Here is a 55,726-nt window from a genome sequence, read left to right on the forward strand (position 1 = left end):
CCACCTCTTCGAGCCGGCACCGTTCCGAAATTTCGGTGTAGCGGCCAATGGTCGAATTGGTAACGCGGGCTGTTTCATGGATAGCGGGTTCGAGGCCAACCTTGACACTCATGCTGCAGCCTTTCGAGGGGAGAATTGTGAGACGTCGATAATGCGGTCGGCGACGGCCTCACGCACTTCCTCATCGTGAAAAATGCCGAGCAGGGCGGTGCCCTTGCTTTTCTTGTCGAGGATCATGTTCACGACGACCTGGCGGTTGGCGCCATCAAGAGAAGCCGTCGGTTCGTCCAACAACAAAATTGCGTGATCGGTGATGAAACCACGGGCGATATTGACGCGCTGTTGTTCACCGCCGGAGAAGGTTGCCGGTGGCAGCGTCCACAATTCGCGCGGTAGATTGAGCTTGGCCAGGAGTTCACCGGCCCGCTCGCGTGCTTCCGTAGCGTCGACCTTGCGGGCAAGAAGCGGTTCGGCCACGACATCGACGGCCGAAACACGCGGCACGGTACGAAGGAACTGGCTGACGTAACCGATGGTCCGATGACGGATGTCGAGGATCGTTCGTGGTGCGGCACTGCCAAGGTCGACCACCTGACCTTCGTGGCGGATCAGGATCTGACCGCCGTCGATGGCGTAGTTGCCGTATAGCATCTTGAGGATCGAGCTTTTGCCGATGCCGGACGGACCACCCAGAACGACGCACTCTCCACTGCACACGGAGAAATTGACGTCACGCACCACCGGCAGTTCAAGGCCGTCGCGCAGATGCATGGTGAAGCTCTTGAAGACTTCGGAAACGACGAGAGGCGTTGGCATGTTGATATCTTTCGCTTTTGCGCGGCGCTTAGACCTGAAGGATCGAGGAAACGAGAAGCTGGGTATAGGGCTCGCGCGGATCGTCCAGAACCCGGTCGGTCAGGCCATGCTCGATGACGTTGCCGCCCTTCATCACCATCATCCGGTGAGAAAGAAGCCTTGCTACGGCGAGGTCGTGTGTCACGACAACGACTGCGAGGCCGAGATCGGTGACGAGATTACGGACGAGGTCAAGCAGGCGGGCCTGAACGGACACATCGAGACCACCCGTTGGTTCGTCCATGAAAACAAGGCGAGGGGACGTGACGAGATTGCGGGCGATCTGCAGACGTTGCCGCATGCCACCGGAAAAGGCTCGCGGCTGGTCGTCGATACGGTCGGTACCGATCTCGACCCGCTCCAGCCAGTCGCTGGCGGAATTGCGAATGTTGCCGTAGTGCCGGTTGCCGACAGCCATCAGCCGTTCGCCGACATTGGCGCCGGCCGAGACCGTCATGCGTAACCCGTCAGCCGGGTTCTGGTGCACAAAGCCCCAGTCGGTGCGCATCAGCAGTCGACGCTCAGCCTCACTCATCCGGTAGAGATCACGTACCGAGCCATCGCGCAGACGGTATTCGACACTGCCGGCTGTCGGCATCAACCGTGTGGAGATACAGTTGAGCAGGGTGGTCTTTCCGGACCCGGATTCGCCGACGATAGCGAGAACCTCGCCGGCGTACAGTTCAAAGGAGACGTTGCGGCAACCGGCACGGTCGCCGTAATATTTCGAAACGTCCTGAACTTTGAGAAGGGGTGCGTCACTCATTCGGCTGCCTCTTTCACGTCTGCCAGCATCAGGCCCTTGTGGCCGTGGCAGCGCCGGTCTTCGCAATGGTCGGTGTCTGAGCAGACGAACATTCGCCCGCCCTTGTCGTCGAGAACCACCTCGTCCAGATAAACATTTTCGGCGCCGCAAAGCGCGCAGGGCTTTTCAAAGCTCTGGATCTCGAAGGGGTGATCCTCGAAGTCGAGGCTGACGACCTCTGTGTAGGGCGGAACGGCGTAAATGCGCTTTTCACGTCCGGCTCCAAACAACTGCAGCGCTTCCGACATGTGCATTTTCGGGTTGTCGAACTTCGGGGTCGGCGAAGGGTCCATGACGTAGCGACCCGCCACTTTTACCGGATAGGCGTAAGTCTTGGAGATACGCCCGTTATGGGCAATATCCTCGTAGAGCCTGACATGCATCAGGCCATATTCCTCCAATGCGTGCATGACCCGCGTTTCGGTCTCGCGCGGCTCGAGAAAACGCAGGGGCTCGGGGATCGGCACCTGATACACCAGAACCTGCCCCTCGCGCAGTGTCTCCTCAGGGATACGGTGGCGTGTCTGGATAATGCTTGCATCACCGGTGCGGGTGGTGACCGCGACATTTGCGACCTTCTGGAAGAAGGCTCGGATCGATACCGCATTCGTGGTGTCGTCCGCGCCCTGGTCGATGACCTTCAGAACATCGTCAGGGCCGATGATCGAGGCGGTGACCTGAACACCTCCTGTTCCCCAGCCGTAGGGCATGGGCATTTCCCGTGATGCGAAAGGTACTTGATAGCCGGGAATGGCGATGGCTTTGAGGATCGCCCGGCGGATCATGCGCTTCGTCTGTTCGTCCAGATAAGCGAAGTTGTAGGTCGCCAAGTCGTCGTCGAATGAAACTTCTTTAAGCATTGCGCGTTAACCTTGCGAAAAAAGGAGTACAAAGCTCATGGAGATGGGAATTCTTGCCGCAGTCTTCTTTGCTGTATTCGCAGCATCGAGTATCTTTTGCGCCTATTGGTTCGGCGAAGAACGCAGCCGCTGATTTATTCGGCTGCATCGTTCATCCATTCTGCCTCTGAGGCGTTCATCGCGTCGAAATCGGCGCGCATTTTCCTGACGAGAACAAGTTCAGCCTGGAAATCCACGTAGTGTGGCAGTTTCAGGTGTTCCACGAAGCCCGTCGCTTGGACGTTGTCGGCATGGGAAATCACGAACTCTTCGTCTTGCGCGGGCGCGACAACGTCCTCCCCGAATTCGCTTGCTCTCAGGGCGCGGTCCACAAGTGACATCGCCATTGCCTTGCGTTCGCTTTGCCCGAAAACCAGGCCGTAACCGCGTGTGAACTGGGGGGGTGCCTTGGCCGAGCCTTTGAACTGGTTGACCATCTGGCATTCAGTCACCTGAATGTCGCCGATTGAAACGGCAAATCCGAGCTCTGGAACTTCAAGCTCAATTTCGACGGAGCCGATGCGGATTTCTCCGACAAAGGGATGGTTGCGCCCGTAACCGCGCTGGGTCGAATAGGCGAGAGCGAGCAGAAAGCCTTCATCGCCCCGTGCCAGGGATTGTAGTCTCAGGTCACGCGGCATTGGAAATTCCATCGGCTCGCGTGTCAGGTCGCCCGGGATATGGTCTTCGGGCATATCGCCATCGGTTTCGATCAATCCCTCGCCTGCAAGAATATCGGAAACGCGCATCACATGCTCCGCGTTGCCTTCTCGCACATTGGCGGGTTCCACCGTCTCGTCTTCCAGCAGGGATGGATCGAGCAGGCGATGGGTATAGTCGAATGTCGGTCCCAGCAATTGGCCGCCGGGCAGATCCTTGTAAGTTGCCGAAACCCGCCGTTGAACCGCCATATCGGCAGTGTCGATCGGAACGGAATAGCCGAAACGCGGTAACGTCGTGCGATAGGCGCGTAACAGGAAAATCGCTTCGATCATGTCGCCACGTGCCTGCTTGACGGCAAGGCCGGCGAGTTCGGGATCGTAAAGCGATGCCTCAGCCATGACGCGGTCGACGGCCAGCGCAAGCTGCGAGACAATCTGATCGACTGTCATGGCAGGCAGGTTGCGGTCACCGCGCCGTTTGTCGGCGAGCAGTCGGTGGGCATTTGCAATGGCGGCTTCCCCGCCTTTGACGGCAACATACATCTTACATCTCCACGGGTTCGATGCGCGTTGTGCGAGGCAGGCAGATGAAGTGATCGGCCGAAGTCAGGATGATATCGACACCACGCGGGAAAATGCCGTTGTTCTCGGCCCAAAGCGTGATGAACATCTCTGGCAGGCCGGAGGGACGGATCAGGTTTTTGTCACGGATGCCCGGGCCGGACAGCGCCAGTTCTAGGCCGTTATCGATATCCGGCAATTCGATGATGATGGTCGTTGAGCGGTCAGGATATTCCTGACTTCCCTGAGCAAAAGCTCCTAGAGCAGGCAGGCTGCTGCCAGCTTCCACGATTGCAAAACGCGCATCCTGTTTTTCTTCCGTCGTCGGCGCGCCGGTATGGAAACCAATCCAGCTTGGCACGACGGTCTTTCGGATCGCGTTGCTGAGCCAGATGGGAGTGTCGTGATCGCAAAGGGCCAGCAGCACGGCACCCGTTGAAGGCGCAAGCGGTGCCGGTGGATTGGCCAGAGGATCGATTGTCTGAACCGTGCCCGGTCGCGACATGCCGTCCATCAGTTTTTTGAAGATTTGTTGCGAATCGAGAACGACATTGGTGAAGCCGCCCGTGAGTGCCTCGGCCTTTATAGCCATCAGTCTTCTCCTCGAACCATGGTAAAGAAGTCGACCCGTGTGGCAGTCGTTTCCTTGATCTGCTTGTCTTTTTCGTCCGTCAGTCTTTTTTCAACGGGCGTCAGTATCTCATCCTCCACGAAGCGGCGGTTTGGGGCTTCCTGCCAAAGAGCGTCGAAGATTGCCGCATACCAGGCTCTCTTGCGGCTCGTTCCCAAAAGATGGGCGTGACCGATGGAGCCGGATGCAAGTTTCACCGTGGCGCGTGTCACGGTGGTCTCACCAAGGTTGAATGGCGCCCCGCCACCACCGATGCGGCCCTTGACCATAACGAGCCCCGTTTCGGGACCGCGTACGCTCTGCGCTTGCGGGTCTGTCTCCTGTCGGGTCCATGCGCTCTGGAGTTCTTGCAGTGTGGCGCGGGAAAGCAGTGCTGCCACGCGCTTGCGCTCTGCATGAGGAGGGTTTGTATCCTGCTGGTTCATCATTGACCTCAAATGTCTATTGATATAGACAACTATACAATGTAAGGTACAGTTACCGTCGAAGAATGACAAGCGTGTGACAGGGGGTCTGTGGGGGCGATGAAAAGAAAGAATGGCGTGGCGCTATGGCGTCAGATCGCTGACAGGATACGGCAGGAGATTTCGGCTGGTACTCATGACGCGACAGGCATGTTGCCGCCGGAAATGTCGCTCTCAGAGAAATTCGGTGTCAATCGCCACACCGTCCGCAGCGCTATTGCGGCTCTTGCCAGTGAAGGCATCGTCGAACCGCTGCAAGGACGTGGAACGATGATTATCCGCAAAGGCCGGCTGAGCTTTCCGATTTCAAAACGCACGCGCTTTACCGCCGGAATCAGCGATCAGGTCAAGGACATGGAGGCGCTGCTTTTGTCACACTCGACAGAGCAGGCAAACGAGGACCTCGCATCCCGCCTGAAGCTGAATGTCGGAGACTTTCTCATCCGCATGGAAATTTTGAGAAAGGCTGATCATCGGCCGGTTTCGAGATCAACAACATGGTTTCCGGCCAGCCGGTTTTCAGGAATTGAAGAGGCTTATCGCGCCAGTGGTTCGATCACCAGTGCCTTTGCGAAACTTGGATTGTCTGACTACATCCGCGCAACAACGGTTATATCCGCAACCCACGCCGACACCGGTGACTTGTCTGATCTGGAGTTGTCGCCGGGCGCGATCGTTCTTGTAACGCAAGCGTTGAACACGGATATGGATGGTACGCCAGTGCAATACGCTATCAGCCGTTTTTCGGCTGACAGCGTTGAGTTCACCATCGACAACTGAAACAGGCTTTGCCTATTCCGGCAAGGCCAGACCAAGGACGTCCAGCATGGAGTAAAGCCCCGGCTTCTTGTCGCGACCCCAGACAGCAGCGGCAATCGCACCGCGCGCAAAAATGCCTCTGTCGCCTGCGTAGTGGGAGAGCTCGACGCGTTCACCTTCGCCGGCGAAGATCACCGAATGTTCACCGATCACCGAGCCACCGCGCAACGTCGCAAAACCGATGGTTCCAGCCTCCCGTGCGCCCGTATGTCCGTCACGTACGCGTACGGATGATGTTGCCAGATCGATCCTGCGCCCTGACGCTGCCGCTTCGCCTAGCAGCAAAGCGGTGCCGGAAGGAGCATCGACCTTGTGCTTGTGATGCATTTCCAGAATTTCGATATCCCAGTTCCGCGCGTCCAGTGCGCGTGCCGCCTGTGCCGTCAGAACGCTGAGCAGATTGACGCCAAGGCTCATGTTGCCGGATTTGACGATCCGCGCATGGCGCGATGCGGCCTTGAACTTTTCCTCGTCTTCCAGGGAGCAGCCGGTGGTGCCGATAACGTGGACGATGCGTGCTTGCGCGGCAAGGCCTGCATAGGTCACGCTGGTTGCAGGGGAGGTGAAGTCAATTACGCCTTCCGCATGCAGAAATGCTTCGAGTGGATCGCTGGTGATTGCGACACCGATCGGCCCAAGGCCAGCGACTTCGCCGGCATCGCGACCGACAAAGGCAGATCCCTCACGGCTGACGGCGGCATGTAGCTGTACACCTGGCGTCTCATGGATGAGGCGGATAAGGGCCTGTCCCATGCGGCCGGCTGCGCCAACCACCACCAGTTTCATATCGTTGCCACTCATGCTCTCACTCATCCTGCTTTCGACAGACCGCAGCCTGCCCATATCTGCCTTGTTTGGCGGCGGAAGGTAAAGATCATCCGCCCGCTTCGCAAGCTATCAGGCTTTCCAGCGGCGCCCATCAAGCGAGAGGCCGAAATCCGATGGTGTTCTGGCGTAGTTTGCAAGGCCGGAAAGGGCTGCCTGCGGATGCGTCACGACATAGGTCGGAATGCTGCGCATCAGGGCCTTGTGCGGCGCCTTGTCTTCAAATGCGGCTCTGAATTCCGGGCTCTTGAGCGCTGGAATGATCTTTTGCGAGATGCCGCCGGCCAGATAAACTCCGCCCTTCGCCATGAATATCAGCGCGATGTCACCTGCGACACGTCCGAGATAGGTGCTGAACAATGACAGTGTTTCCTGCGCCTGGGCATTGCTGTTCGCAAGACCCTCGGAGGTGATATCGGCAGGATCGGAAAATATCGGCTCGATGCCGTCAGCAGCGCAAACGGCGCGGTACAGGTTGACCAGTCCTCGTCCACACAGGATCTGCTCTCCCGCGACGCGTCCTTCGATGGTTTCGATATGCGGAAAAACGGCGTAATCGCGCTCCGTTCTCGGGCCGATGTCGATATGACCGCCTTCGCCCGGAACAGGAAACCACATGTGCCGCGCGTAAACGAGGCCTGCGACGCCAAGACCGGTACCAGGTCCCAGCACGACGCGGGACGCCAGCGCGTCCTTGCCCTGAGGGCCGATCAGCTCGCGGTTGTCGTCATCGAGAGCGGCAATGGCCAGCGCCTGCGCTTCGAAATCGTTGATGACGATCACATCCTTCAGGCCGAGATTGGCAAGCATATCCTTGGGTTTGACGACCCAGTGGCAATTGGTCAGCGGAATTTCATCGCCTTCGATCGGGCCCGCGATAGCGAGAATGGTCGAAACCGGCTGGATGGACGTCTTGTCGAGAACAGCCTGCTGTATGGCGTCGTCGATGGTCGGAAACTCGGCTGTTTTGACCGTCGTGAAATGCACGGGTTCGGCAAAGGAATCGATCAGGATCGAAAAGCGGGCATTGGTGCCGCCGATGTCGCCAATAAGGATAGGAAAAGAAAGATATTCGGTATCGGACGTCTTGGGCATTACCTGTTCCACTTTTGGTGCGAGCATCAGTCGGCGAGGTTGAAGTCGATCAGCTTTTCCGCTGTGGCACGATTAAGCGCCATGGGAATGTCGTAGACCGTAGCGAGGCGGGTCAGTGCTTTCACATCCACATCGTGTGGCATGGGGGTCAATGGATCGGTGAAAAAGATCAGCATGTCCACCTCTCCCGTCGCGATCATTGCACCGATCTGCTGATCACCGCCGAGCGGTCCGCTTTTCAGACGGATGACGTTCAGATCCGGACACGCCTCCTGAACCCGGCCGCCTGTCGTGCCCGTTGCTACGATCCTGAACTTGGAGAGCGCTTTCTGATGCCGGCGGGCGAAATCCGCCATATCATCCTTCTTCTCGTCGTGGGCGATGAGCGCGATACAGCGTTCTTCAGCCATGGGCAGCATCTCTCCAATGAATAATTAAATCGATTTGAAGCCTTCTATAGCAGCTTGCCGCCATTTGAAAAGCGGCGCTTTTCAATGCCGCATTTCTGTTTCAGTTCAATGTCGGACGCTGGAGCGGAAGAGGAATATCCGCAGGAGGTGAAACGGGCGGCGCCGCCTGAATGACAGATTCCACACTTGGCTGACTGGAGGCCTGCGCTGGTGCGTAGGCCTGGGCAGACATGGCGTCTGCGTTGCGGGCGGGCGCTGAAGCAACGGCTGCACATGCGGCCGGCAGATCTGACACCATAACCTGGCGCGGTTTTACCGGCTTGGCATTGGGGTCCTTTTTCGGCGGTGCCCAGGGCTCCTTGGTGAACCACCATGCGAGCGACTTGTCGCAGCCATCTCCCTTGCCGACGGGCGCCTGCGGTTTGCAGTTTGCGGCGCCGGGCGGGCATTCAAGCCGGACATGGAAATGTTCGTCGTGGCCGTAGATCGGGCGGATTTTGCCGAGGAACGTGCGATCGCCGGTCCATGTCTGACAAAGTTTCTGCTTGATGGCAGGGTTGACGAACACCCGCTCCACTTGCGGATAGCTGGCCGCCATCATCACCAGACGAGCATTAAGCGGCGACCATTTACGGTCATCGACCGTCAGGAATCTGCTTTTGTCGAGCATGGAAATGAACGGCACGGTTTCGCGCTCCTGCGCGCTCATGCGATGGTCGGGCATTGGCCTCCACCACACATCGACATCGAGGCCAATCTGATGGGATGCGTGTCCGGAAAGCATAGGCCCGCCACGTGGCTGGGAGATGTCGCCAAGCAGGAGGCCCGGCCAGCCAATCTTTTGTGCGTCCTGCGAAAACTGCTCAAGGAAGGAGATCAGTTGCGGCTGTCCCCAGCGGCGATTGCGGGAAAGCCGCATGGCCTGCCAGCCAGGGCCGTCCGTTGGCATGGCGATCGCGCCGGACTGGCAGCCTTTTGCATAAGACCCGATGGGTTGCGAAACGGTGGCAGACGGAAGGGCGAGGTGGCCAAAAACTTCTTTGGCAGGACGGTCCTCTGCGGATGCCGTTGCCACCTGTAGGCCGGAAAGCACCGAAATGGCCAACAAAGCCCCTCTAAAAACCCGCAATGATCCCGCCGTCATATGGTCGCCGCCTGCTCCGCCCGAATGATTCTCTTGTCCCAAGATTAAACTGGATCGGGATTTTGTTGAAACCATGTTTGCCGGCAACCTGAGATATTGCTTCGATAAAGAGCTTGTGAGCCACGGCACCTGTTTTTTGACATTGTTTGTTTTATGCTCTGCACAATAGACACGAAAAACAGGGGCTTTCCCGTATGGTATTGGCACAACTGAAATCCCGCTTTGTTATCGCGCTGACCGCATCTGCGTTGTTAATGCCGGCTTTCGCCTCCGCGCAGGACGAGCAGGGCTGGCGAAAGGGGATTTCGACGGTTGGTGACCTGAAACATACTGGTGATTTTTCGCACTTCGATTACGTCAATCCAAATGCTCCAAAGGGTGGAACGCTGCAGCTTTCGGCAGAAGGCAGCTTCGATACGCTCAATCCGCTTCTGGCGCGCGGTGAGGTGGGCGAGGGGTTGGGCCTTGTCTACGAGACGTTGATGACGTCGGCATTGGACGAAATTTCCTCCATGTACGGCCTGCTCGCCGAGTCTTTGAAATATCCTGACGATTTCAGTTCGGTGACATTTCGCCTGCGCGCCGAAGCGACGTGGTCTGACGGCAAGCCCGTGACCCCTGAGGATGTCGTTTTCAGTTTCGAACAGGCCAAAAAATCCAATCCGCAAATGGAGTTTTATTATCGCCACGTCGTCAGCGCCGAGAAAACGGCGGAGCGCGAGGTCACGTTCAAGTTCGATGAGCCGAACAACCGCGAACTGCCGCAGATCGTCGGTCAGCTTCTGATCGTTCCCAAACATTGGTGGGCGGCCAATGGCACGGACGGAAAACCTCGCGACATCACCAAGACGACACTTGAAGTGCCGATGGGGTCTGGACCGTATCGCGTGGCTGCAGTGACACCCGGCTCCACGATCCGTTACGAGCGTCGCGACGATTATTGGGGCAAGGACGTCAACGTGAACGTCGGGCAGAACAATTTCGGCTCGATCGTCTACAGCTATTTTGCCGACCGCGACGTGATGTTTGAGGCCTTTCGCTCCGGCAATACCGATTACTGGTGGGAGAACTCAGCCCGGCGATGGGCAACGGCCTATAACTTTCCTGCGGTCAACGACGGTCGCATCAAGCGCGAGGAGCTTGAAAACGAGATGCGAAAGGTCGGCGTTATGGTCGGCTTCATCTTCAACACCCGCCGCGACAAGTTTGCCGACCCGCGTGTTCGCGAGGCGCTCAACTATGCCTTCGATTTCGAGGAGCTGAAGCGCACGATCTTTTATGGCTCTTATGACCGTGTCGACAGCTACTTCTTCCGCACGGAGCTTGCATCCTCCGGCCTGCCGCAAGGGCGTGAACTGGAAATACTGAATGAGGTCAAAGACCTCGTTCCGCCGCGTGTTTTCACGGAGCCCTATAGCAATCCGGTCAATGGCGATCCGGCAAAACTGCGCGACAACCTTCGAAAAGCCGTCGCCATGCTGAAGGAGGCGGGTTACGAGCTGAAGGGCAACAGGATGGTCAACACCAAGACCGGCCAGCCCTTGAGCTTCGAAATCATGCTGGGAGGGCCGACGATCGAGCCGGTGGCGCTGTCGTTTTCGCAAAATCTCAAGAAGATCGGCATCGATGCGACGGTTCGAAGCGTCGAGCAGTCGCAGTTCACCAATCGGTGGCGCTCGCGCGATTTTGACGTGATGTACAATGCCTGGGGAGAATCGATGAACCCCGGCAATGAGCAGGCGGAATATTGGGGTTCGGATGCTGCCAAACGCGAAGGTTCGCAAAATTACAGCGGCATCAGCGATCCGGGCATTGATGCCCTCATCAAGAAAGTCATCTTCTCCAAGGACCGTGACGATCTGGTCGCCGCCGTCCACGCATTGGATCGTGTTCTGTTGGCGCATCACATCGTTGTGCCGAGTTACAGCTCCAAATCCTCGCGCATCGCGTATTGGGGACGATTGGCGCATCCTGAAAACCTGCCCGAATATTCACTGGGCATGCCGACCGTCTGGTGGTCGGCCGAAGCTGGAAAATGATAATGAATCGGCTGCGAAAGGTGTGAGCCACCTTCGCGATGACCGAAGCGAAAACACGAGGCTGGAACTGTGAACCGGCCTTCGTTTTTCCTCTGCAACGCCAGAAGCCTTGCTTTCGCTTCGAAGGCTTGATTCACATAGACTGATACGAATCGTTCAGGGCGCGATGAGCGCCTTCAGGAAAGGACCCGGTTTGACAGAAGCGAAAACCGCTGGCGCATTGGCCCGAGGCAGGGACTGATGGGAGCATATATTCTCAGACGTCTGGCTCTCATGATCCCGACCATGATCGGCATTATGGGCATTTCGTTTCTTGTCATCCAATTCGCGCCGGGCGGCCCGGTCGAACAGGTTGTCGCGCAATTGACGGGACAGGGCGACAGTGCGTCCGATCGTCTTTCCGGCGGCGGCGATCTTATCGGCCAGTCAGGCGGTTTCGACGAAAGCGGCTCGAAATATCGTGGTGCGCAGGGCCTTGATCCGGACTTGATCGCCAAACTGGAAAAGCAGTTCGGTTTCGACACACCGCCACTCACACGTTTCTTCGACATGATGTGGAACTACATCCGCTTCGATTTTGGCGACAGCTTCTTCCGCAACTCTTCGGTGATCGATCTCATCATCGACAAGCTGCCAGTCTCAATGTCGCTCGGTTTCTGGATTCTGATCATCTCCTACATGATTTCGATCCCGCTCGGCATCAAGAAGGCCGTTTCTGATGGATCGACTTTTGACGTCTGGACCTCCGGTGTCATCATCATCGGTTATGCCGTGCCGAGCTTCCTGTTTGGTATTCTCCTGATCGTTCTTTTTGCCGGCGGATCATTCTTCGACTGGTTCCCGCTACGTGGCCTGGTGTCGGATAACTTTGACCAATTGAACTGGTGGCAGAAGATCATCGACTACTTCTGGCATCTGACCTTGCCGTTGATCGCGCTGTCGCTTTCGGCTTTCGCAACGACGACGCTTTTGACGAAGAACTCCTTCATCGACGAGATCAAGAAGCAATATGTGGTGACAGCCCGCGCCAAGGGGCTCTCTGAGCGCAAAGTGCTTTACGGTCACGTGTTCCGCAACGCCATGCTGATCGTCATCGCCGGTTTTCCAGGCGCGTTTATTTCCGCGTTTTTTACGGGTTCGCTGCTCATCGAGAACATCTTCTCGCTGGATGGTCTTGGTCGCCTCGGCTACCTCTCGGTCGTCAACCGCGACTATCCGATTGTTTTCGGCACGCTCTACATCTTCTCCCTGATGGGACTTGTGGTCGGTCTCATCTCCGACCTCATCTATACCTGGATCGATCCGCGCATCGACTTTGAGCGGAGAGACGTGTGATGACAATCGCAGCCCCCACCACGGCAGATGTTGTCGTGCCACCGAAGCGCCCATGGTTTTCGCCGACCAGCAAACGACGTTGGCAGAATTTCAAGGCCAACCGCCGTGGCTACTGGTCATTCTGGCTGTTCCTCATTCTGTTTTTCCTCAGTTTGTCTGCGGAATTTATCGCAAACGACAAGCCGGTCCTCGCCTCCTACAAGGGCGAGCTTCTGATGCCTGTGCTCGTTGATTATCCAGAGGAAAAATTCGGCGGTTTCCTGGCGCAGACCGACTACAAGTCGTCCTTTATTCAGGATGAAATCAACGCCAATGGGTGGATGATCTGGCCGCCGATCCGTTATTCCTACCAGACGGTCAATTCGAATATTCCGCATTCGGCGCCGACGCCGCCCTTCTGGTTGATGGACAGACAGCAGCGTTGCTCGGCTTATCCGCAAGGGGACGCCGACCCCAACTGCACGGTCGGAAATCTCAACTGGCTCGGCACTGACAACCAGGCTCGCGACGTCACGGCGCGGATGATCTACGGTTTCCGTATTTCGGTGCTGTTCGGTCTGGCTTTGACCATTGCCTCGGCGATCGTCGGCGTGACGGCAGGCGCCGTGCAGGGCTATTTCGGCGGCTGGACCGACCTGTTGATGCAGCGCTTCATCGAAATCTGGTCGTCCATGCCGGTTCTCTACATCCTGCTGATAATCGCGGCGATTTTGCCACCCGGTTTCTTCGTTCTCCTTGGCATCATGCTGCTGTTCTCATGGGTTGGGTTCGTCGGCATTGTGCGTGCCGAGTTTCTGCGCGCCCGCAATTTCGAATATGTTCGTGCCGCCCGTGCGCTCGGTGTCGGCAACTGGACAATCATGTTCCGGCACCTGCTGCCCAACGCCATGGTCGCGACGCTGACCTTCCTGCCCTTCATCCTGTCCGGTTCGATCACAACGCTGACCTCGCTCGATTTCCTTGGTTTCGGCATGCCGCCTGGCTCGCCTTCTCTTGGTGAGATGATCGCGCAGGGCAAGAATAACCTTCAGGCGCCCTGGCTCGGTCTGACCGCTTTCTTCACGATGTCGATCATGCTGTCGCTGCTGATCTTCGTTGGCGAGGCCGTGCGCGACGCCTTCGATCCGCGCAAGACGTTCCGGTGATCGCCATGACGGAAACCATGAAACAACCTCTTCTTTCGGTTCAAGATCTGTCGGTCGCCTTTCACCAGGGTGGTGCAACGAGCCTCGCCGTCGACCATGTATCCTTCGACATCATGCCGGGCGAGGTCGTGGCGCTCGTCGGTGAATCCGGCTCCGGAAAATCGGTGACGGCAAATTCTGTCCTGAAACTGTTGCCTTATCCGGCCGCAAGCCACCCGTCTGGCAAGATCCTCTTCGATGGCAAGGACATGTTGAGCCTGCCGGAAAAGATGTTGCGCCGCGTTCGCGGCAACGACATCACGATGATCTTTCAGGAGCCGATGACATCGCTCAATCCGCTTCACACCATCGAGCAGCAGATCGGCGAAATTCTCGAACTGCACCAGGCGATTACCGGCGCTGAAGCCAGGAAGCGCACTCTGGAGCTTCTGCTCCAGGTCGGTATTCGCGAACCGGAAAAACGTCTTAAAGCCTATCCGCACGAGCTTTCAGGCGGCCAGCGCCAGCGCGTCATGATTGCCATGGCGCTTGCCAACAGACCGAAGCTGTTGATCGCAGATGAGCCGACGACGGCGCTCGATGTCACGGTTCAGGCACAGATCCTTGAGCTGTTGAGTGATCTCAAGACGCAGCACGGCATGTCCATGCTGTTCATCACCCACGATCTTGGCATTGTCCGGAAATTCGCGGATCGGGTCTGCGTGATGACCAAGGGCAAGATCGTGGAAACAGGCACGGTCGAGCAGGTCTTTACCCGTCCGCAGCACGATTATACGCGCCACCTTCTGGCTGCAGAGCCCAAAGGCGAGCCGCCGCCGGCTGACGACAGAAAACCCGTCGTTATGCAGGGCGACGATATCAAGGTCTGGTTCCCGATCAAGGCGGGTTTGATGCGCCGCGTGGTGGATCACGTGAAGGCTGTTGACGGGATAGACATTACGCTTCGTGCGGGGCAGACCGTCGGCGTTGTCGGTGAGTCCGGTTCGGGCAAGACGACGCTTGGCCTCGCCCTATCGCGGCTGATCGCTTCGGAAGGGCGCATCAGCTTCATCGGGCAGTCGATCGACAGCTATTCCTACAAGATGATGAAGCCGCTGAGAAACCGGCTTCAGGTCGTGTTTCAGGACCCCTACGGTTCGCTCAGCCCTCGCATGTCGGTCGGTGAGATCATTGAGGAAGGGCTGAAAGTTCATGAGCGATCGCTTTCAGCCGATGAGCGGGACATGCTTGTCGCAAAGGCGCTGGAAGAAGTGGGGCTCGATCCCGCCACGCGTTGGCGTTACCCGCATGAATTTTCCGGTGGCCAGCGCCAGCGTATCGCCATTGCCCGTGCCATGGTCCTGAAGCCGCGCTTTGTGATGCTGGATGAACCGACCTCGGCGCTCGACATGAGTGTGCAGGCTCAGGTGGTCGATCTTCTTCGCGACCTGCAGGCCCGTCACGATCTCGCTTATCTCTTCATCAGCCATGACCTTAAAGTCGTGAAGGCGCTTGCCAACGATTTGATCGTCATGCGGCATGGCAAGGTGGTGGAGAGCGGTCCCGCCGCCGACATTTTCGCCTCGCCGCAGGAAGACTATACCAAGGCTTTGCTGGCAGCGGCGTTCAACATCGAGGCGATGGAAACCCGGGCGATCGGCCAATAGCAACACAGGGCTACGGAACTGAAACGTTTGGACGCGCGTTGGTGCGCCCAAACCATAGACGTTCACTGCGATAATTTTCCCATTGCTTTGCTGAGGTTGCCGACCCATCTTGCAGATGTGCCCACTGGGCTGTGCGGTGTGAATGGGTGGTTGGAATGGCAGTGGATGTGGTTGTTCTGGGAGCCGGAATTATTGGGGTTTCGGTGGCTTTGCAACTGTCGCGTAGAGGCAAATCGGTTGTGTTGCTCGACCGGAGAGGGCCGGGTGAAGAAACATCGTTTGGCAATGCGGGCCTCATTCAGCGCGAAGGGGTTGAACCCTATGGTTTTCCGCAGGACGTCGGACTTCTTCTGAAGTATTCGTTGAACAACCGTATCGATGCCCATTATCACCTGCGCGCCTTGCCGAAGATTGCCCCCTTCCTTGGACGCTACTGGTTTCATTCCACTCCTGCTCGTCATGCCGCGATCTCGCGCGCTTATGCGCCCCTCATCGAACATTCGGTGTCTGAACACAAAATCCTGATTGAGGAAGCGAATGCTGACGACCTGATCGTCAAGAACGGCTGGATGGAAGCTTACCGCACAGCTCAAAAGCGCGATGCGGATTACGGCAGCGCCGAGCGCTTGGCCCGGGACTATGGGATTTCCTACACGACACTGAGCGCGGCGGAACTGGCAGAGGCCGAGCCGGATCTCCGTCGCGATTTCGTCGGCGGACTGAAGTGGAACGATCCGTGGTCGGTTCGCGATCCGCATGCGTTGACGCTTGCCTATGTCAGACTGTTTGAGAGTCTGGGCGGGACGGTCATGCGCGGCGATGCATCGACGTTGAGCCAGACCGCTAAAGGCTGGACGGTACGCACCGATACCGGGGCGATTGAGGCTGAACATGCTGTTGTTGCTCTAGGTCCATGGGCGGATACGGTGACGGAACGGCTTGGGTACCGGTTTTCACTTGGCGTCAAGCGTGGATATCACATGCACTATGCGCCGCAGCCGGGAACGAGACTCAACAACTGGTTGATCGACGCCGAACGGGGTTACTTTCTGGCGCCCATGCGAAAGGGTATCCGCCTGACGACGGGTGCCGAGTTTGCTGAACGTGATGCACCGAAATCACCGGTTCAGATCGAGAGAGCGGAACGGATTGCCCGTACCGCCTTTCCGCTTGGCGGACGGCTGGATGCGGAGCCATGGATGGGCTCACGACCCTGCACACCGGATATGATGCCGATCATCGGCAGGGCGCCACGGCACAACACGCTCTGGTTTGCCTTTGGTCACGCCCATCACGGATTGACGCTTGGGCCGATCACCGGTCGGGTTCTGGCTGAAACCATTCTTGGCGAGACACCGGTCATTCCCATCGATGCCTATCGCCCGGGCAGGTTCAATCCCTGAGAGCACTCTGTCAGGAATTCTCTGGCCTTTCGGCGTTCGGCCACGTACCATGCCTTTCATAAAGGGGAAAAGGCGCGTGGTCGTCGCGTCAAAAAGGGGCGAACGTCATCATGACGGCGAGATTTCTCATCTATCAGCAGCAGGACGATTTTCTTTAGCGCATCATATGGCGCGAACCGAAATGGAAAACAGCCTGCTGGTGCATGATGGATGATATTGAAAACGCAAAGAAATTTTTCGCTGACAATCCCGATATCGAAATACTTGAAGCGTTCGTCATAGATGCGAACGGTGTGCCGCGCGGCAAATGGATACCGCGTGAACGCGCCATCGACGTTCTTGAAAAAGGTATGGCAATACCCCGCTCCGTTTATGCCCTGGATATCTGGGGTCGCGATGTGCATGCGGCAGGTTTGGCGGAGGGAACAGGCGATCCGGACGGCTTCTGCTTTCCTGTTCCCGGTACTCTTTCACGTGTAAGCTGGCTTGGGCGACCAACGGCGCAGGTTCTTCTCGCGATGAGAAACCCGGATGGATCAGGCTTTTATGGCGATCCTCGTCATGTGTTGTCGCAGGTCCTAGAGGGATACCGCAAAGCCGGCCTCACACCGGTCGTTGCAACCGAACTGGAATTTTACCTCATCGATCCGGTCCGGTCTGCACTCGATCCTGTTCGTCCACCGAACAGTCGCGAAGGCCGTTGGCATACGGGTCAGACGCAGGTGCTGTCGATTTCCGAATTGCAGGATTTCGAAGACGTCTTCCACGATATTGCCACCGCATGCCGGGCACAGGGCGTTCTTGCGGACACGACGCTGCGGGAAAATGGTCCTGGCCAGTATGAGATCAATCTCAACCATGTGCCGGATGCGTTGCAGGCGGCAGACTTCGCAGTCTTTCTGAAGCGCATCGTCAAGGGGGTGGCGCGCAAGCATGATCTCGATGCGACCTTCATGGCCAAGCCCTATGGCATGCAGGCCGGAAACGGCATGCACGTTCACTTCTCGGTTCTCGATAAGAGCGGCAACAACATATATGGCGGTGAAAACGGACCGTCGGACGCGTTGATGCACTCTGTTGGCGGTCTTCTGGAGAACATGGGGGAAAGCATGGCGATCTTTGCGCCCCATGCAAACTCCTACCGTCGACTGACGCCCAGTGAACACGCCCCGACCTACGCATCCTGGGGTTTCGACAACCGCTCGGCTGCGGTGCGCGTCATTACAGCCAGTCGGGCGGCAACACGCATCGAGCACCGCGTCGCGGGCGCGGACACCAATCCCTATCTCGTTCTGGCAATGATCCTCAGTGCGGCACTGGCTGGCATGAAGGAGAAACGTCAGCCGGGTGGCGCGATTTCCGGTGACAGCCATGCCATCAATCATGAGCCCCTGCCGACAAACTGGGATTATGCGCTGCAGCGTTTTACGCGTTCGAGTTTTGCTTATGCGACGCTTGGCCAGAAGTACCGCACGCTCTTCTCCGCCTGCAAGCAGCAGGAGCTATCCGAGTTTTCCTTGCGTGTAACCGACGTCGAATATGACGCCTATATCAGGACGGTGTGAGAGATGGCAGAGGTCACCCCAATTCCCAATCCCGGTCATACGTTGTCCTGGTATGCGGCCTCAGCCAACGTGAAATCCGTGCGTCCTTCATTGGAAGGGTATCTGGATGCCGATGTCTGCATCATTGGCGGTGGTTTCACTGGTATCTCCGCGGCGCTGGAACTCAGTGAGCGCGGGTATTCCGTGGTTGTGCTGGAAGGCGTGCGGGTCGGTTTCGGCGCCTCGGGTCGCAATGGTGGTCAGATCGTCAACGGCTATAGCCGTGATCTTGAAACCATCGCCGGACGCTACGGTCGCGAAAAGGCTGTGAAGCTCGGAGCGATGTCGCTTGAAGGTGGCGCCATCATCCGTGAGCGCGTCAAGAAATATGCGATTGATTGCGATCTTGTCGATGGAGGTTTCTTCGCGGCCTTCACGCCCAAGCAGGTCCGCGAGATGGAAGCCCATAAGGCGCATTGGGAAAAACACGGACACGGTGGCCTGGAAATGGTGTCCAAGGCTGATGTCGGCAAATACGTGGAGACGGACCGTTATGCGGGCGGAATGATTGATCGCTTTGGCGGTCACATTCATCCGCTCAATCTGGTGCAGGGAGAGGCTGCCGCTGCCGAAAGCCTCGGCGCACGGATCTTCGAAAATTCGCGGGTTATTTCAGTCGAAGAGGGTGAGAGCCCCGTTGTTCGCACCGCGACTGGCAGCGTCAAGGTGAAATACGTGCTTGTGTGCGGCAATGCCTATCTTGGCACGCTTCTGCCGGAGATCGGGGATCGTATGATGCCCGTCTCAAGCCAGGTCATGGCAACCGAGCCGCTCGATCCGCAGTTGATTGAAAGCCTTTTGCCGGCAAATTATTGCGTCGAAGATGCCAACTACATTCTCGATTATTATCGCCGCACGTCCGATAATCGTCTGCTCTATGGCGGCGGCATCGGTTATGGTGGAAGCGATCCGGCTGACCTGACCGGTGTTATCAGGCCCAACATGCTGAAGACCTTCCCGCAACTGGCGAAGACGAAAATCGATTTTGCCTGGAGCGGCAATTTCGCGCTGACGCTGACGCGCATCCCGCATATGGGCAAGCTTTCCGACAGCGTCTATTTCTCGCACGGCGACAGTGGTCACGGCGTCACGACCACGCATTTGCTCGGTAAAATCCTCGGCGAGGCCGTTGCAGGCCACGCCGAACGTTTTGATGTGTGGAGTTCCTTGCCGAATTATCCGTTTCCTGGCGGAAAGACATTCCGCGTACCGCTCACTGTGCTCGGGGCCTGGTGGTACGGTCTCAGAGACAAGCTTGGGCTTTAGAAACGAATGTCCTTCAGGCCGGAAAAGGCGTTTTCCACGATCTCGTCCGGTGTTGCATCAATGCTGACTGTGACCACCCCGGGCTCGCCTGTCGGAACTTCCAGGGTTGCAAGCTGGGTCTGCAGCAGTGAAAGCGGCATGAAATGTCCCTTGCGCTCGCCCATGCGGCGGCTTAGCAACTCGAGGCTGCCGTCGAGATAGACGAAAGCGAGCTTGCCGTCGCAGGCTTCCCGAAGCCGGTCGCGATAGATCTTTTTCAGCGCCGAGCAAGAGACGACGATACCGGCGCCTTCATAACCTTTGCGCAGTTCCACACCGATGAGATCGAGCCAGGGCCAGCGATCTTCATCGGTCAGAGGTGTGCCGGCAGACATCTTGTCGACGTTCGATTTCGGATGCAGCTTGTCACCTTCTATGAAAGCGATGCCCAGTTTTTCGGCCAGTGCCTCTCCGACTGTGGACTTGCCGCAGCCGCTCACTCCCATCACAACGATTGCCTGTGTCACCCGAACCTCGAATTTCCTGTTTTCGATGGCCAAGCCCTTAGAGCATTTCTCGTTCGAGGGAAACGGTTCTGTTGGATCAGGACAAGCAAACGCACTGCGGGATCAGGAAAATCGGAGAGGCTGATCTCACTGATATCGAGCTTTTCTAGATGCGGTTTTCTCCAGTGCGGAGAAGCCGGCATGGATCAGGATTGCCAGCGCCGCGACGATCAATCCGCCCTGAAGGATGAAGGCCAGATTGTTGGATTGTAGCCCGGCAATGATGACTTCGCCAAGTGTCCGTGCAGCAACGGTCGAGCCGATGGTTGCGGTTGATAGGCTGATGACGGCCGAAAGTCTGATCCCCGCAAGGATGGCCGGAAGCGCGAGCGGCAACTCCACTTTGACGAGCCGTTGCCAGCCCGTCATGCCGCTGCCTTTGGCGGCATCCATGACTGCTGGCGGGAGTACGGTCAGCCCGGTCAACGTATTTTCGAAAACCGGAAGTAGGGCATATAGGAAAAGCGCGATGAGGGTCGGCTTCTCGCCGAAGCCGATCATCGGTACGGCAAGCGCCAGGACGGCGACAGGCGGAAAGGTCTGGCCAACATTGACGATGCTGCGCGAGAGCGGCAGAAATGCTGCACCAAACGGCCGTGTAACGATGATGGCGAGTGTCACAGCGATCAACGTTGCGAGCGCGGTAGCCATAGCGACGATCTCCAGATGCGAGAAGGTCAACGACAAGAGGCTGGCCTGCACATAGATCGGTGGCGCATTGGGCTGGACGAGTGGCTGAAACAGAGGTGCGAAAAGCTGCGGTGATGCCAGGAAGACGACAAGCATCACGACAAGTAGTCCATTGATGATAAATTCGCCGACCCTGTTCATGGAGCTCCAGTGGCGCGCTGGAGGAGAACGTCACGGCGCACGCGACCGAGCGCTCTACCATCATCGTCAAGCACCGGCAGGGCATCCAGTCCCGCCCACAACATGGCGGAAAGTGCGTCGCGTTGATTGGCGTGAGCGCTCAAGGGGTGCCCTTCTGCATGGCCTGGCTCGATGATATCGGAAACAGGCAGGACGGAAAGCAGCTTCAGGGATCGCTCGTTTTCGCCGATCATCGTCCGAACGAAATCCGTTGCGGGCTCGAGAACCAGTTCGGCGGGTGACCCTCTCTGCACGATATGGCCCTTGTCCATCACGACGATCTGCTGGGCCAGCCGGAATGCTTCGTCCATGTCATGCGTGACAAGTACAATCGTCACGCCGAGTTTTTTCTGAATCTCAAGAAGATCCATCTGCGCCTTGGCACGGATGACCGGATCGAGCGCACCGAAAGGTTCATCCATCAGTAGAATGTTCGGTTCAGCGGCAAGTGCGCGGGCGACACCGACACGCTGCTGCTGCCCACCTGACAGTTCATGTGGAAATCGGGTGGCATAGAGCGAGGGCTCGAGCTGGAAAAGCTGCATAAGCTCTTCGATTTTGGCATCGATCCGCTTTTTATCCCATCCGATCAATTCAGGGACGGTTGCGATGTTCTGAGCGACCGTGCGGTGTGGAAACAGACCGTGTCCCTGGATGGCATATCCGATCTGCCGGCGAAGCTTGAAACCCGGTATGCCGGCAACATCGTTTCCATCAATGCGGATAGTCCCGGAACTTGGCTCCACCAGTCTGTTGATCATTCGCAGCAGCGTGGTTTTGCCAGACCCCGACGTGCCGACGATGACTGTCACGGTACGTGGAGCAACGACCAACGATACATCGTCGACCACGGCAGCACCGCCATATCGTTTGGTGATGTTTTCGATCTCGATCATGCTTCACGCTTTCTGCTTGCACTGAAGAGATTGCTGTCGATGAGCGCATCGAGCACGATGGCCGTTGTCAGCCCAAGCAGGACTGTGGGAATTGTCCCGAGCAGCACCAGATCCATCGCAGTCTGGCCGATTCCCTGAAAGACGAAAACGCCAAAGCCGCCGCCGCCGATCAGGGCAGCGATTGTTGCGAGCCCAATGTTTTGAACCAGCACGATGCGGATGCCTGTCAGGATCACGGGGAAGGCGAGGGGAAATTCGATGCGGAGCAGTCGCTGCAGGGTCGTCATGCCAAGCCCGCGCGCGGCCTCCTGCACAGCCTGCGACACGCCCGCGAGGCCAACAACGGTGTTGGAGACCACCGGCAAGAGCGAATAGAGAAACAAGGCCACGAAGGCAGGCGCCATGCCGATACCGCGAATCCCCATCGCTGAAGCACCTGGAACGTTGGCGGCGACCCAACCGAGCGGTGCGATAAGAATACCGAAGAGAGCAATGGAAGGAATGGTCTGGACAATGTTGAGCCCGTTCAGCACGGCCGGTCGCAGCCGATCGACTTTGGCACAGAGGATGCCGATGGGAATTCCGATGAGGGTGGCAGCAAACAGTGATCCCAAGGCAAGCTCCACATGTCTGATCGCCTCACTCCAGAATATGTCGGCACGGTTGGCATATTCCTTGAGAATGGAAAGATCATCCCAAAGACCGCTCGCTAGCACGCTTGTAAGAACGGCGAGTGCACCTCCGAGCATAACGACCCGCAACAGTGGTTTCGGTTGCAGGCGCGCGACCGCGTCGGTGGCGAGGAGCAGGAAAGCCGTCAAAAGAAGCCAGAAGCCGCTGGCTGGTGAAACGCGAGCGTAGCTATTGTTATCGGGTGTGAGGGTTGTCGCCGCTAGACCCGCGACGATAGCAACGGCGACGAGGCCGATGAGAGACACTGCCAGTCTCAAAACTATAGGGCAGCGAAAGAAGGCAATGACGCCGGCAAACAGGGTGAAGATGAGAAACGTTGCCGCCACCCATGTTGGAAGAGATTCGAAAATCGTCTTCGTTTCGCCGGCAACAATGCGGTTTGCACGAAACGTCATGAAGGGTGAGAAGAGGACTGCATAGAAAAGGAGGCACGAGATCAGCACGCCGACTTTGTCAGGCCGTCTGGTCAAAGGCTACCTCCCTCTGCAGTCACTCACGTGATTTTATTTCACGAAGCCGTTTTTCGTGAGAAAATCGATTGCCACAGCTTTCGCCTGCTCACCGCCCACCTGCACGCGTCCATTCAATTCCTGCAATGTTGCCAGATCCAGTTTTTCGAACACAGGCTTCAGCAGTGCCTCGATATTCGGGTTCTTCTTCAGAACCTCTTCACGAATGATGGGGGCGGGTTGATAGACGGGCTGAACATGCTTGTCGTCTTCCAGCACAACAAGACCGGATGGTGCGATGCCGCCGTCTGTACCATACACCATCGCGGCGTTGGCGTTGTTGGTCTGGTTTGCAGCCGCCGCGATCGTGGCCGCCGTATCACCACCCGAAAGTGTGATGAGCTGCGCCGGTTTCATGGTGAAGCCATAGGTGGTCTGGAAGGCTGGTAGCGCTGCAGCCGAGTTGACGAATTCCGAAGAGGCGGCCAAAACCACCTCGCCGCCATCTGCAACATACTTGCCGAAATCCGACAGTGTTTTGAGGTTGTTCTTGTCGGCAACGTCCTTGCGGATAGCAATTGCCCAGGTGTTGTTGGCGGGCGATGGCGTCAGCCAGACGATCTTGTTTGCCTCGAGATCAAGCGTCTTGGCTTCCTGATAGGCTTTGGCTGCGTCCTTCCAAAGCGGATCATCGGCCTTCTCAAAAAAGAAGGCAGCGTTGCCGGTGTACTCCGGGTAGATATCGATCTCGCCAGCGGTGATCGCCTTGCGAACGACGGGCGTCGCGCCAAGTTGAATACGATCCGTCGTTTCTATGTTGTTCTGGTTCAAAACGGCCAGAATGATATTGCCCAACACACCGCCTTCAGTATCGATCTTGGAGGAAACGACGACCTGGGCCTGGGCAATGGAAGCATAAAGGGCGAAGGCGACTGCTGCGCCTGTCAGGGTCCTCAAGCAGCTCATGAAAAATTCCTCCGGTGATCGATCTGCAGACGCGCAAAAGCCGCCGATGTCGCCGGCTCAACGGTCAAGAACGGCCGAGGGGAAAAATGGTTGCAGAAATGCTTCGGATTTTTTGCGATCCAGACGTCGGAGAATGCGCGTCCGCGAGCCCGTCAAAGATCGCCTTTTTTGCGGGCATCCTTGCCCATCACCAGCGGCATCAAAACCGAAAGGAAGAGCAGCCGCAAGACGTGATGAGAGCCGACATAGGCAGTGTCTGCATGCATCATCACCGCCATTGCCGCCATGGTTTCGAGACCACCAGGGGAATAGGCAATCATCACTGCATTCAGCGGTACGCCTGTTATGTTGGAAATCATCCAGGCGATGACGCAAGCGATGAACATCACGGCGATCGTGACGACAAGGCCTGCGATGAACCCTTTGCGCACATCCATGAGTGACACATTGGAAAACCGCGTTCCGATAAGACAACCGATGAGAACGTAGACCGGAAGGCTCAACCAGTTTGGAACACCACCTTCTGTAAAGCCGGTGATGTGCGAACTGACGGAAACGGCAACACCGCCAAGAAGCAAGGCCGCTGGAAACCGCAAGCGCAGGAAGAGCAGACCCATCGCCAGAGAGGCGATAATCGTCAACCCCAATGTCACAAGGCCCATCGGTGGGTTGATGATTGGCGGTTCGGTGCTGACGAGGTTGAAATATTCGACGATCAGCGGCACCGACAACGTCAGCGCCAATACCCGCACGCTCTGTACGATGCTGACGGTAGCGAGATCGCTCTTGGTGTCGGCGCTGAGACTGATGATGTAACTGAGATGACCTGGGGAGGCGCCAAGCATTGCCGTGGTCCGGTCATAGCCGAAGCCGTAATGCAAAATCCAGTAGGCGACATAGAGCATGATGACGACGGCGACGAGCACCACCACAAAGCTGATGGGCCAGGTCTTTGCCGCGTCAATCACGGAAGGCGTAACGCTGGTTCCCATCGAGATGCCAACAACGACAAAACAGGCGTTGCGGATATAGGAGGGGATGCCGAGCTTCAAACCCGAAAGCCCCGACAGGGTCACGGCAACTGCTGGCCCTGACAGAAACGGTGCCGGTATGCCGAGCAGGCTGGCAAGAAATGCTCCAATGCTGCCGATGATGGCCGTCAGCAAAAATGTATGGAATTCCGGCTTGATTATCATTGCAACGCGAATGGAAATTGCTTGGGAAGCTCAATCCCACATGCGCCGTTTCGGCTTGCGACGTCAACACGTCGCGGGAAAAATAATGGACCTGGACAGGCGATCACATAAAGAAACCCGCAACGTGGCGTTGCGGGTTCCAAATAAGATCGTGTCTTGAACTTGACGAATTACGCTGCGGGAAGGGAAGCCGTGCGCGGCATTTCCGTGTCGAGGCCGAGCAGGAAGTTGATCTGCGGACGGGCCTTGACGAGATCGTCGATGGAATATTCGGTCAGGACGTCGAAGAAGGCGTTGAGTGCCTTGCGCAGCGCCGAGTTCAGGCCGCAGCTATCAACAAGTGGACACTCGACGGCGCCATCCTCGAAGCATTCCGCCATGGCGAAGCTGTCTTCTGTCACTTTGACAACGTCAAATAGGCTGATCTTGTCGGCAGGCTTGCCCAGTCTCACGCCACCATTGCGGCCACGGACGGTCTCAACCAGCCCGGCCTTGTTCAGCGGCTGAAGAATTTTGAAAAGGAACAGCTCCGACACGCCATAGGCTCTGGCGATTTCCGGAATGCGGCTCAGATGGCCTTCGTTTGCGGCGCAATACATCAACATGCGAACGGCATAGTTGGTCTGTTTGGTCAAGCGCATGCTGGTCTCCTAACTCTCAATGTGGAGTTATATAGTCTCTTTTTCAGTTTAGAACAATTCCAGAAACTGAAAAAATCTCATCTGTTCGGGATTTCGCGAACTGAATTGTTGACGGGTCCACAGATTCATGAACAGAAAACTCAAGAATCGGACTTTAATGGAGACGAACTCAATGGCAAGCATGAAATCCCGTTTTCCCGGTGCCGTTTTTGTGAGTCTTGCTGCGTTATCGATGGCGACGACAGCTTTTGCCGAAGGGGAGGTCAATGTTTACTCCTATCGCCAGCCAGAATTGATTCAGCCACTCCTCGACGCGTTCACGAAGGAAACGGGCATAGAGACGAATGTCCTTTTTCTCGATAAGGGGCTTGTTGAACGGATACAGGCTGAAGGAGTCAACTCGCCGGCGGACGTGCTTTTGACCGTTGATATTGCCCGGTTGGTCGAGGCCAAAGAGGGTGGCGTGACGCAACCGGTGTTGAATGATCCGGTCATTGAAAAGGATATCCCGGCGAACCTGCGCGATCCGCAGGGAGAGTGGTTCGGGCTGACGACACGTGGTCGTGTCGTCTATGCTTCGAAAGAGCGTGTTGCGCAAAAAGACATTACCTATGAAGAGCTTGCAGACCCGAAGTGGAAAGGCAAAATCTGTATCCGCGACGGCCAGCACTCCTACAATATCGCCTTGTTTGCCTCGATGATTGCCCATCATGGTGTCGAGTACACGCGAAACTGGCTCACGGGCCTGAAGAACAATCTGGCCCGCAAACCGGACGGAACGGATCGCACCCAGGCCAAGTCGATCTTTGCTGGTGAGTGCGATATTGCACTGGGCAACACCTATTACGTCGGGCTGATGCTGACCAATGACCGGGAACCGGAAGAAAAGGAATGGGCAGGTTCAGTGCGCGTCATGTTCCCCAATGCTGGTGATCGCGGCACGCATGTCAACATTTCCGGAATGTCGATGACGAAATACGCGCCCAACAAAGACAATGCATTGAAGTTGATGGAGTTTCTGGCCTCGCGTGAAGCCCAGGAAATCTACGCGCAGCAAGTCTTCGAGTATCCTGTTCTGCCCGGTGCCGAGCCTTCCGATGTCGTGAAGGGTTTCGGGCCAATCAATCCCGACAAGCTGTCGTTGACGGACATTGCCGCGCACCGCAAGGAGGCTTCCGAACTGGTGGATGAGGTGGGCTTCAACGAAGGGCCGGCGAACTGATGATTTTGCAAGCTTCCCGTCGTTGAGGAGGCGCTCGCGGAGTGATTCACTGGCCGGCCGGTTTGCTGTCCAGCGAGGCGTTGTAGTCGAGGATGGCCTTTCGCCTTTCCGGCGTCCCAGGATGGGTGGAAATGATGGTGGTGCCATCCTTGTCGCCCAGTTTTTCCTCAAGGATCGCGAAGAAGCGTTCGATGGCGGTGGCGTCCAGTCCTGCTGCACGCATCAGCTCTACTGAACGTCGGTCGGCCTGATGTTCTGCATCGCGTGAATGGGAAAGTGCCAGAAGACCACCGCCCTGCGTCAGAATATCCTCCATTGCAGATCCGACGTCGCCGGCGACCAGCATCACGAGACCTGCAACACCGGCGGCCCGATAAAGCTGACGAAGGCTATGTTCATATTCCACATGGCCTATTTCGTGGGCGAGGACGCCGGTGATCATTTGCGTGTCGTCGCCTGCCAGTTCGACCAGTTCGTCGGTGAGAACGATCGTGCCGTCCGGCAGCGCGAATGCGTTCGGACCGATATAGCCGCCATCTCTGAAATTCAGCTTGTAGGTTTCAGGCGAACCTTCCGCATGCGTTGCGATCCGTGCGAATTCTGCCCTTATCCTGTCCTGCTTTTCCACCGGCAGTGCGCTTTCGGAAAAGACCGTCCTGTCTAGCGCTTCCAGTGTACTGGAAGACATGATCTGTGGGACAATGGGCGGGGTGACGGCAACTGCCACTTCCACCATGGCCGGCAGTGCAAGCTTGTAGGTTCCATAAGCGAGGAGCACTGCGCACAGAGTGATCCCCACCAGCCGCAGGCGGAATTGCTCCAGCCAGTTTACCAGCCCGGAACGCTTTGTGATGTAGCCCTGCAGCAGACGGTCTATCCCGTCGTTGTCGGAGGTTTCGAACAGCGATCCATCCGGGAAATGCAACTCGCGCGGGATTGCTCCAATCCGGTGGCTGATCTCCACCGAACCAATCTCCGCCTGTGTCCTTGTATGGCCATCTTTGCCGTCGAGCACGAGAAGAATAGTACCGCCAAGCTTCAGCCTGGCAGCACTCGAAACATTCGAGCGAGCGGCATGCCACTCGCCCGAAACGGTTTCTCCGGTATCAGAAACCAAACTCGAAGCCTTCCATATCCATATATTCGGCGCTGACGGCAGCGCCCGTCGCTTCGATCGAAGATAGAACCTCGCCCATGTCGCCGTCAAAATGGATTCCCGTGTGCTCGACACTGTAACGTGCTTCGCGAACCGCAGCCCAGGGACGCATCAGACCAAGGGTGATGACGCTGAGAACGAGGTTGGAGACAACGATCCAGAGATAACGGCCACGGTTTACATCGCTGAGGAGTCGGTGTTTTCCATCGAGAAGCATAGACGAGATCACGACGTTGCGTACGCCGGCCCGATAGACGATGCCAGCAAGGCCGTAGACCAGGAAAGCGCCGAACAGGCCGATGTACAGAGAGCCAAGCGCCATGGTGATGGCTGTAGTCTCGTCATCGGCGAGCGCGCTGTTGGCTGCAAAGATTGCGAAGCCCAGGAAGCTGAACACTGTCCCGCCGACAACAACCATGATGGCCGGAATGATCCAGACGCGGTAGAGCGCGCCAATTTTCGGGTCGGCACTGAACGGCCTGTCGCCGTAGCGAAGGTTGCCGAAAACGTAGCGATTGACCCAACGGCTCGCCAGGGGTGCCAGAATGCCAAAAGAGATAAAGGCCACGAAGCCGCCGAGTACGACGGAGACGAACGCGCCGCCTGTCTTGCCGGCAAAATCGAAACGTACGTTGCGATAACTTGTTACACGCGCGTTGAAACGAATGCTGCGCATGACAAGCCATGGCAAGAAGGCCACGAAAAGAATGGCCGGGATGAAGGCGAGAACCGGCAGAAGCGTTGCAAAGATTTGCATGACGATGATGAACGCAAAAGCGATCAGCCGCCCTTTGAAGATCTGCCCGCCCGTTGCGTGGTAACCGAAGGCACGTCCGGCCAGTTCAGTGCTTCCATTGAAATAGCGTTTGCGACGGACCTTTGCCCAGGCCGAGTAGATGCCAATGGTTATGATCGTCAGCAGAATGTTGACGATCCAGATTCCGAAATACTCTCCGGCACTTCCCTTGAAGACGCCGCGCTCATAGGCGCGCGTATCCGTTGCTACGGCAATATCGCTCATGTGAGTCCCTCTTCACATGCCCCTCTCCAGGCACATCAAATCAAATAATCAAAGTGTTCCCGTCTCTCGGTGTCCCCACACCTCGAACGCGACAGCTATATCAAAACAGCTTTAAGTGGAATTATTTTTCGGAAAATGTGAGTTTTTTTGTCCTGTTTGCAGCAAAAAGCCCCGCCGTGAGGCAGGGCTTCAGCGTAGATAACAATTGCAGCCGTGCTTTATTTCATCGTCGGCATGACAAATTCTGCACCCGACTTGATGCCGGAAGGCCAACGCGAGGTGATCGTCTTGGTCTTTGTCCAGAACTTGATCGAATCGGTACCATGCTGGTTGAGGTCACCGAAGCTCGACGCCTTCCAGCCGCCGAAGGAGTGATATGCCAGCGGAACCGGGATCGGCACGTTGATGCCGATCATGCCGATATTGACACGGCTTGCGAAGTCGCGGGCCGCATCGCCGTCACGGGTGAAGATGGCGACACCGTTGCCATATTCGTGCTTCATCGGCAGTTCGAGTGCATCTTCGTAGTTCTTGGCGCGAACGACGGAGAGAACCGGCCCGAAGATTTCCGTCTTGTAGATGTCCATGTCTGGTGTGACGTGGTCGAAGAGGCAGCCACCGACGAAGTAACCGTCTTCATAACCCTGCAGCTTGAAGTCGCGACCATCGACCAGAAGTTTTGCACCCTGTTCCACACCACTGTCGATAAGACCCCTGACGCGGGTCTGAGCTTCTTTGGTTACCAGCGGACCCATGTCGGCCTTGTCGTCGGTATAGGGACCGATCTTCAACGCCTCGATCTGCGGGATAAGCTTCTCGACGAGGCGATTTGCAGTTTCCTCTCCGACAGGAACGGCGACGGAAACGGCCATGCAACGCTCGCCCGCGGAGCCGTAACCAGCGCCCATCAGCGCGTTGACGGCCTGATCAAGATCTGCGTCCGGCATGATGATCATGTGGTTCTTGGCGCCGCCGAAGCACTGGGCGCGCTTGCCGTTCATCGCAGCCGTGCCGTAGACGTAACGGGCAATCGGCGTCGAACCGACAAAGGAGACGGCGCCGATATCCGGGTCCGTCAGGATCGCATCGACGGCACCCTTGTCGCCGTTGACGACATTGAGGATGCCAGCCGGAAGACCTGCTTCAATCATCAGTTCGGCAAGACGGATCGGCAGCGATGGATCGCGTTCAGATGGCTTGAGGATGAAGGCATTTCCGCAGGCGATAGCAGGCGCGAACATCCACATCGGGATCATGCCGGGGAAGTTGAATGGCGTGATGCCGGCACCGATGCCGACGGGCTGGCGGATCGAATACATGTCGATTGCCGGACCAGCACCCTCGGTGAATTCCCCCTTTTGCAGATGCGGAATGCCGCAGACGAATTCGCAAACCTCAAGGCCGCGAACAATGTCGCCCTTGGAATCTTCCACCGTCTTGCCGTGTTCGCTCGACAGAAGAACGGCCAGTTCGTCCATGTTCTGGTTCAGGAGTTCGACGAACTTGAAGAACACGCGGGCACGGCGCTGCGGATTGGTCGCGGCCCACTTCGGCTGCGCCTTCTTGGCGCTTTCGACCGCGGCACGCAGTTCGGCATCGCTGGCAAGAGCGACAGTCGCCTGCACTTCGCCGGTTGCCGGGTTGTAAACGTTCGACGTGCGGCCGCTGGTGCCGGGCACGTGCTTGCCGTCGATGAAATGACCGATTTCCTTCATGGGGATTTCCTCCGGAATTTTGTGGTGGCGGAACCATTGCACTTCAATTTGTACAAATCAATGAGCTCAGATAAGAAACCGTTGTGCGTAAATTAAAGCACGGCGATGTTGACCGAACGTCGGTCATGGCGGTCAGGAGGGTCAGGACCGATGCAGGATGAACCAGTGGTGCGGATGGCCGAGATCGAAATCGATCCATTGCATATCGACGCCTATCGCAGCTTGCTTGCCGAAGAAATCGAGGCTTCAGTCAGCCGGGAGGATGGCGTGCTGGCATTGAACGCTGTCGCCCTCAAAGGCAGTCTAGGAAAAATCCGTATCCTTGAGGTCTATGCGAGCCAGGCAGCATACGAGGCCCACCTAAGGACGCCGCATTTCCTGAAATACAAGGATGCGGTAGCAGGCATGGTCACCTCTCTGACCCTGGTCGAGGTTGACCCAGTCATCATGCGAAGCAAGCCATGAACTGGGATGATGTCCGTATATTTCTTGCCGTTGCCCGGACAGGACAGATCCTTGCCGCATCGAAACGGCTGGGGCTCAACCATGCAACGTTGTCCCGGCGATTGACCTCACTGGAAGAGGCGCTGAAAACCCGGCTTTTTATTCGACGGACGAACGGCTGCGAGTTGACGGAGGAGGGGCAGCGTTTTCTTGGCTCTGCGGAGCGCATGGAAACCGAAATGCTCAATGCGCAAGCAAGCCTTGGCCGCGTTGATACCGCCGTGGCGGGAACCGTGCGCATTGGTGCGCCGGATGGTCTGGGCGTTTCTTTTCTTGCGCCAAGGCTCGGTCGGCTGACAGCGCGTTATCCTGATCTCAAGATCCAGCTTGTGCCGGTGCCGCGCTCCTTTTCCCTTTCACAGCGAGAAGCAGACATTGCCATCACGATTGAACGGCCGGATCAGGGCAGATTGGTGCAGTCGAAACTGACCGATTATTCGCTCGGGCTTTATGCCTCGAAGGCCTATCTCGAAGAATACGGTACTCCTCAAGATGTCGAAGCCCTCAAGCAGCATCGCCGCATCGGCTACGTGGAAGATCTGATTTTTTCGCCGTCGTTGAACTATACCGGCGAAATCATGCGGGACTGGGATGCGACGTTCGAAATCTCCAGCGCTATCGGCCAGACAGAGGCTGTACGTTCGGGAGCGGGGATCGGCATCCTGCACAACTATATCGCCGGGCAATATCCAGAGTTGATACGGATATTGCCTGAGATCGGCATTAGTCGTGCCTATTGGACCGCGTATCACGAATCTGCGCGCCAGCTTGTTCGGGTACGGACAGTGGTTGATTTTCTCCAGGAGTTGGTTGCTGCAGAACGACGGATTTTCGCCTGAAATCTGCACGGAACAGATTCGGCGCGCCTAATTGTATGATTATTGCCGGAGCGCGCTCGCGCCGGACTTGACAAGTGGCCGTCGCCTGAACGACCAATGCAGCCATTGGGAGACATCAGGAACTGAAATGCCGAATATACTTCGAAAGCTCTCGCCGACTGGTCTCGGCGTGGCCGTCATGCTGCTTGGAATGCTGCTTTTCGCGTTGAATGATGCGATGGGGAAGTGGTTGGTCGCGACCTATAGTCTGGGGCAAGTGGTGCTCATCAGAAGCGCTGCGGCACTCGTCATCCTGGTTCCGATCCTTTGGCGGGGCGGCCTCGCCAGTGTGGTAAAAGTCGAGCGCCCCTCTCTTCAGGCTGCTCGTGTCTTCTTTTCAACCGCTGAGCTTTTCTGTTTCTATTTTGCCGTCAAGGCTTTGCCACTTGCCGACGTCATGACTTATTGGCTCGCAGCGCCGATCTATGTCGCGGCTCTGTCGCCGTTTCTGTTGGGCGAAAAGGTCGGCTGGCGCCGCTGGACGGCGATTGCTATCGGTTTTGTCGGTGTCGTGATTGCGTTGAAACCAAGTTCAGCAAGCCTGACCTCGGCGGCGCTTTTTTCAATTCTGGGCAGTGCGGCATTCGCATTCATGATGTTATCAGGCCGCCAGCTTCGCAACACGCCCGATACAGTTCTGGCATTCTGGCAGATCGTCGGCGCAGCCGTTGCCGCAGTGGTGGCCGTTGCCGCCGCTCCGTCTGGATGGGCGCCCATTCAGTCTGCTTTCGATCTTTCCCTACTTTGCATGCTGGGCGTTGTGGCCATGACTGCCCACGTGCTCGTCAACCGCGCCTTGAAGCTCGCCGATGCGGCCACGGTCGCGCCGCTGCAATATACCCTGTTGCTGTGGGCGGTCATCTTCGGCTGGATGTTCTTCGGTGATGTGCCGCAGGCAAGCATCGTTGCCGGTGCCGGATTGATCGTTTTGTCTGGACTCTATATTTTCTTTCGCGAAAATACGCTCAAGCGCCGCCGTCAGGCCGAAGATCGTATCGCGGCGGAATAGATTGTCTATGCCCGTTGTGGTGTCCCCGGTTGGAACTTTACGCTGGGAACATCACAGGGGCTTGACGAAAGCGTGATCTTCGAAGAGTAGAAAGAGGTCCTGCGACGAGACGTCGCGAAAGGACAGAGGAAACAAAGGTGCCGGGCCCCTCTGGCGAGAGTTTTACGGCGCTCTCGTGATGTCGGTACCGCCTGCAAAATTGGCCGGCGGATTAAAAATTATGAATAACCTGAATGTGCTTCGCGCGCGTGCTTTCTGCGTGCGGCACGACGCTCCGCGTCGTTCCGCTATCGTTTCCCTTTCCGGAGGTGACCGCACATGAGCGCCGCCCAGAAAACCACGCTGTCCTACTTCAAGTGGGCATTTATCGTCACCGTCGTCGGTCTGATCCTTGGCGGGTATCTCGGTTGGGAGATGACCGGGACGATCGGTGGAACAGCCACGATCTTCTTCATCTGCGCGGTTCTCGCCGTGCTGGAAATCTCGCTGTCCTTCGACAACGCTATTGTCAATGCCAACAAGCTCAAGGACATGACGCCCGAGTGGCAGCATCGCTTCCTGACCTGGGGCATTCTGATCGCCGTTTTCGGCATGCGTATCGTTTTCCCGCTGTTGATCGTCGTCATCGCGGCGAATGTCGGCCCCTGGACCGCACTGGTCATGGCTGCCACGCAGCCGGAACGCTATGCGGAAATCATGCATGATGCCCACCTGCCGATTGCGGCTTTCGGTGGCACGTTCTTGATGATGGTTGGCCTGAACTTCTTTTTCGACCATGAAAAGGACGTGCACTGGGTGCGCTGGATCGAGGAGAAGGCTGCGACCTATTCCTCCGTCAAGGGTATCGAAATTGCCTTCGTTCTGATCGTCATGCTGGTCTTTTCCCGCATTATCGGTGCGAGCGAAGATCCGGCACTTGGTCCCGTTGCAGCCAATACCTTCTTCCATTCCGCGATCTGGGGTCTCTTGACCTTCCTGCTCGTTGAAGTGGTCGGCGGTATTCTCGACCGTAGCCAGGAGATGTTGGAAGGTGCGGCAAAGGGCGGCTTCGGCGCGTTCCTTTACCTTGAAGTGCTGGACGCGAGCTTCTCCTTCGACGGCGTGATCGGCGCTTTCGCTTTGACGCAGAACCTGTTCATCATTGCGATCGGCCTTGGTATCGGTGCAATGTATGTTCGTTCGATGACGATCATGCTTGTCGAAAAAGGAACGCTGGCGGAATACCGTTATCTCGAGCACGGCGCGTTTTATGCGATCCTTATCCTCTCGGTCATCATGTATGTCCAGACGATGTTCCATATTCCGGAAGTCATCACGGGTCTCGGCGGTGCTGCCTTGATCGGGATCTCGCTTTGGTCGTCGATCCGCTACAATCGTCAGCAGAGTGCTGACGCAGTAGAGGCTGCACGCGGTGCGGAAATCTAAGACTCGTCGACAAAAGCCTTCCGCCTAAAGGGCGGAAGGCTAGTTGCCTAATTTTTCGCCTAAGCCTGTTTTTGCGGCAATGAAGATTTGGCGAAAACTATCAGTCTTCGAAACCTCAAGGGCTGCAAGTCATTGACTCCCTTTATACTTGTGCGATGCAGAAAAACTGGCACGTTTCCTGCTTCTATTGTCGCAAGTCCAGAGGGGACGTTAAAAAGCCCGAAAACGGGTCCATGCACGCCGCGTTGCCATCGATCCAAAAGGGATTGCCGGTAACGCGGCGTTTGTGTTTCGTCGCATCACTGCTTGAGTTTTCCTTGCCGTTGTTTGAAAACGTGTTGAAGGACGACTGGAAGGGTTATCGACGTGCCCGTTGAACTATCGCCAAGCGCGGCTTTGGGCCTCTGGCACCGCGTATCCCTATTGCAGGTGAAGGCTGAGGCGCCTGATCTCACCCTGCGGCAAACCGCCATCCTTCTGCAAATTTATCTCGTTCCGCCGCCCCATACCGTACGCGGTCTTGCCGCAATACTCGGGGTTACAAAACCCGTGATCACCCGTGCGCTGGACAGTCTCGGGACCTTGGGATTGGTGGATCGTGAGCGGGACGATCAGGACAGACGCAACGTTATCATAAAACGAACCGTTGCCGGTGCACTCTATCTGGAAAAGTTCGGCGATCTGGTTATTGATCAGGCGCGAGAGATTTGAAACCCTGGACGTGAAACGATGATACTCGACCGCCGCCTGAATGTGTTCCGCGCCGATCTGGCTGATGAAAAGCTGAAAGGTGCTGTTGAAGCGACCCGCTTTGTAAACGGCACGCCGGCCCAGGTCAGCATCCCTGTCGCTGCGCTCAGACCATCGCCAGATCTTGCAAGCGGCATCGACACGGAACTGTTGTTCGGTGAAACGGTCAGGGTTTTCGACAGGGCGAACGGTTGGGCCTGGGTCCAGGCGGATGCGGACGGTTACACCGGATACCTCCCCGAAACGGCGATCGACAGCGTGGTTGCCGCAACCCACAGAGTGACGGCGCCGCGGACCTTCCTTTATCCTTCGGCAGAACTGCGCAAATTTCCAGTCGCTGCCCTGTCCATGGGAAGCCTGGTTCGGATTGTCGGCGAGGCGGAAACGCGTGGCACCCGTTACCTGATGACGGAAAAGGGTGAAGGGATTATCGCCGCCCATTGCCAGCAAATCGACGCGGTTCAGGAAGACGACTATGTTGCGGTCGCATTGCGCTTCATCGAAACGCCCTATCTCTGGGGTGGGCGCTCGGGCTTCGGCATCGATTGTTCCGGACTTGTCCAGCTTTCCCTGGCCATGACCGGCCGCCGGGTTTTGCGCGACACCGACATGCAGGTCAAATCGCTTGGTGTGGAAATCGAACGCGATGAACTACGGCGCGGGGATTTTGTTTTCTGGAAGGGGCATGTTGGCCTCATGGAAAACGAGGAAACGCTTTTGCATGCCAACGGCCACACGATGAATGTTGCTCGGGAAAACCTCGACGCCGCGATCGAGCGTATTGGCTGGTTGTATGAAAAGCCGACGGCATTTCGTCGTCTTGGAGCCTGATCGCGACTTTCACGAAATTGTGCCTGCGGACACCTTTGTGCGAATGCCCCGGACGACTTACATCCTTTAGTGTGACGAGACTGGAATGGCGTTTATGAAGGCAAAGATCAAAACACGGCTGATGGTAATGGCGGTCGCGACACTCGTGTCCGCCACTGCGCAGGCGCAGACCGTTTTCCAGAACGGTTTCCAGCCGGCACCCGATGCTTATGTAAATTTGCCTGGCGTCAAAGACCCGAAGACGTTGCAGCCGAAGGTTCGATATCGGTGTCACTCGGAAATGGGTTGGACCTCTTACCCGCGCGGTGCCCATCGCGACGTCTTCGGCAGCAGGGGACTTGCCGTCCAGGGGTATCGCTGCACAGATGAAAACGGCATTTCCACCTTTGGCGGCCGCAATCCCACCTCCCAGGACTGGTATCCCGGCATAAATCCGCCTGATCCGACCTTCTGAGGTCGTTTCCCGGCCACCTTTCCATCCCGCCCGGTCTGGACTTGTCGTCGTCTTTTCAGATAAGTCTTTGGTGTGACAGGTTGATACTGCCGGAATGCGCAGTGACATCGGCCGTGCCGATGGGGGAATGCGAGCCATGACGAAGACCGATATAGCGACCCGCGTTTACAATCACACATGGAAGCTCGATCCGATTATCCGTAGCCTGATCGATACGGATTTCTACAAGCTTCTGATGCTGCAGATGATCTGGAAGCTCTATCCGGAAGTCGACGCGACATTCTCCGTGATCAATCGCACCAAGACGGTTCGTCTGGCCGACGAGATCGATGAAATGGAACTGCGCGAGCAGCTCGATCATGCGCGCACGCTGCGCCTGTCGAAAAAGGAAAACATCTGGCTCGCCGGTAACACGTTTTACGGGCGCTCGCAGATATTCGAGCCCGAGTTCCTGTCCTGGCTTTCCAGTTACCAGCTACCGGAATACGAACTTTTCAAGCGTAATGGTCAGTACGAACTGAATTTCCATGGCCGCTGGATGGACACCACGCTCTGGGAAATCCCGGCGCTTGCGATCATAAACGAGTTGCGTTCGCGCAGTGCCATGCGCTCCCTCGGCTACTTCACGCTGGATGTGCTTTATGCGCGCGCGAAAGCGAAGATGTGGGAAAAGGTCGAGCGTCTGCGCGAGTTGCCGGGCCTGCGTATTTCCGATTTCGGCACGCGCCGTCGCCACAGCTTCATGTGGCAGCGCTGGTGCGTGGAAGCACTCAAGGAAGGCATCGGTCCTGCTTTCACAGGCACGAGCAACGTCCTGCTGGCCATGGACTCCGACCTGGAAGCTGTGGGCACCAACGCACATGAATTGCCTATGGTGGTGGCAGCCCTGGCCAGAACCGACGAGGAGCTGGCAACGGCACCCTATCAGGTTTTGAAGGACTGGAACCGGCTTTATGGTGGCAACCTTCTGATTGTCCTGCCCGATGCTTTTGGCACCGCTGCCTTCCTGCGTAGCGCGCCCGAATGGGTGGCCGATTGGACGGGTTTCCGCCCTGACAGCGCACCACCGATTGAAGGTGGTGAAAAGATCATCGAGTGGTGGAAAAAGATGGGGCGCGATCCCCGCAAGAAGATGCTTATCTTCTCCGATGGTCTCGATGTCGATGCGATCATCGATACCTACAGGCATTTTGAAGGTCGTGTCAGGATGAGTTTCGGTTGGGGCACCAACCTGACCAACGACTTCGCCGGCTGCGCGCCGAAGACCATTGCCAGCCTGAAGCCGATCTCGATCGTCTGCAAGGTGAGCGATGCCAATGGCCGACCAGCAGTAAAACTCTCCGACAATCCGCAAAAGGCAACCGGCGACCCCGCCGAGGTTCAGCGTTACCTGAAGTTCTTCGGCCAGGAAGATCTCAAGGAACAGAAGGTTTTGGTCTAGGACATCGCGACTGGATCAAACAGAAAGAAAAGCGGAGGAAGGCAAAGCCATCCTCCGCTTTCTTGTCTCATGCGTGAGTTACTTCGCGAAGTGATGCGAGATGTAGTGGAACAGGGCGCGGATGCCCTGGGCCTCTCCGCCGATTGACGAATGGTGCCGTTCGCTCGGCGACCAGCCGTAAATATCGAAATGAGCCCACTTTTTGGTGTTCGTGACGAAGCGCTTCAGGAACAGGGCAGCGGTGATCGATCCTGCCATACCACCCGATGGCGCGTTGGTGATATCGGCTGCGCGCGAGCGAATATCCTTGTCGTAGCCCATGTAGAGCGGCATGCGCCACAACGGATCATCGGTGTCGATGCTGGCTTCGGAGATGTTGTGCGCGAGGTCTTCATCATCGGTGAAGAAGGGTGGCAGATCAGGACCGAGCGCGACACGGGCAGCACCCGTTAGTGTCGCCATGTCGATCATCAGGTCGGGAGCGTCTTCATCGGCATAGGCCAGGGCGTCCGCCAGAATCAGGCGACCTTCCGCATCCGTATTGTCGATCTGGACTGTCAGACCCTTGCGGCTTTTGTAAATGTCGCCGGGACGGAATGCATTCGATGCAATCGAGTTTTCAACCGCTGGGACGATCACGCGCAGGTCTACAGGCAGATTGGCATCCATGATCATCAGGGCAAGGCCCAGCACATTGGCTGCTCCGCCCATATCCTTTTTCATGAGTGCCATGGAGGCGGCGGACTTGATATCGAGACCGCCGGTATCGAAGCATACGCCCTTGCCGACGAGCGTCAGGCGAGGATTGCCCTTCTTGCCCCAGTTCATTTCCAGCAGGCGCGGTGCACTTTCGCTCGCACGGCCAACCGCATGGACGAGAGGGAAGTTCTGTTTCAGCAGATCTTCGCCGGAAACGGTCTTGACCTTGGCTTTGTAATGCGCGGCAAGCGCACGGAATGCAATCTCGAGTTGATCCGGCCCCATATCATTGGCCGGCACGTTGATGAGGTCACGGGCGAGGAAGACGCCAGCGAGAACACGCCCGATTTCACCGTCTTCCGCATCCTGCGGTACGAGCAGTTTCGCGCCGTTGGATTTGACCGTTTTGTATTTGTCGAAACGGTAGCTGCCGAGGCCGAAGCCCAGCGCCAGCCGGTTGGCCGTCAATGGGGCTGTCTCTATATGCCAGTCGCCTTCGGGTAACTCACGCGCCAGCTTCCCCGTGATGAAAGGGATCTCGGAAGGGTTGCTGCCAAGGCCGAGCAGAACACCACCCAGAGAACCATCGGCGGAGGGGATCAGCAGCACGGCTCCAGCTTCGGCCTTGAATCCGGCTTTTTTTGCCCAGTCGAGGGCAACCGGGTCGATCGCACCCTGTTCGATATGGGCGGGCGTGACGGCAAAAACGGGCAGGGTGTTGCCGGACTGGGAGCTGAACGGGGTGGTGCGTTCGATGAATTGATAGGGCGCCATGGTCTGCTTTCGTTGTTGCATCGGCTCAAAAATCGAAAACTGTTTTCGACGGAACGATGCGCAGTTTCAAGGTGTTGGAACGGCCTTTTCCATCTTGTCGGATTGACGGCTCTCCAACGTCGTGAATCGGGGCAATTAACACTCTGTTAGGGTTAACAGATTATTGCTTTAGCGAAGGTTGCGTCATGTGAGTCTGTCGTGTGTCGGGCGCAAGATCGATATAACTCATGTGCGGGGGCAATGTCATGGTTGCTTTTTCTTCAGGTTCTCAAAACCGGAAGAGGTTGCTGAGCGGCGTCTATATGGCGGCGCTGGTTCTGGCTGTTTCAGGGTGCGCAAGCACGAACAAGCCGGATCGCATGTCCACCGGCTCGATCCCGACGGCCACACGCTCCTACGACCAGATGAACATGGATCAGCTTCGTCAGGCCGAAAGCAGCGCCGGCAAAGCCTACGAGCGCAGTCCCAAGGACAAAGCCATCGGCATGAACTATGCCAACCTGCTGATGATGACCGGCAAGAACACGCAGGCTTTGGCAGTCATGCAACAGATTGCTATTGCTCATCCGGCCGACCGTGACGTGCTCGCTGCCTTTGGCAAGGCTCAGGCGTCCGCAGGACAGCTCGAGCAGGCGCTCTCCACCATTCAGCGGGCACAGACGCCTGATCGTCCTGACTGGCGGCTCTACTCCGCCGAGGGCGCCGTTCTGGATCAGCTTGGGCGGTCAAATGAAGCGCGCACAAAATATCGTCAGGCACTGGATCTGAAACCGAACGATCCGAGCGTTCTTTCGAACCTTGGCATGTCCTACGTCCTGTCGAGCGATCCTCGCACGGCAGAAACCTACCTGCAGTCGGCGATCAGCCAGCCGGGCGCCGACAGTCGCGTTCGTCAGAACCTTGCCCTCGTCGTTGGTTTGCAGGGGCGTTTTGCCGATGCCGAACGCATTGCGGTTCAGGAACTTTCGGCGCAGCAGGCACAGGCTAACCTGAGCTATCTCCGTGCCATGCTCTCGCAGCAGAATTCCTGGCAACAACTTGCCAAGAAGGACGGCAAGCCAACTGGCTGAACCAGCTTGCGACGTTAAAGCCTGTGAAATGCTGTGCGCCCTCCGTCGACGGGGGCGCTCTGTCGTTCACGGATGGGTGCGACGACCCGATCAGAATGTATCGGCGACGCGGATGCCTGCCGGGCCGAGAATGACGGCAACGAGAACTGGCAGGAAAAATATGATCATCGGAACCGTCAGCTTTGGCGGTAGTGCGGCGGCCTTCTTCTCCGCCTCATTCATGCGCTCGTCACGGCCTTCCTGCGCCAGAACGCGCAATGCCTGCGCCAGCGGTGTGCCGTATCGCTCCGCCTGAATAAGTGCCTGGACAACACTCTTGACCGCGTCAAGCTGTGTGCGCATGCCAAAGTTTTCCAGCGCGACGCGTCTGTCCTGAAGAAACGAGAGTTCTGCCGTTGTCAGCATCATCTCTTCCGCCAATTCAGGCGATTGCTCGCCCATTTCCTCCGCGACGCGACGCATCGCAGCCTCCATCGATACACCGGATTCGATGCAGATCAGCATGAGGTCCAGTGCGTCTGGCCATGCGCGCTTGATGGAGAGCTGACGTTTGGTGACGCGGTTGGAGATGTAGATGTTTGGGGCATAAAAACCGATATAGCCGAACAGAAGAACAGCCATCAGCCGCACGATAAAGGACTGCTCGGCAAGATTTCCGAGCACGAAGACCCAGGTGAACGCAAGTGCCAGAAAAATGAAGGGAAGGATGAAGCGTGCAGCAAGAAACATGTTGAACGCATTCTGCGAACGCAGACCGGCTGCGCGCAGCTTGGTCATGGTGTTCTTGTCGGCAAGAGCTTCGCGAAGATTGAAGCGCTCCACAATGCGATGCGCTGATTTGTTGTTGGCGCTTCGCAATGAAGCCTTGCTCTCTCTGCCGGATGTCGCCATCCGCTCGCGTTCACGGCTGCGGATGAGATCACGCTCCGAAGACACGGCCTTCATCCGCTTGTTGAGGTCCTTCCTTTCGAGGAAGGGCATGATGAGCGTATAGAAGGTCGCGAAGACAGCAACGGTCACGAGGATCGCGATCAGCGTTTGCGGGTCGGTGAGGCTGGACATAAGGCTTCCGGTCATCGCGCTACCTCAGATATCGAAATTGATCATGTTGCGCATGATGATGATGCCGATCGACATCCACAGCCCCGAAGCGCCGAGAATGATGTGGCCGCGGGTGTCAGTGAAGAGGACAGCGAGATAGTCTGGCGACGTGAAGTGGACCAGCATCATGACGATGAACGGCAGGGCGCCGATAATGACCGCAGAGGCTTTCGCTTCCATGGACAGTGCCTGCACCTTGGCGCGCATCTTGCGGCGCTCTCGCAGCACTTTCGAAAGATTGGCCAGAGCTTCAGAGAGGTTGCCACCGGCCTGGGCCTGAATGTTGATCACGGTGCTGAAGAAGTTCACCTCGAAAAGCGGCATGGTCAGCATCATGCGTTCGATGGCCTGCGGAATGCCGATGCCGACCTGTTGGGCATCGACAACGCGCCGGAATTCGGTTTTGACTGGCTCCTGCCCATCCGATGCGATCAATCGCACGGCATCGTTCAACGGCAAACCGGATTTGATCGACCGGCACATCACGTCCAGAGCATTCGGAAATTCCTCAAGGAACTTCGTTTGCCGGCGTTTTTTCAGAAATCCGAGAATCCAGCGAGGCAGCCCCAATGCGAGAACGATTCCGACAAGCGGAACCATGATGAGCGGCAGGCCGTAAAGCAGTGCGACAAAGCTGGCGGCGATGGCGCCCCCTATGCTGATGACGTAGAACCGGCGAACCGAGATTTGAAGGCCAGCCTGAACCAGCCTTTCGCGCAGGCTGATATTTTGGGCTTTCTTGGCTTTTTCGTCCTGCTTCTTTTCCAGTTCGCGCAGGCTGTCCTGCATCGACTTGCGACGTTTGCTCAGATCTTGAACGCGGTCGCGCGCAGCCTTGATCTTCGTGTGATCGGTTTCGGCTGACTTGACCCGTTTGACACGGCTCGTGGTTTTTTTCTCGACTTCAATTTGCGGGAACAGAAGGGCATAGGCCAGCCCTCCGGCCGAGATGGCGGCAAGCGTCACAAGCAATACGATTGTGAGGTCCATCGCGGAAGCCTTCCTTAGGAGTTCTTTTCCATGTCGTCGAGAGCTGCCGCCAGCCGCTTTTCTTCACCGTAATAGCGGGCGCGGTCCCAGAAGTGAGGTTTGCTGATGCCGGTCGATACGTGTTTGCCGATCAGCTTTCCTTGCGCATCTTCGCCTTCGATTTCGTACCGCATCAAATCCTGAGTGACGATCACATCGCCTTCCATGCCGATGACCTCGGTGATCTGGGTGATGCGGCGTGAACCGTCGCGCAAGCGAGCAGCCTGAATAACGACGTCGATCGAGCCGGCAATAATTTCACGAACGGTCTTTGCCGGAAGCGTGAAACCACCCATGGCGATCATCGATTCGATACGGCTGAGGCACTCGCGTGGTGTGTTGGCGTGGATCGTGCCCATCGAGCCATCGTGACCGGTGTTCATCGCCTGCAACAGATCGAAAACCTCCGGTCCGCGTACTTCACCGACGACGATGCGTTCCGGGCGCATACGAAGGCAGTTTTTGACCAGATCGCGCATGGTGATCTCGCCTTCGCCTTCAATATTCGGGGGACGCGTTTCCAGCCTGACGACATGCGGCTGCTGTAGCTGGAGTTCCGCCGTGTCTTCGCAGGTGATGACACGCTCATCCTTGTCGATGAAGCTGGTCAGGCAGTTGAGAAGCGTGGTTTTGCCCGAGCCCGTTCCACCTGAGATGACCACGTTGCAGCGAACGCGGCCAATGATCTTGAGCAGGGTTGCGCCTTCGGGCGTAATCGCCCCGAACCGCACCAGCTGCTCCAGTGTGAGCTTGTCTTTCTTGAATTTTCGGATCGTCAGCGCAGGGCCATCGATGGCGAGCGGCGGTGCGATGACGTTGACACGCGATCCATCTGGCAAACGGGCGTCGCAGATTGGGCTGGACTCATCGACGCGGCGTCCAACCTGGCTAACAATGCGCTGGCAGATCGATAGCAACTGCGCATTGTCGCGAAAGCGGATGTCGGACTCGATGGTCTTGCCACCAACTTCGATGAAGGTCTGGCCCGAGCCATTGACCATGATGTCGGCAATGTCATCGCGCGCAAGAAGCGGTTCCAGCGGGCCGTATCCAAGGACGTCGTTGCAGATGTCCTCGAGCAGTTCTTCCTGCTCGGAAATCGACATTGCGAAGTTCTTGATCGTGATGATGTCGTTGACGATATCGCGGATTTCCTCGCGCGCGCTTTCGGCATCAAGCTTGGCGAGTTGCGATAGATCGATCGTGTCGATCAGGGCAGAAAAGACCTGGCTTTTGGTGTTGTAGTAATCTTCGGTGCGAGCGCGTTTTTTCGGCTGCGGCGGGGCAGGCGAATAGGCCTGTTTTGCCACAGGTGCATGCCCCGGCTCCACGGTGGCGGTCGGTTCTGGACGAGGTTCGGGAGCCACCGGTGCCTGCACGGTTGCTACGGCGGGAAAATCCGCTTTTACACTTTTGGCTGGGCTGTCGTTGCCGCGTTTTCCGAACATCGGTGTTTTCCGTTCAGGCTCAAAGGCAAGCGCTACTGGCGCTTGATAAGATTCATCAGCTTGTCGAGGCCGCCCCGCTTGTTTTTGCGGATCATGGTGCGGCCGGTCACGACGTGTGAGATCTGTGAAAAGGTTTCGGCAATCGCTGATTTCTCATCGATTTCCCGGATCATGCGCCCACTGTTGGCGGCATTACCGAAAAGCTGCACATCGAAGGGGATGATGGCGATCGGATCGATTTCCAACGGGTCGAGAAAGTCAGCCGGGGCGATCTCCGGGCGTTTCGGCATGCCAACCTGATTGAGGATGAGGTGAGGCGGCTTGTCGTTTGGGCGAAGCTTTTTCAACGCATCGAACAGGTTTTTGGTGTTCCGCAGGTTGGCAAGATCGGGAACGGCGGTGATGACGACCTCGTCGGCTTCCGAAAGCACGGCGCGATTCCAGTCATACCAATGGTGAGGCAGGTCCAGAACGGCGACCGGCGCGCTTCTCTGCAGTACCTCCATCACTGGCTGGAATGCCAGCCGGTCGAGATCATAGGTTCTGTCGAGCAGTGAAGGCGCGGCGAGAAGCGACAGGTGATCGGAACACTTGGTCAGAAGTCGGTCGAGAAACACCTCATCCAGACGTTCTGGAGAAAACACCGCTTCCGCCATGCCTTGCGCCGGGTCCTGATCAAAATCGATATTGGCTGTGCCGTAAGCGAGGTCCATATCCGCCAGGATGGTCTCCGTCGAGAACAGGCTGGAAATACCAAAGGCGCAATTGTGTGCGATCGTCGAAGAACCGACCCCACCCTTTGCGCCAATGAAAGCGATGTTACGGCCAAGAGGTTCAGCTTCAGGATCGACAAAAATCGCCGAGATCGAGGCCAGGAGGTCACTCATGCCGACCGGAGCGACGAGATATTCCGATATGCCGTTACGGATCAGATCGCGATAAAGCGTGATGTCGTTGTGGCGGCCAACGATGATGACGCGCGTTGTCGGGTCGCAGACTTCCGCAAGTGGAGCCAGATCGTCCAGCAGCGTGGAAGGATTGCTTGCAGTCTCCAGAACGATGAGGTTCGGCGTGGGCGAGGACGAGAACATTGTTGCCGCTGCACCGATATCGCCGTTGGTGACACGTAAAGTCACCTTGCTCATGCGCCTGTCGTTCGACAGGGCGTCCATGACTCGTTGCATGTTTTCGCTGACGCAGAATGCATGAACGGAAATGCGGGGAAGCGGTCGCAGGCGATCCATATCCGATGCGCGGATTGACGGCTCGGCATCGATGTCGCCGCCATTTTGCGTATGGATGTCGTATTCTACCGTACTCATCGTTTTATCCGCCCTGATAGGTGTCCAGAGTGCATCAGTCCGCAGTCGCTGTATTTTTGCCGCTGCGATATCCATCGATGACCACCGCACGCCGTTCCGCATCAATCGCGCTCATGCCGCGTGGGCTGACCAGATCCATGGGGTTTGCTACCTGAGCAGCCAGATTGTTCTGGGAGGCGCAGCCGAAATTGTACCAGTTCTTGTTGGCGGAGGTATTATCGGACAGGTCCTCTGGCCACTGACCGCACTGACCGGTCATGGCGGTGACCGCGACATAGCTGAGCCTGATTGGCGCGGCATCGCCAGTCGCACCTGCACTGTAGCGCGTTTCCATGATCTTGCCCGACGGCACACCGGCGCCAGAGAGTGTCGCGCGAATCTGCCGGACCATCCTTGAAGCTGCCGCGGAATTCGGCGATCCCGACGGCGCCTGGATGTTGACGATGCCGGTTGATGTCGAAGCGTAGCTCTGGGCGAAGCCGCGAACATTGTCTGCCATTGAGGTCGTCAATCGGCTGTCGCCAGCGGAGACAGGGATATCGAGTGAATGCTCCGCTTCCGACAGCGTGATCGGGTGACGTGTCCTGTAGTCGTCGGGGATAGCATTGGTCGTCAACGGATCACGCGCGCAGCCCTGCAGCAGTCCGGCGGCAAAGGCCATGGCAATGAGCAGTCCGGACTTTGTCAGGGGACTTTTGAAGGTAAAAGAGGTGGCTTCCTGCATGACATGTCCTGTCGTGAGCGGGTTAGCTGAACGGAAAGTGGCCGTGCGCGTCGTCATTTGTAGATGAACCCCACTGATCCCTGGTAAGGGGCAGCCTGGACCTTGTCCTTGCGGCCGTAGACCTTGTTGACGCGGTTCATGAAATACATGGCTGCGTCGTTTTCCGGATTGAAGTTGTCGTCTGGGCGGGCGATCTGATTGCGCGCGACGGGACGCACGAGATATGGCGTCGCGATGATGACCAGTTCGGTTTCGTTGCGAACGAAGTCCTTGCTTCGGAACAGCGTGCCGAACACCGGAACCTTGGAAATGCCAGGCAACCCTGACATCGCCTGGCGTATGTTGTCCTGCACCAGACCCGCAATTACGATGGAGCCACCCGACGGAAGCTCGACGCTGGTCGAGGCTTCACGTTTCCGGATCGACATATACGTGTTGCCGGGAATGGCGAGGCTTGAGCCGTTGCCGGTCGTTACATTGCCTTCATAGGTCGGCTCAGACACGTTCGTCTCGATTTTCAGACTGATGCGGCCGGGTGACAGAACGACCGGACGGAAGTTCAGCTCGATGCCGTAATCCACGGTATCTGTGGTTCTTGTGACGGTCGGACGGCCGGTATCCTCATCGATGTCGACTTCCTGCGTTCCCGCCAGTCGGAATTCACCACCGACATAGAATTTTGCTTGCTCACCGGAAATTGCCGTGAGGCTCGGTTCGGCCAGGGTCCGCATCACGCCCGCCTGCTCCATGGCGTTGAAATAGCTTCCGAGCGTGACTTCGCCGATGGCACCCATAACGTTTCCGGTCGAGCCAAGCGCAATGGCGTTGCCAAGATTCGCGGGGTTGGAGAAGGAGACGCCACCACTCGCCTGATTTCCACCAACGCCTATGGAGCCGTTGAAACCAAGCTGTTTCAGAACCTGGCGGCTCACCTCGGCGACAGTCACCTTCAAGGTTACCTGATCCTCACCTTCAATCGTCAGCATGTTGACGATCTGCGAGGTCTGGCGGTTTTCGGCGAAAATTGCGGCATCGCCACCGTTATTACCACCGGTCAGCGTGATGTTGCGCGTGGTGGCCTCGCCGCCCTTCAGGAAGGCTTCGGCAAGCTGAACCGCACGGGCCGAATCCTGAGGAGTGCGCACCGTGCCAGATAACACGATATTGTCGGAAACGATTTCCACTTTGATGTCGGATTCGGGGATGAAACGACGGATATTGGCTTCAAGGCCGGCAATATCGCGTTCGACTTCGAGATCGAGGCTGACAATCTCCTGGCCATTGGCGCCAAAAATGAAAATGTTGGTCTGACCCACTGTTTTGCCAAACAGATAGATACGTCTTGATGTCCGCGTTACGGCATCAGCAAGGCTGGGGTCCGCGACGAGGATATCATGTGCATCTTCCGGCAGATCGATGACCAGCGCCTTGTTCAGGCCGAGTTGCAGACGTTTGCGGATACCGGTTCCGCTTTCCGTGATGCGTACGATGCTGGCGTTCTGCGCCGATGCTTCACTCATGCGAAGCACGGTTGGGGCGTAATTGCCAGGAATGCCGGAAAAACCCAGGCAGAATGCCAGGCTCGCCGTCATCGATGAGCGCAGATGGTTTTTGAAGCGCTTCGCCATATGTCCCCCGGTCATTGTGATGCTCCCTGGCCACCCTTGACGATCGAGCCGGATTTGATGACCTGAATTTCAGGCTGTCCGGAACCGCCATTGAGTAGGTAGCCGGCGGAAAGCGTGTCGTTTTCCTGCGCGTCCGCAACCGAGCGCAATGCCAGGGTCAGGCGCTCCGCCATCTGCTGCGCGACCGTCATGATTTTTGCCTGCTCGGGTGTGAGTTCCAGCGTTGCGGTGGCGCCAACAACGGCGGATGTGCCGTCTTCGCCTTCCTTGATTTGCTGGTCGATTGCCAGGACGCGGACATTGTTGAGAACGTTCTCTGTCAGAAATGTGCCCGTTTCGCTTTTGCGCACCATGATGACGTCCACGCGGTCGTTCGGTAGCACGAAACCGCCTGCACCCGTGGACACCGATATCTCTGTCGCGACAGCGCGTTTGCCGGCAGGCAGGAGCGAAGACATGATGCGTGCGCTGGAATCGACGACCTTCTCCGGCCGCAGAGGCTCACCTTCGAAAAGCGGCAGCCTGACGACGGCGCCGGAAAGCTCGGTAATGGCGTTCGGTCTTTGTGCTTCGGTGATGAAGCTTTCGACGACATTTCCTTGTGGCCACGGCATCCAGCGAACTGAGCTGTCGTTCAGGCGGCTACCGACAGGCAGACTGACGGAGGAGACCAGAACGTTGACCGTTGGCTCCTTCTGAATGATCGTCTCGGCTTTCTCGATCACCTGTTGCGTGCCTGAAAGCTGCATGGCCAGAACTCCGGCCAGACCGGCAGCCACAAGGGCGACAGACAGGATGATGATGCGCGACGGTTTCATGCTCGATCCTTGAGGGGAACAGATTCTTCTCCCCTCAGGATGGCCTGCGATTCGTATAATTATGGTTAATTTCGCGCTTAGATTTGTGGTTAACGACAGTTTAACCGCATGGCGCGTGTCATATTTACTTAATTTACTCTAGGTCAGGCTGGCGATAGCTGCTTTGACCAGTGGTGCTTCCCCGTATGTCAGAAGCCCGGCGATCGCAATGCCTATGCCGTAGGGAATTTTCTTCGCAACCAGTAGTGAGTCGGGAATTGGCAGCCCAACCGCGATGATTTCCTGAGAACGTGACCGTAAAACGATGATGGCGAGTGTCAGAATGCCGCCGACAAAGGTCACGCCGAGTAGGAACTCAACAAGAGATATGTTGAAGCCAAACCACACAGAGGCTGCAGTTAGCAGCTTGGCATCGCCGCCGCCCATGACGTTCGCGGCAAAAAGAGCGAAGCAGAAGACGAAAACCGCAGCGGCCGCAACGAAGCTCATGGCAAAAGTTTGCCAATCCATGCCTGTAAAAGGCGCGGTCGCGATGAATGAGGCAAGCAGGATAAGCGGTATCCTGTTAGGGATAGTCATGCTTATGAGATCCGTCAGAGCAGCAAAGGCAAGGCAGAGCGGCAGGATCACGAAGACAGCGGCAATAACCATGTTTTATACTCTGACTTGAGTGCGCTGCTAAGCGACTAACGCAATACGCCGCCCCTGATTGAGGCGACGTATTTTGATTTCGAAATTAGCCGCTTAGGCCTTAGTTCGTAGCCGACGGCGTGTTGGCAGCCATTCTCGAGCCGAGGTTGCTGAAGACGGTGTTCAGCTTGGTGCCGAGCGTGCTTGCGCCGCCAATGATAGCAACAGAAATCAGAGCTGCGATCAGGCCGTATTCGATTGCCGTTGCGCCGGATTCGTCTTTGAGGAAACGAGCGAAAATGTTGGACATGGAGAACTCCTACTCTTTGGGTTTAATCAGCACGCCGACAACTGTTTTCCGTTGTTCGGTTGAGCTCAACCTACAGAGGAGCCATTTCCAACCGCTTAAAAAAAGAGATTAACAATAAGTAAATGCCCGCTTGCGCTTCGTGTGGTAAATGAAAAATCAAAGTATTATGCGACATTTTATCTTTGTCGAAGAATGCCTATATTTCGTCGTCGTCCTGCTGTCACTAACAATGGGGCAGCGGTTATTCCGCTAGTCTAGATGTGCTTTTTTGAACCAAAAGGTTGTAGTCGAACGTAAGGCAAGGGTGCTGATGGTTACTGAAAATTCGGCACTTTTCCGCAACTTAACGCTTCATTCACTAAAGGTGATCATTTTGGGACGATATCAATGCGTGTCGTGAACAAGGGCTCAAACGCATGTCATCCCGCAAATTGACGAAAATCGTTCTCGGCTTGTCCGTGGTTCTCTCTGGATCGGCGCACTCGGTTTTTGGCCAGGATGACATGCTGCGTGTTTCCATGAACCATGCGCGCGTCTTGCGGCTTGATCGTCCGGTCAGCAAGGTCATTGTCGGCAATTCCAAGGTTGCCGACGCAACAGTGGCTGACGCAACCACGATCGTTCTGACTGGCCGAAGCTTTGGCACGACCAATCTTGTTCTGCTTGATGCGGACGGCAACCCTATCGTGGACGAGCGCATTCTCGTATCCATCGATGAGGGAAATACAGTGCGCGTTTTCCGTCAGACGGAGCGGACGGTTTTGTCCTGCACGCCGAACTGTGAACAGCACACGGAAAATGCAGGCGCTGATGCGGCTCAGCCCTGAGCGGCACTCATAACTCCCATCATCGCATGGTTCTTTCTATCGGCGCGCCGTGCGGCAGCTCGGGCCGTTAGGTCCGTTCTCTGTTTCGTAGTTTTCTGGAGGTTGAGGCGAGCCCTGTAAGGCACGCTTTGACCAAAGACCGAGGCCACCTCGTGTGAGGTGTCCTTCAGGTTTTTTCGGCTGCTTTGGAAAGCTAAGTAGTTGATCTGGCTAAGATCAAAAATGGAATGGTGCCCAGAAGAGGACTCGAACCTCCACACCCTTGCGAGTACCAGCACCTGAAGCTGGCGCGTCTACCAATTCCGCCATCTGGGCGACGGAGAGCGATGTACGAGGGCAGCCGCTCGGTGTCAACAGACTTTTTGAACTTTTATGACGATCATTGATTTTAAAGGGAAAAAACTTTCTTTTGGTTGTTGAAAGATGATTCCCGGATCAGGTGTCGAGTCCCTCGTGCCTGCTTCGGTCCACATGACCGAGGTCTCTTTCCGGATCGATGACATCCCGGATTCGCTGTTTCAGCTCTTTTGGGCCCGGAAAACCGCCGTCGCGCTTACGTTCCCAGATCAAGTTTCCATCAACGGTGATTTCGAATCGCCCCCCGGTCGACGGAATGAGGCTCACTTCCCCCACCTCGGCGGAAAATGTCTGAAGAATTTCCTGGGCCATCCATCCCGCGCGCAAAAGCCAGTTGCATTGGGTACAATAGGCAATTGCGATGCGCGGCTTGATTTCACTCATGTCAAACTCCCTCACGTGGAATCACGAAAATATTAACTGTTACACTCATGTTTTTACTGCCGTGATCTTTCTCCCGAAACATCTTTTTTGCAAACAGGGAGATATCGAAGGCTTAAACACGGAGATGACATGGCCCAGTTCGACAGCAGCAAGGAACGTCTGTTCGTTCCCGCAGTAGCGCCGCTTTATAATTCCACCCACGATGTCGTGGAAACGATCCTGCGCGTTGCAGCCGGGGTTTTGCTCGTCACCCATGGCTTCGGCAAGATCATGAACCCCTTCGGTGCTGTCGGCATGGTGGAAAGCCTCGGATTCTACCCCGGCGTGTTCTGGTCACCGCTCTTGGCCGCAACGGAATTCTTCGGCGGCATTCTTGTGGCAATCGGATTGTTCACGCGTCCGGCATCCTTTGCCGCGATGATTGTGTTGCTGGTGACGGTCTACTTCCACGGCATCGTTAAGGCCGAGGGGCTGGGTGGTGCGGAGAAGTCGATCCTCTGGGCCGCCATCTTCCTTTTCTTTGCCGTACGTGGCGGAAACCGGCATTCGCTTGACGCAAAAATGCGCAAGGAATTCTAGAAGCTTTCAGATTGATGGAGATGGCGTAGACCAGCTCTTGAAAATGCAGCTTTGTTATGATGAGGCTGGCTTCGACGGGCAATCCCGATCGAAGCCAGCTTTTTTATTTTCTTGAAGAGACACTATGCGCGTTGCGATCATCGAAAACATGGCGGGAACGCCGCACGGTCAAATTGGCGTAGCCCTGAGCGAGGCAGATGCGGAGTTGGATATCATCCGCGCCTACGCCGGAGAGCAGCTTCCTGTCGATGCCAGCAGCCACGATGCGCTTGTTGTCCTCGGTGGCGAACAAAGCGCTCTCGACGATGAAAGCCATCCTTACCTCGCCGATCTGGCGCAGTTGATGAAAACCTTTGGAGACGCCGACAAGGCCGTTATAGGCGTGTGCCTGGGAAGCCAGCTATTGGCGCGTGCTTACAGCGGGACAAACATCCTCAACGGCACGCTTGAGTTCGGTTGGGAAGAGATTGCCTTGACGGACGAGGGGCGCTCCGATCCGCTGATGGCCGCTGTGGATACGTCCTTCCCGATTTTTCAATGGCACCGTGACACCTACACCCTGCCGGAAGGCGCAGTTCTTCTGGCGAGCAACCCTGCCACGAAGAACCAGGCGTTTCGCATCGGTCGGGCTGCCTATGGCACACAGTTCCATTTCGAGGCGGCAACGGGTGTGGTGGACGAATGGTGCACCGGATTTTCCGGCTCGATCGAAAAAATGTCGCCGGGCTGGCTGGGCGACTATCAAGATCATCGCAAGGAGAGCGGCCAGGCCGCCGATGCGGCCGGGCTTGCGATTGCTCGTGCCTGGGTTCAGCTTGTCTGAACCAGGCCGCTGGCTATTAAAAAACCGCACGACAGGATCGTGCGGTTTTTTGTTTTTCCGAAGTTAGTTGGCGTTTTTGGGGGAGCCGACGGAAACCTCTTCTGTTCGTCCCGAGAAGAAGTTCGCAAGCAAGGCACCGGAAATGTTGTGCCAGACGCTGAAAATGGCGCTTGGTACAGCCGCGACAGGGGAGAAATAGGTGTTTGCCAATGCAGCGCCGAGGCCGCTGTTCTGCATGCCTACTTCAATGGCGATAGCCTTGCGTTTTGCAAGCGACAGGCCAAATGCCTTGGCTGCGAAGAAGCCGAGCATGTAACCCAGGCCATTATGCAGCACCACAATAACGAAGATCAGCAGTCCCGACTGAGCAATAGCACCTTTGCTCGCGCCAACGACGGCAGCAACGATCAGGACGATACCGATAACGCTGACCAGCGGAAGAGCGGGTACGGCGTTGCGGACAATGCCGGGCGCAAGCTTTTGCAGGGCGAAACCCAGCGCTAGCGGTACAAGCACGACCTTGACGATGCTGACGAACATTGCTGCGGCATCAACAGGCAGATACTGGCTGGCGAAAAGCCAGACAAGGAACGGCGTAACGACCGGTGCGGCCAGCGTCGTCACGCTGGTGCAGGCGACGGAAAGTGCGACATCGCCCTTGCTGAGGTAGGTCATGACGTTGGACGACGTACCGCCCGGGCAGCAGCCGACCAGAATGACACCGGCAGCAACTTCCGGAGACATCGGAATGATCTTCGTCAGCGCGACAGCCAGCAGCGGCATGATGAGGAACTGCGACAGAACGCCGATGCCGACATCAAATGGCCGCTTCACCACCTCGCGGAAATCGTCGACCGATATCGTCAGTCCCATGCCGAACATGATGATGGCAAGAAGCGTCACGATCCACGGCGCGATCTGCTTAAACGTGTCCGGGAACACGTAACCGAGTGCGGCGAACAAAATGACCCATATGGCAAATGTCTTGCCAACGAAATTTGAAAAGGTTGCGATTGCCTTCAATTGTGCCTCCCTGTCCAGACGCATATCGAACGGCGGAGAGGTTTCGGATATCGCGCCCGGAAATAAAAACGTCGGGCGGTTGCCCGTTAGACTGTTTCAATACTCTCCAGCATGGTTTGGCGGTTTATCCTTCGTCCCCGGTCTGTCAAGGCGAATGCAGGGCCAAACCGTTCCGCTGGCGAGGGATAGGCGCGGCCACTACCAGAATTAAGGGGGGCTTTGGCCGGCGCCGCGTAAAGATAAGATTCAGTCTTTTTTGATAATCTTCCGTTAGCAATTGTATTTTCGAGGTCTCCGGGGGGCGTGAAAGCGTGTCCTGATTGTTTTGCGTACGGGTTCCTATGCGTCCATCGGCTGTGTCAGTACTTTTCTTCGGCTGCCTTGTGCTTGGCGGCTGCACGTCCAGTTCCGGACCGGAAAGCCTGATGGCGGGGCTTCCTTCGAAAGAAACAACAAGTTCGGTTACGCCGTCATCGCCGGTGCCGCAGGCCAATGTCGGCTCGGACCCGATCAGAGCGCAACCGCGCCAGGAAGTTCTGGCCTGGGGAGGGCCGGTGCCGGATGCGCCCAAGGCATTCTCGGCGATAACCCCGCAGGCAACATTGCCGCAGGCCGCCCCTGAAATTCGTCTTCCAGTCGCGCCGCACGCCGAAATGATGCGCCCGGCCGAGCGTCCGGTGCAGATGGCCATGGCCGTCGCCCCGGCGGCAGGAGCCGGCGCACAGATCCGATCGCGCATTTTCCGCTCTGGCTTCAGTGATGCCAAGCCGATCAACTTCGGCAAGGTGCAGCCGCGTCATTATCAGGTTCATGGCGTTGATGTGTCGCGCTGGCAGGGTGAGATTGACTGGGAGCGTTTGAGAACGCGTGGCGCGAACTTCGCCTTCATCAAGGCAACGGATGGCGGCGATCACCTCGATCCAATGTTCAGGACGAACTGGGCGCGTGCGAAAGCTGCCGGTGTTCGCCGTGGCGCCTATCACTTCTTCTACTGGTGCCGTCCAGCAAGCCATCAGGCCGAATGGTTCATTCGCAATGTGCCACGTGATCCTGATGCGCTGCCGCCGGTCATCGACGTCGAATATAATGGTGAATCTGCCTGCAAGATGCGTCTGCCGCGCGCCAAGGTGCTGGAAAAGATGCAGGTCTTCATGGACATGCTCGAGCGCCATTACGGCCAGCGCCCGATCATCTATACGGCCCCGGATTTCTATAAGGATCACCTCTCCGGTGAATTCCTGAATTATCCCTTCTGGCTGCGCGCGGTTGCCCAGCACCCATCCAAGGTCTATCCGGATCGCAAGTGGCTGTTCTGGCAATATTCCGGTTCCGGTCTGTCGCACGGCGTTGAAGGCAAGATCGACCTCAACGTCTTCAACGGCAGCGAGGAGGCGTGGCATCGCTGGGTTCGCAGCGCAGGCTGAGGACCGACCCGCCGCTCAACGGGAAAATTTTCTGGCACCAGCAACGCAGCACACGACGGCAAGCGTAACGGCAATCATGGCACTGCTCACGCTTTCCCCGAGCAGCGTTGCGGCCAGGATCAGGCCGAAAAAGGGCTGCAGCAGTTGCAACTGTCCCACGGCGGCAATGCCGCCAAGCGCCAGCCCGCGATACCAGAATATGAAGCCGATCAGCATGCTGAAGAGCGAGACATAAGCCAGCCCGCCCCAGGCTTGCGCTCCGATGCCGGTGAGCGACTGAGGCATGGTCAGGATCGACAGGGTGGCCATGACGGGTAGCGACAGCACCAGCGCCCAGGAAATGACCTGCCAGCCGCCAAGCGTGCGGGAGAGGGCGGCACCCTCCGCGTAACCAAGCCCGCAGACAAGAATTGCCGCCAGCATCAGCAGGTCGCCATAGAGCGATGAATCGGACCCGATTGCCAGGGAGTTCGACAGCGAAAATCC

General features: G+C 56.9%; 56 protein-coding genes and 1 tRNA gene (2 of these 57 running past the window's edge). 22 read left to right on the forward strand and 35 right to left on the reverse strand.

The genetic code is table 11. From position 1 onward, the window contains the following. The 7 genes from HWX89_RS09405 to phnG form a co-directional block, all read right to left on the reverse strand. Positions 1–112, reverse strand: partial view of a DapH/DapD/GlmU-related protein gene (locus HWX89_RS09405; RefSeq protein ID WP_138794229.1) — the start only. It extends 527 nt beyond the left edge of the window; 112 of the gene's 639 nt are visible here — the first part of the coding sequence; it begins with the start codon at positions 110–112; the stop codon falls past the left edge of the window. Further along, positions 109–816, reverse strand: coding sequence for a phosphonate C-P lyase system protein PhnL (gene phnL, locus HWX89_RS09410; RefSeq protein WP_138794230.1), 708 nt, complete (start codon positions 814–816; stop codon positions 109–111). The genes HWX89_RS09405 and phnL overlap by 4 nt, the downstream gene beginning before the upstream one ends. A gap of 28 nt (positions 817–844) precedes the next feature. Beyond that, positions 845–1,621 carry a phosphonate C-P lyase system protein PhnK gene (gene phnK / locus HWX89_RS09415; protein ID WP_138794231.1) on the reverse strand — a complete coding sequence of 259 codons (777 nt, stop codon included), beginning with the start codon at positions 1,619–1,621 and terminating at the stop codon, positions 845–847. Further along, on the reverse strand, positions 1,618–2,520 hold the full coding sequence (locus HWX89_RS09420; RefSeq protein WP_138794232.1) for an alpha-D-ribose 1-methylphosphonate 5-phosphate C-P-lyase PhnJ: 903 nt from the start codon (positions 2,518–2,520) through the stop codon (positions 1,618–1,620). The genes phnK and HWX89_RS09420 overlap by 4 nt, the downstream gene beginning before the upstream one ends. A 134-nt stretch (positions 2,521–2,654) precedes the next feature. Next, entirely contained in the window at positions 2,655–3,764 is a 1,110-nt protein-coding gene (locus tag HWX89_RS09425; RefSeq protein ID WP_138794233.1) for a carbon-phosphorus lyase complex subunit, read from the reverse strand. A 1-nt stretch (position 3,765) separates the two neighbouring features. Next, complete coding sequence (phnH, locus tag HWX89_RS09430; protein WP_138794234.1) at positions 3,766–4,374, reverse strand: phosphonate C-P lyase system protein PhnH; 609 nt, start codon at positions 4,372–4,374, stop codon at positions 3,766–3,768. Beyond that, positions 4,374–4,838 (reverse strand): phosphonate C-P lyase system protein PhnG, encoded by a 465-nt coding sequence (phnG, locus tag HWX89_RS09435; protein WP_138794235.1) that lies wholly within the window; start codon positions 4,836–4,838, stop codon positions 4,374–4,376. Before phnG ends, phnH begins: the two co-directional genes overlap by 1 nt. A gap of 99 nt (positions 4,839–4,937) precedes the next feature. Between phnG and phnF the strand changes: the two genes are divergently transcribed. Next, positions 4,938–5,657 carry a phosphonate metabolism transcriptional regulator PhnF gene (gene phnF, locus HWX89_RS09440; protein ID WP_138794236.1) on the forward strand — a complete coding sequence of 240 codons (720 nt, stop codon included), beginning with the start codon at positions 4,938–4,940 and terminating at the stop codon, positions 5,655–5,657. Positions 5,658–5,669: 12 nt separating this feature from the next. On the opposite strand, the gene dapB is transcribed toward phnF, so the two are convergent. The 4 genes from dapB to mepA form a co-directional block, all read right to left on the reverse strand. After that, a complete protein-coding gene (gene dapB, locus HWX89_RS09445) occupies positions 5,670–6,497 on the reverse strand; it encodes a 4-hydroxy-tetrahydrodipicolinate reductase (RefSeq protein ID WP_138794237.1) in 828 nt (275 codons plus the stop codon). 96 nt (positions 6,498–6,593) lie between these two features. Then, entirely contained in the window at positions 6,594–7,616 is a 1,023-nt protein-coding gene (locus tag HWX89_RS09450; RefSeq protein ID WP_138794238.1) for a glucokinase, read from the reverse strand. 26 nt (positions 7,617–7,642) lie between these two features. Continuing rightward, entirely contained in the window at positions 7,643–8,026 is a 384-nt protein-coding gene (locus HWX89_RS09455; RefSeq protein WP_138794239.1) for a methylglyoxal synthase, read from the reverse strand. Between the two features lie 100 nt (positions 8,027–8,126). Then, on the reverse strand, positions 8,127–9,170 hold the full coding sequence (gene mepA, locus HWX89_RS09460) for a penicillin-insensitive murein endopeptidase (RefSeq protein WP_138794240.1): 1,044 nt from the start codon (positions 9,168–9,170) through the stop codon (positions 8,127–8,129). A gap of 194 nt (positions 9,171–9,364) precedes the next feature. Here mepA and HWX89_RS09465 point away from each other — a divergent pair, with 194 nt between their 5' ends. The 7 genes from HWX89_RS09465 to HWX89_RS09495 all read left to right on the forward strand — a co-directional run bounded on the left by HWX89_RS09465 (position 9,365) and on the right by HWX89_RS09495 (position 19,608). After that, positions 9,365–11,209 (forward strand): extracellular solute-binding protein, encoded by a 1,845-nt coding sequence (locus tag HWX89_RS09465; RefSeq protein ID WP_138794241.1) that lies wholly within the window; start codon positions 9,365–9,367, stop codon positions 11,207–11,209. A gap of 240 nt (positions 11,210–11,449) precedes the next feature. Further along, positions 11,450–12,544, forward strand: coding sequence for a microcin C ABC transporter permease YejB (locus HWX89_RS09470; RefSeq protein WP_138794242.1), 1,095 nt, complete (start codon positions 11,450–11,452; stop codon positions 12,542–12,544). Further along, positions 12,544–13,689 carry an ABC transporter permease gene (locus HWX89_RS09475; protein ID WP_138794243.1) on the forward strand — a complete coding sequence of 382 codons (1,146 nt, stop codon included), beginning with the start codon at positions 12,544–12,546 and terminating at the stop codon, positions 13,687–13,689. The genes HWX89_RS09470 and HWX89_RS09475 overlap by 1 nt, the downstream gene beginning before the upstream one ends. Positions 13,690–13,694: 5 nt before the next feature. Further along, positions 13,695–15,335 carry an ABC transporter ATP-binding protein gene (locus tag HWX89_RS09480; protein WP_138794244.1) on the forward strand — a complete coding sequence of 547 codons (1,641 nt, stop codon included), beginning with the start codon at positions 13,695–13,697 and terminating at the stop codon, positions 15,333–15,335. A gap of 155 nt (positions 15,336–15,490) precedes the next feature. Further along, positions 15,491–16,738 carry an NAD(P)/FAD-dependent oxidoreductase gene (locus HWX89_RS09485; RefSeq protein ID WP_138794245.1) on the forward strand — a complete coding sequence of 416 codons (1,248 nt, stop codon included), beginning with the start codon at positions 15,491–15,493 and terminating at the stop codon, positions 16,736–16,738. A 203-nt stretch (positions 16,739–16,941) separates the two neighbouring features. Next, positions 16,942–18,303, forward strand: a complete 1,362-nt coding sequence (locus HWX89_RS09490) for a glutamine synthetase family protein (RefSeq protein ID WP_178340687.1) — start codon at positions 16,942–16,944, stop codon at positions 18,301–18,303. Positions 18,304–18,306: 3 nt separating this feature from the next. Beyond that, positions 18,307–19,608 carry an NAD(P)/FAD-dependent oxidoreductase gene (locus HWX89_RS09495; protein ID WP_138794246.1) on the forward strand — a complete coding sequence of 434 codons (1,302 nt, stop codon included), beginning with the start codon at positions 18,307–18,309 and terminating at the stop codon, positions 19,606–19,608. Here the strand turns inward: HWX89_RS09495 and HWX89_RS09500 are convergent. The 7 genes from HWX89_RS09500 to rirA all read right to left on the reverse strand — a co-directional run bounded on the left by HWX89_RS09500 (position 19,605) and on the right by rirA (position 25,864). After that, complete coding sequence (locus HWX89_RS09500) at positions 19,605–20,093, reverse strand: gluconokinase (protein ID WP_178340737.1); 489 nt, start codon at positions 20,091–20,093, stop codon at positions 19,605–19,607. The two genes, HWX89_RS09495 and HWX89_RS09500, sit on opposite strands and share 4 nt — an antisense overlap. 147 nt (positions 20,094–20,240) lie before the next feature. Further along, the gene (locus tag HWX89_RS09505) at positions 20,241–20,984 is read right to left on the reverse strand and encodes an ABC transporter permease (RefSeq protein WP_138794247.1); all 744 of its coding nucleotides are present in this window, start codon (positions 20,982–20,984) and stop codon (positions 20,241–20,243) included. After that, positions 20,981–21,919, reverse strand: coding sequence for an ABC transporter ATP-binding protein (locus HWX89_RS09510; RefSeq protein WP_138794248.1), 939 nt, complete (start codon positions 21,917–21,919; stop codon positions 20,981–20,983). The genes HWX89_RS09505 and HWX89_RS09510 overlap by 4 nt, the downstream gene beginning before the upstream one ends. Further along, positions 21,916–23,082: an ABC transporter permease gene (locus HWX89_RS09515; protein ID WP_178340688.1), complete on the reverse strand. Its 1,167-nt coding sequence runs from the start codon at positions 23,080–23,082 to the stop codon at positions 21,916–21,918. The genes HWX89_RS09510 and HWX89_RS09515 overlap by 4 nt, the downstream gene beginning before the upstream one ends. A gap of 33 nt (positions 23,083–23,115) precedes the next feature. After that, on the reverse strand, positions 23,116–24,027 hold the full coding sequence (gene osmF, locus HWX89_RS09520; protein WP_138794249.1) for a glycine betaine ABC transporter substrate-binding protein OsmF: 912 nt from the start codon (positions 24,025–24,027) through the stop codon (positions 23,116–23,118). A 152-nt stretch (positions 24,028–24,179) separates the two neighbouring features. Then, a complete protein-coding gene (locus HWX89_RS09525; protein ID WP_138794250.1) occupies positions 24,180–25,223 on the reverse strand; it encodes an AbrB family transcriptional regulator in 1,044 nt (347 codons plus the stop codon). 170 nt (positions 25,224–25,393) lie between these two features. Next, positions 25,394–25,864 (reverse strand): iron-responsive transcriptional regulator RirA, encoded by a 471-nt coding sequence (rirA, locus tag HWX89_RS09530; protein WP_138794251.1) that lies wholly within the window; start codon positions 25,862–25,864, stop codon positions 25,394–25,396. Positions 25,865–26,036: 172 nt separating this feature from the next. On the opposite strand from rirA, the gene HWX89_RS09535 reads away from it, so the two are divergent. Beyond that, positions 26,037–27,086 (forward strand): Fe(3+) ABC transporter substrate-binding protein, encoded by a 1,050-nt coding sequence (locus tag HWX89_RS09535; protein WP_178340689.1) that lies wholly within the window; start codon positions 26,037–26,039, stop codon positions 27,084–27,086. Between the two features lie 46 nt (positions 27,087–27,132). On the opposite strand, the gene HWX89_RS09540 is transcribed toward HWX89_RS09535, so the two are convergent. The 3 genes from HWX89_RS09540 to HWX89_RS09550 form a co-directional block, all read right to left on the reverse strand. Then, positions 27,133–28,203 (reverse strand): M48 family metallopeptidase, encoded by a 1,071-nt coding sequence (locus HWX89_RS09540; protein WP_138794253.1) that lies wholly within the window; start codon positions 28,201–28,203, stop codon positions 27,133–27,135. Further along, positions 28,193–29,263: a YjgN family protein gene (locus HWX89_RS09545; RefSeq protein ID WP_138794254.1), complete on the reverse strand. Its 1,071-nt coding sequence runs from the start codon at positions 29,261–29,263 to the stop codon at positions 28,193–28,195. The genes HWX89_RS09540 and HWX89_RS09545 overlap by 11 nt, the downstream gene beginning before the upstream one ends. Before the next feature lie 218 nt (positions 29,264–29,481). Further along, on the reverse strand, positions 29,482–30,978 hold the full coding sequence (locus HWX89_RS09550) for a CoA-acylating methylmalonate-semialdehyde dehydrogenase (RefSeq protein ID WP_138794255.1): 1,497 nt from the start codon (positions 30,976–30,978) through the stop codon (positions 29,482–29,484). A gap of 150 nt (positions 30,979–31,128) precedes the next feature. On the opposite strand from HWX89_RS09550, the gene HWX89_RS09555 reads away from it, so the two are divergent. The 8 genes from HWX89_RS09555 (at position 31,129) to pncB (ending at position 38,270) form a co-directional block, all read left to right on the forward strand. Beyond that, positions 31,129–31,443 (forward strand): putative quinol monooxygenase, encoded by a 315-nt coding sequence (locus HWX89_RS09555; RefSeq protein ID WP_138794256.1) that lies wholly within the window; start codon positions 31,129–31,131, stop codon positions 31,441–31,443. Beyond that, positions 31,440–32,321 (forward strand): LysR family transcriptional regulator, encoded by an 882-nt coding sequence (locus HWX89_RS09560; RefSeq protein ID WP_138794257.1) that lies wholly within the window; start codon positions 31,440–31,442, stop codon positions 32,319–32,321. The genes HWX89_RS09555 and HWX89_RS09560 overlap by 4 nt, the downstream gene beginning before the upstream one ends. 127 nt (positions 32,322–32,448) lie before the next feature. After that, positions 32,449–33,369: a DMT family transporter gene (locus HWX89_RS09565; protein WP_138794258.1), complete on the forward strand. Its 921-nt coding sequence runs from the start codon at positions 32,449–32,451 to the stop codon at positions 33,367–33,369. A gap of 318 nt (positions 33,370–33,687) precedes the next feature. After that, positions 33,688–34,794 (forward strand): DUF475 domain-containing protein, encoded by a 1,107-nt coding sequence (locus HWX89_RS09570; RefSeq protein WP_138794259.1) that lies wholly within the window; start codon positions 33,688–33,690, stop codon positions 34,792–34,794. Positions 34,795–35,160: 366 nt separating this feature from the next. Further along, complete coding sequence (locus HWX89_RS09575) at positions 35,161–35,505, forward strand: MarR family transcriptional regulator (RefSeq protein ID WP_138794260.1); 345 nt, start codon at positions 35,161–35,163, stop codon at positions 35,503–35,505. Positions 35,506–35,523: 18 nt separating this feature from the next. After that, positions 35,524–36,375 carry a C40 family peptidase gene (locus tag HWX89_RS09580; protein ID WP_138794261.1) on the forward strand — a complete coding sequence of 284 codons (852 nt, stop codon included), beginning with the start codon at positions 35,524–35,526 and terminating at the stop codon, positions 36,373–36,375. 94 nt (positions 36,376–36,469) lie between these two features. Beyond that, positions 36,470–36,829 (forward strand): hypothetical protein, encoded by a 360-nt coding sequence (locus HWX89_RS09585; RefSeq protein ID WP_138794926.1) that lies wholly within the window; start codon positions 36,470–36,472, stop codon positions 36,827–36,829. A 136-nt stretch (positions 36,830–36,965) separates the two neighbouring features. Continuing rightward, positions 36,966–38,270: a nicotinate phosphoribosyltransferase gene (gene pncB / locus HWX89_RS09590; RefSeq protein ID WP_138794262.1), complete on the forward strand. Its 1,305-nt coding sequence runs from the start codon at positions 36,966–36,968 to the stop codon at positions 38,268–38,270. A gap of 78 nt (positions 38,271–38,348) precedes the next feature. On the opposite strand, the gene HWX89_RS09595 is transcribed toward pncB, so the two are convergent. Beyond that, a complete protein-coding gene (locus HWX89_RS09595) occupies positions 38,349–39,743 on the reverse strand; it encodes a leucyl aminopeptidase family protein (protein WP_138794263.1) in 1,395 nt (464 codons plus the stop codon). Positions 39,744–40,102: 359 nt separating this feature from the next. Here HWX89_RS09595 and HWX89_RS09600 point away from each other — a divergent pair, with 359 nt between their 5' ends. Beyond that, positions 40,103–40,813, forward strand: coding sequence for a tetratricopeptide repeat protein (locus HWX89_RS09600; protein ID WP_178340738.1), 711 nt, complete (start codon positions 40,103–40,105; stop codon positions 40,811–40,813). 90 nt (positions 40,814–40,903) lie between these two features. On the opposite strand, the gene HWX89_RS09605 is transcribed toward HWX89_RS09600, so the two are convergent. The 9 genes from HWX89_RS09605 to HWX89_RS09645 all read right to left on the reverse strand — a co-directional run bounded on the left by HWX89_RS09605 (position 40,904) and on the right by HWX89_RS09645 (position 49,823). Then, positions 40,904–41,890 (reverse strand): type II secretion system F family protein, encoded by a 987-nt coding sequence (locus HWX89_RS09605; protein WP_138794264.1) that lies wholly within the window; start codon positions 41,888–41,890, stop codon positions 40,904–40,906. A gap of 9 nt (positions 41,891–41,899) precedes the next feature. Further along, positions 41,900–42,904 carry a type II secretion system F family protein gene (locus HWX89_RS09610; protein WP_138794265.1) on the reverse strand — a complete coding sequence of 335 codons (1,005 nt, stop codon included), beginning with the start codon at positions 42,902–42,904 and terminating at the stop codon, positions 41,900–41,902. 14 nt (positions 42,905–42,918) lie between these two features. Beyond that, positions 42,919–44,391 carry a TadA family conjugal transfer-associated ATPase gene (locus HWX89_RS09615; RefSeq protein WP_138794266.1) on the reverse strand — a complete coding sequence of 491 codons (1,473 nt, stop codon included), beginning with the start codon at positions 44,389–44,391 and terminating at the stop codon, positions 42,919–42,921. 32 nt (positions 44,392–44,423) lie between these two features. Continuing rightward, on the reverse strand, positions 44,424–45,713 hold the full coding sequence (locus HWX89_RS09620; protein WP_138794267.1) for a CpaE/TadZ family protein: 1,290 nt from the start codon (positions 45,711–45,713) through the stop codon (positions 44,424–44,426). A gap of 34 nt (positions 45,714–45,747) precedes the next feature. Continuing rightward, positions 45,748–46,437, reverse strand: a complete 690-nt coding sequence (locus tag HWX89_RS09625; protein WP_138794268.1) for a CpaD family pilus assembly protein — start codon at positions 46,435–46,437, stop codon at positions 45,748–45,750. 53 nt (positions 46,438–46,490) lie between these two features. Next, a complete protein-coding gene (locus HWX89_RS09630) occupies positions 46,491–48,080 on the reverse strand; it encodes a type II and III secretion system protein family protein (RefSeq protein WP_138794269.1) in 1,590 nt (529 codons plus the stop codon). Further along, positions 48,077–48,883, reverse strand: coding sequence for a Flp pilus assembly protein CpaB (gene cpaB, locus HWX89_RS09635; RefSeq protein WP_138794270.1), 807 nt, complete (start codon positions 48,881–48,883; stop codon positions 48,077–48,079). Before cpaB ends, HWX89_RS09630 begins: the two co-directional genes overlap by 4 nt. A 138-nt stretch (positions 48,884–49,021) precedes the next feature. Further along, the gene (locus HWX89_RS09640; RefSeq protein ID WP_138794271.1) at positions 49,022–49,534 is read right to left on the reverse strand and encodes an A24 family peptidase; all 513 of its coding nucleotides are present in this window, start codon (positions 49,532–49,534) and stop codon (positions 49,022–49,024) included. A gap of 100 nt (positions 49,535–49,634) precedes the next feature. Continuing rightward, complete coding sequence (locus HWX89_RS09645; protein WP_138794272.1) at positions 49,635–49,823, reverse strand: Flp family type IVb pilin; 189 nt, start codon at positions 49,821–49,823, stop codon at positions 49,635–49,637. A 416-nt stretch (positions 49,824–50,239) separates the two neighbouring features. Here HWX89_RS09645 and HWX89_RS09650 point away from each other — a divergent pair, with 416 nt between their 5' ends. After that, a complete protein-coding gene (locus HWX89_RS09650; RefSeq protein ID WP_138794273.1) occupies positions 50,240–50,650 on the forward strand; it encodes a pilus assembly protein N-terminal domain-containing protein in 411 nt (136 codons plus the stop codon). A 228-nt stretch (positions 50,651–50,878) separates the two neighbouring features. Here the strand turns inward: HWX89_RS09650 and HWX89_RS09655 are convergent. Both HWX89_RS09655 and HWX89_RS09660 read right to left on the reverse strand, forming a co-directional pair. Then, positions 50,879–50,965, reverse strand: a tRNA-Leu gene (locus HWX89_RS09655). Positions 50,966–51,085: 120 nt separating this feature from the next. Beyond that, positions 51,086–51,391 (reverse strand): Rdx family protein, encoded by a 306-nt coding sequence (locus HWX89_RS09660; protein WP_138794274.1) that lies wholly within the window; start codon positions 51,389–51,391, stop codon positions 51,086–51,088. A gap of 129 nt (positions 51,392–51,520) precedes the next feature. Between HWX89_RS09660 and HWX89_RS09665 the strand changes: the two genes are divergently transcribed. Both HWX89_RS09665 and HWX89_RS09670 read left to right on the forward strand, forming a co-directional pair. Then, complete coding sequence (locus HWX89_RS09665) at positions 51,521–51,970, forward strand: DoxX family protein (protein WP_138794275.1); 450 nt, start codon at positions 51,521–51,523, stop codon at positions 51,968–51,970. 124 nt (positions 51,971–52,094) lie between these two features. After that, complete coding sequence (locus HWX89_RS09670) at positions 52,095–52,793, forward strand: type 1 glutamine amidotransferase (protein ID WP_138794276.1); 699 nt, start codon at positions 52,095–52,097, stop codon at positions 52,791–52,793. A 63-nt stretch (positions 52,794–52,856) separates the two neighbouring features. Here the strand turns inward: HWX89_RS09670 and HWX89_RS09675 are convergent, their stop codons facing one another. Beyond that, positions 52,857–53,816, reverse strand: a complete 960-nt coding sequence (locus tag HWX89_RS09675) for a bile acid:sodium symporter family protein (protein WP_138794277.1) — start codon at positions 53,814–53,816, stop codon at positions 52,857–52,859. 341 nt (positions 53,817–54,157) lie between these two features. Between HWX89_RS09675 and HWX89_RS09680 the strand changes: the two genes are divergently transcribed. Next, positions 54,158–55,240 (forward strand): glycoside hydrolase family 25 protein, encoded by a 1,083-nt coding sequence (locus HWX89_RS09680; protein ID WP_138794278.1) that lies wholly within the window; start codon positions 54,158–54,160, stop codon positions 55,238–55,240. Between the two features lie 15 nt (positions 55,241–55,255). On the opposite strand, the gene HWX89_RS09685 is transcribed toward HWX89_RS09680, so the two are convergent. Next, positions 55,256–55,726: the 3' portion of a DMT family transporter gene (locus HWX89_RS09685; protein ID WP_138794279.1), read on the reverse strand. It continues 405 nt past the right edge of the window; only the last 471 of its 876 coding nucleotides appear in the window; its start codon lies off the right edge, out of view — the gene reads right to left on this strand; it ends in the stop codon at positions 55,256–55,258.

This window comes from Rhizobium sp. RM (assembly GCF_013390595.1).
Lineage (GTDB): Bacteria > Pseudomonadota > Alphaproteobacteria > Rhizobiales > Rhizobiaceae > Agrobacterium.

What these genes read in the sequence shown, in the direction of transcription:
- phnL (WP_138794230.1), bottom strand. Translation starts at nt 816, where the DNA reads ATGCCAACGCCTCTCGTCGTTTCCGAAGTCTTCAAGAGCTTCACCATG.
- phnK (WP_138794231.1), bottom strand. Translation starts at nt 1,621, where the DNA reads ATGAGTGACGCACCCCTTCTCAAAGTTCAGGACGTTTCGAAATATTAC.
- HWX89_RS09420 (WP_138794232.1), bottom strand. Translation starts at nt 2,520, where the DNA reads ATGCTTAAAGAAGTTTCATTCGACGACGACTTGGCGACCTACAACTTC.
- HWX89_RS09425 (WP_138794233.1), bottom strand. Translation starts at nt 3,764, where the DNA reads ATGTATGTTGCCGTCAAAGGCGGGGAAGCCGCCATTGCAAATGCCCAC.
- phnH (WP_138794234.1), bottom strand. Translation starts at nt 4,374, where the DNA reads ATGGCTATAAAGGCCGAGGCACTCACGGGCGGCTTCACCAATGTCGTT.
- phnG (WP_138794235.1), bottom strand. Translation starts at nt 4,838, where the DNA reads ATGAACCAGCAGGATACAAACCCTCCTCATGCAGAGCGCAAGCGCGTG.
- phnF (WP_138794236.1), top strand. Translation starts at nt 4,938, where the DNA reads ATGAAAAGAAAGAATGGCGTGGCGCTATGGCGTCAGATCGCTGACAGG.
- dapB (WP_138794237.1), bottom strand. Translation starts at nt 6,497, where the DNA reads ATGAGTGGCAACGATATGAAACTGGTGGTGGTTGGCGCAGCCGGCCGC.
- HWX89_RS09450 (WP_138794238.1), bottom strand. Translation starts at nt 7,616, where the DNA reads ATGCCCAAGACGTCCGATACCGAATATCTTTCTTTTCCTATCCTTATT.
- HWX89_RS09455 (WP_138794239.1), bottom strand. Translation starts at nt 8,026, where the DNA reads ATGGCTGAAGAACGCTGTATCGCGCTCATCGCCCACGACGAGAAGAAG.
- mepA (WP_138794240.1), bottom strand. Translation starts at nt 9,170, where the DNA reads ATGACGGCGGGATCATTGCGGGTTTTTAGAGGGGCTTTGTTGGCCATT.
- HWX89_RS09465 (WP_138794241.1), top strand. Translation starts at nt 9,365, where the DNA reads ATGGTATTGGCACAACTGAAATCCCGCTTTGTTATCGCGCTGACCGCA.
- HWX89_RS09470 (WP_138794242.1), top strand. Translation starts at nt 11,450, where the DNA reads ATGGGAGCATATATTCTCAGACGTCTGGCTCTCATGATCCCGACCATG.
- HWX89_RS09475 (WP_138794243.1), top strand. Translation starts at nt 12,544, where the DNA reads ATGACAATCGCAGCCCCCACCACGGCAGATGTTGTCGTGCCACCGAAG.
- HWX89_RS09480 (WP_138794244.1), top strand. Translation starts at nt 13,695, where the DNA reads ATGACGGAAACCATGAAACAACCTCTTCTTTCGGTTCAAGATCTGTCG.
- HWX89_RS09485 (WP_138794245.1), top strand. Translation starts at nt 15,491, where the DNA reads ATGGCAGTGGATGTGGTTGTTCTGGGAGCCGGAATTATTGGGGTTTCG.
- HWX89_RS09490 (WP_178340687.1), top strand. Translation starts at nt 16,942, where the DNA reads ATGATGGATGATATTGAAAACGCAAAGAAATTTTTCGCTGACAATCCC.
- HWX89_RS09495 (WP_138794246.1), top strand. Translation starts at nt 18,307, where the DNA reads ATGGCAGAGGTCACCCCAATTCCCAATCCCGGTCATACGTTGTCCTGG.
- HWX89_RS09500 (WP_178340737.1), bottom strand. Translation starts at nt 20,093, where the DNA reads ATGGGAGTGAGCGGCTGCGGCAAGTCCACAGTCGGAGAGGCACTGGCC.
- HWX89_RS09505 (WP_138794247.1), bottom strand. Translation starts at nt 20,984, where the DNA reads ATGAACAGGGTCGGCGAATTTATCATCAATGGACTACTTGTCGTGATG.
- HWX89_RS09510 (WP_138794248.1), bottom strand. Translation starts at nt 21,919, where the DNA reads ATGATCGAGATCGAAAACATCACCAAACGATATGGCGGTGCTGCCGTG.
- osmF (WP_138794249.1), bottom strand. Translation starts at nt 24,027, where the DNA reads ATGAGCTGCTTGAGGACCCTGACAGGCGCAGCAGTCGCCTTCGCCCTT.
- HWX89_RS09525 (WP_138794250.1), bottom strand. Translation starts at nt 25,223, where the DNA reads ATGATAATCAAGCCGGAATTCCATACATTTTTGCTGACGGCCATCATC.
- rirA (WP_138794251.1), bottom strand. Translation starts at nt 25,864, where the DNA reads ATGCGCTTGACCAAACAGACCAACTATGCCGTTCGCATGTTGATGTAT.
- HWX89_RS09535 (WP_178340689.1), top strand. Translation starts at nt 26,037, where the DNA reads ATGGCAAGCATGAAATCCCGTTTTCCCGGTGCCGTTTTTGTGAGTCTT.
- HWX89_RS09545 (WP_138794254.1), bottom strand. Translation starts at nt 29,263, where the DNA reads ATGAGCGATATTGCCGTAGCAACGGATACGCGCGCCTATGAGCGCGGC.
- HWX89_RS09550 (WP_138794255.1), bottom strand. Translation starts at nt 30,978, where the DNA reads ATGAAGGAAATCGGTCATTTCATCGACGGCAAGCACGTGCCCGGCACC.
- HWX89_RS09555 (WP_138794256.1), top strand. Translation starts at nt 31,129, where the DNA reads ATGCAGGATGAACCAGTGGTGCGGATGGCCGAGATCGAAATCGATCCA.
- HWX89_RS09560 (WP_138794257.1), top strand. Translation starts at nt 31,440, where the DNA reads ATGAACTGGGATGATGTCCGTATATTTCTTGCCGTTGCCCGGACAGGA.
- HWX89_RS09565 (WP_138794258.1), top strand. Translation starts at nt 32,449, where the DNA reads ATGCCGAATATACTTCGAAAGCTCTCGCCGACTGGTCTCGGCGTGGCC.
- HWX89_RS09570 (WP_138794259.1), top strand. Translation starts at nt 33,688, where the DNA reads ATGAGCGCCGCCCAGAAAACCACGCTGTCCTACTTCAAGTGGGCATTT.
- HWX89_RS09580 (WP_138794261.1), top strand. Translation starts at nt 35,524, where the DNA reads ATGATACTCGACCGCCGCCTGAATGTGTTCCGCGCCGATCTGGCTGAT.
- HWX89_RS09585 (WP_138794926.1), top strand. Translation starts at nt 36,470, where the DNA reads ATGAAGGCAAAGATCAAAACACGGCTGATGGTAATGGCGGTCGCGACA.
- pncB (WP_138794262.1), top strand. Translation starts at nt 36,966, where the DNA reads ATGACGAAGACCGATATAGCGACCCGCGTTTACAATCACACATGGAAG.
- HWX89_RS09595 (WP_138794263.1), bottom strand. Translation starts at nt 39,743, where the DNA reads ATGGCGCCCTATCAATTCATCGAACGCACCACCCCGTTCAGCTCCCAG.
- HWX89_RS09600 (WP_178340738.1), top strand. Translation starts at nt 40,103, where the DNA reads ATGTCCACCGGCTCGATCCCGACGGCCACACGCTCCTACGACCAGATG.
- HWX89_RS09605 (WP_138794264.1), bottom strand. Translation starts at nt 41,890, where the DNA reads ATGACCGGAAGCCTTATGTCCAGCCTCACCGACCCGCAAACGCTGATC.
- HWX89_RS09610 (WP_138794265.1), bottom strand. Translation starts at nt 42,904, where the DNA reads ATGGACCTCACAATCGTATTGCTTGTGACGCTTGCCGCCATCTCGGCC.
- HWX89_RS09615 (WP_138794266.1), bottom strand. Translation starts at nt 44,391, where the DNA reads ATGTTCGGAAAACGCGGCAACGACAGCCCAGCCAAAAGTGTAAAAGCG.
- HWX89_RS09620 (WP_138794267.1), bottom strand. Translation starts at nt 45,713, where the DNA reads ATGAGTACGGTAGAATACGACATCCATACGCAAAATGGCGGCGACATC.
- HWX89_RS09625 (WP_138794268.1), bottom strand. Translation starts at nt 46,437, where the DNA reads ATGCAGGAAGCCACCTCTTTTACCTTCAAAAGTCCCCTGACAAAGTCC.
- HWX89_RS09630 (WP_138794269.1), bottom strand. Translation starts at nt 48,080, where the DNA reads ATGACCGGGGGACATATGGCGAAGCGCTTCAAAAACCATCTGCGCTCA.
- cpaB (WP_138794270.1), bottom strand. Translation starts at nt 48,883, where the DNA reads ATGAAACCGTCGCGCATCATCATCCTGTCTGTCGCCCTTGTGGCTGCC.
- HWX89_RS09640 (WP_138794271.1), bottom strand. Translation starts at nt 49,534, where the DNA reads ATGGTTATTGCCGCTGTCTTCGTGATCCTGCCGCTCTGCCTTGCCTTT.
- HWX89_RS09645 (WP_138794272.1), bottom strand. Translation starts at nt 49,823, where the DNA reads ATGTCCAACATTTTCGCTCGTTTCCTCAAAGACGAATCCGGCGCAACG.
- HWX89_RS09650 (WP_138794273.1), top strand. Translation starts at nt 50,240, where the DNA reads ATGTCATCCCGCAAATTGACGAAAATCGTTCTCGGCTTGTCCGTGGTT.
- HWX89_RS09660 (WP_138794274.1), bottom strand. Translation starts at nt 51,391, where the DNA reads ATGAGTGAAATCAAGCCGCGCATCGCAATTGCCTATTGTACCCAATGC.
- HWX89_RS09665 (WP_138794275.1), top strand. Translation starts at nt 51,521, where the DNA reads ATGGCCCAGTTCGACAGCAGCAAGGAACGTCTGTTCGTTCCCGCAGTA.
- HWX89_RS09670 (WP_138794276.1), top strand. Translation starts at nt 52,095, where the DNA reads ATGCGCGTTGCGATCATCGAAAACATGGCGGGAACGCCGCACGGTCAA.
- HWX89_RS09680 (WP_138794278.1), top strand. Translation starts at nt 54,158, where the DNA reads ATGCGTCCATCGGCTGTGTCAGTACTTTTCTTCGGCTGCCTTGTGCTT.